The 51,205-nt window shown below is 72.6% G+C and carries 52 protein-coding genes, 1 other RNA gene and 3 pseudogenes; 28 read left to right on the top strand and 28 right to left on the bottom strand.

Annotation, left to right across the window (positions count from 1 at the left end):
• Positions 1 to 133: 133 nt before the first annotated feature.
• Positions 134 to 1,495: a glutamine synthetase family protein gene (locus tag ABT360_RS23505; RefSeq protein WP_084897179.1), complete on the bottom strand. Its 1,362-nt coding sequence runs from the start codon at positions 1,493 to 1,495 to the stop codon at positions 134 to 136.
• 119 nt (positions 1,496 to 1,614) lie between these two features.
• On the opposite strand from ABT360_RS23505, the gene ABT360_RS23500 reads away from it, so the two are divergent.
• The 5 genes from ABT360_RS23500 to ABT360_RS23480 all read left to right on the top strand — a co-directional run bounded on the left by ABT360_RS23500 (position 1,615) and on the right by ABT360_RS23480 (position 5,080).
• A complete protein-coding gene (locus ABT360_RS23500) occupies positions 1,615 to 2,697 on the top strand; it encodes a PP2C family protein-serine/threonine phosphatase (RefSeq protein WP_351819806.1) in 1,083 nt (360 codons plus the stop codon).
• Positions 2,698 to 2,778: 81 nt separating this feature from the next.
• Positions 2,779 to 3,144, top strand: coding sequence for a hypothetical protein (locus tag ABT360_RS23495; RefSeq protein ID WP_351819803.1), 366 nt, complete (start codon positions 2,779 to 2,781; stop codon positions 3,142 to 3,144).
• 61 nt (positions 3,145 to 3,205) lie between these two features.
• Positions 3,206 to 3,856 (top strand): DUF3105 domain-containing protein, encoded by a 651-nt coding sequence (locus ABT360_RS23490; protein ID WP_351819800.1) that lies wholly within the window; start codon positions 3,206 to 3,208, stop codon positions 3,854 to 3,856.
• Positions 3,857 to 3,867: 11 nt separating this feature from the next.
• On the top strand, positions 3,868 to 4,497 hold the full coding sequence (locus ABT360_RS23485) for a DUF305 domain-containing protein (protein ID WP_351819797.1): 630 nt from the start codon (positions 3,868 to 3,870) through the stop codon (positions 4,495 to 4,497).
• A gap of 163 nt (positions 4,498 to 4,660) precedes the next feature.
• Positions 4,661 to 5,080 (top strand): CBS domain-containing protein, encoded by a 420-nt coding sequence (locus ABT360_RS23480; protein ID WP_351819794.1) that lies wholly within the window; start codon positions 4,661 to 4,663, stop codon positions 5,078 to 5,080.
• A gap of 69 nt (positions 5,081 to 5,149) precedes the next feature.
• Here ABT360_RS23480 and ABT360_RS23475 read toward each other — a convergent pair whose 3' ends face one another.
• Entirely contained in the window at positions 5,150 to 6,112 is a 963-nt protein-coding gene (locus tag ABT360_RS23475) for an alpha/beta fold hydrolase (RefSeq protein WP_351819791.1), read from the bottom strand.
• A 366-nt stretch (positions 6,113 to 6,478) separates the two neighbouring features.
• Between ABT360_RS23475 and ABT360_RS23470 the strand changes: the two genes are divergently transcribed.
• Positions 6,479 to 8,239, top strand: a complete 1,761-nt coding sequence (locus ABT360_RS23470) for an NAD+ synthase (RefSeq protein WP_351819788.1) — start codon at positions 6,479 to 6,481, stop codon at positions 8,237 to 8,239.
• Here the strand turns inward: ABT360_RS23470 and ABT360_RS23465 are convergent.
• Both ABT360_RS23465 and ABT360_RS23460 read right to left on the bottom strand, forming a co-directional pair.
• Entirely contained in the window at positions 8,205 to 9,437 is a 1,233-nt protein-coding gene (locus ABT360_RS23465; protein WP_351819785.1) for an MFS transporter, read from the bottom strand. The genes ABT360_RS23470 and ABT360_RS23465 overlap by 35 nt on opposite strands.
• A gap of 91 nt (positions 9,438 to 9,528) precedes the next feature.
• On the bottom strand, positions 9,529 to 10,554 hold the full coding sequence (locus ABT360_RS23460; RefSeq protein ID WP_351819782.1) for an endonuclease/exonuclease/phosphatase family protein: 1,026 nt from the start codon (positions 10,552 to 10,554) through the stop codon (positions 9,529 to 9,531).
• Between the two features lie 292 nt (positions 10,555 to 10,846).
• Here ABT360_RS23460 and panB point away from each other — a divergent pair, with 292 nt between their 5' ends.
• From panB to ABT360_RS23440, 4 genes are all read left to right on the top strand, one after another.
• A complete protein-coding gene (panB, locus tag ABT360_RS23455) occupies positions 10,847 to 11,710 on the top strand; it encodes a 3-methyl-2-oxobutanoate hydroxymethyltransferase (RefSeq protein ID WP_351819779.1) in 864 nt (287 codons plus the stop codon).
• A gap of 139 nt (positions 11,711 to 11,849) precedes the next feature.
• The gene (locus ABT360_RS23450; RefSeq protein ID WP_351819776.1) at positions 11,850 to 12,227 is read left to right on the top strand and encodes a cupin domain-containing protein; all 378 of its coding nucleotides are present in this window, start codon (positions 11,850 to 11,852) and stop codon (positions 12,225 to 12,227) included.
• 73 nt (positions 12,228 to 12,300) lie between these two features.
• Positions 12,301 to 13,299, top strand: coding sequence for an ATP-binding cassette domain-containing protein (locus tag ABT360_RS23445; RefSeq protein WP_351819773.1), 999 nt, complete (start codon positions 12,301 to 12,303; stop codon positions 13,297 to 13,299).
• A gap of 8 nt (positions 13,300 to 13,307) precedes the next feature.
• Positions 13,308 to 14,102, top strand: coding sequence for an ABC transporter permease (locus ABT360_RS23440; protein ID WP_351819813.1), 795 nt, complete (start codon positions 13,308 to 13,310; stop codon positions 14,100 to 14,102).
• A 3-nt stretch (positions 14,103 to 14,105) separates the two neighbouring features.
• On the opposite strand, the gene ABT360_RS23435 is transcribed toward ABT360_RS23440, so the two are convergent.
• Positions 14,106 to 17,465 carry an AfsR/SARP family transcriptional regulator gene (locus ABT360_RS23435; RefSeq protein WP_351819770.1) on the bottom strand — a complete coding sequence of 1,120 codons (3,360 nt, stop codon included), beginning with the start codon at positions 17,463 to 17,465 and terminating at the stop codon, positions 14,106 to 14,108.
• A gap of 91 nt (positions 17,466 to 17,556) precedes the next feature.
• Here ABT360_RS23435 and ABT360_RS23430 point away from each other — a divergent pair, with 91 nt between their 5' ends.
• Positions 17,557 to 18,363 carry a site-2 protease family protein gene (locus ABT360_RS23430; protein WP_351819767.1) on the top strand — a complete coding sequence of 269 codons (807 nt, stop codon included), beginning with the start codon at positions 17,557 to 17,559 and terminating at the stop codon, positions 18,361 to 18,363.
• On the opposite strand, the gene ABT360_RS23425 is transcribed toward ABT360_RS23430, so the two are convergent.
• On the bottom strand, positions 18,353 to 18,523 hold the full coding sequence (locus tag ABT360_RS23425) for a hypothetical protein (RefSeq protein ID WP_351819764.1): 171 nt from the start codon (positions 18,521 to 18,523) through the stop codon (positions 18,353 to 18,355). The genes ABT360_RS23430 and ABT360_RS23425 overlap by 11 nt on opposite strands.
• Positions 18,524 to 18,602: 79 nt before the next feature.
• The gene (npdG, locus tag ABT360_RS23420; RefSeq protein WP_351819761.1) at positions 18,603 to 19,277 is read right to left on the bottom strand and encodes an NADPH-dependent F420 reductase; all 675 of its coding nucleotides are present in this window, start codon (positions 19,275 to 19,277) and stop codon (positions 18,603 to 18,605) included.
• An 89-nt stretch (positions 19,278 to 19,366) separates the two neighbouring features.
• Between npdG and ABT360_RS23415 the strand changes: the two genes are divergently transcribed.
• The gene (locus ABT360_RS23415) at positions 19,367 to 19,972 is read left to right on the top strand and encodes a hypothetical protein (RefSeq protein ID WP_351819758.1); all 606 of its coding nucleotides are present in this window, start codon (positions 19,367 to 19,369) and stop codon (positions 19,970 to 19,972) included.
• A 277-nt stretch (positions 19,973 to 20,249) separates the two neighbouring features.
• On the opposite strand, the gene ABT360_RS23410 is transcribed toward ABT360_RS23415, so the two are convergent.
• A complete protein-coding gene (locus ABT360_RS23410; RefSeq protein ID WP_351819755.1) occupies positions 20,250 to 20,474 on the bottom strand; it encodes a hypothetical protein in 225 nt (74 codons plus the stop codon).
• A gap of 57 nt (positions 20,475 to 20,531) precedes the next feature.
• Here ABT360_RS23410 and map point away from each other — a divergent pair, with 57 nt between their 5' ends.
• On the top strand, positions 20,532 to 21,389 hold the full coding sequence (gene map, locus ABT360_RS23405) for a type I methionyl aminopeptidase (RefSeq protein WP_351819753.1): 858 nt from the start codon (positions 20,532 to 20,534) through the stop codon (positions 21,387 to 21,389).
• Between the two features lie 134 nt (positions 21,390 to 21,523).
• Positions 21,524 to 22,189 carry a biliverdin-producing heme oxygenase gene (locus ABT360_RS23400; protein ID WP_351819750.1) on the top strand — a complete coding sequence of 222 codons (666 nt, stop codon included), beginning with the start codon at positions 21,524 to 21,526 and terminating at the stop codon, positions 22,187 to 22,189.
• Between the two features lie 17 nt (positions 22,190 to 22,206).
• Here ABT360_RS23400 and ABT360_RS23395 read toward each other — a convergent pair whose 3' ends face one another.
• Positions 22,207 to 22,857 carry a PhzF family phenazine biosynthesis protein gene (locus ABT360_RS23395; protein ID WP_351819748.1) on the bottom strand — a complete coding sequence of 217 codons (651 nt, stop codon included), beginning with the start codon at positions 22,855 to 22,857 and terminating at the stop codon, positions 22,207 to 22,209.
• Between the two features lie 143 nt (positions 22,858 to 23,000).
• Here ABT360_RS23395 and ABT360_RS23390 point away from each other — a divergent pair, with 143 nt between their 5' ends.
• A complete protein-coding gene (locus ABT360_RS23390; protein WP_351819745.1) occupies positions 23,001 to 23,996 on the top strand; it encodes a hypothetical protein in 996 nt (331 codons plus the stop codon).
• 12 nt (positions 23,997 to 24,008) lie between these two features.
• On the opposite strand, the gene ABT360_RS23385 is transcribed toward ABT360_RS23390, so the two are convergent.
• A complete protein-coding gene (locus ABT360_RS23385; RefSeq protein ID WP_351819743.1) occupies positions 24,009 to 24,746 on the bottom strand; it encodes a bifunctional DNA primase/polymerase in 738 nt (245 codons plus the stop codon).
• 215 nt (positions 24,747 to 24,961) lie between these two features.
• Complete coding sequence (locus ABT360_RS23380; RefSeq protein WP_351819741.1) at positions 24,962 to 25,579, bottom strand: TetR/AcrR family transcriptional regulator; 618 nt, start codon at positions 25,577 to 25,579, stop codon at positions 24,962 to 24,964.
• Between the two features lie 132 nt (positions 25,580 to 25,711).
• Between ABT360_RS23380 and ABT360_RS23375 the strand changes: the two genes are divergently transcribed.
• Together ABT360_RS23375 and ddaH are read left to right on the top strand one after the other, a co-directional pair.
• Complete coding sequence (locus ABT360_RS23375) at positions 25,712 to 25,891, top strand: DUF6243 family protein (protein WP_351819738.1); 180 nt, start codon at positions 25,712 to 25,714, stop codon at positions 25,889 to 25,891.
• A gap of 82 nt (positions 25,892 to 25,973) precedes the next feature.
• Positions 25,974 to 26,813: pseudogene (gene ddaH, locus ABT360_RS23370) on the top strand (dimethylargininase); the annotation flags it as partial.
• Between the two features lie 63 nt (positions 26,814 to 26,876).
• Here the strand turns inward: ddaH and ABT360_RS23365 are convergent.
• Together ABT360_RS23365 and ABT360_RS23360 are read right to left on the bottom strand one after the other, a co-directional pair.
• Positions 26,877 to 27,392 (bottom strand): hypothetical protein, encoded by a 516-nt coding sequence (locus ABT360_RS23365; protein WP_351819735.1) that lies wholly within the window; start codon positions 27,390 to 27,392, stop codon positions 26,877 to 26,879.
• Positions 27,393 to 27,527: 135 nt separating this feature from the next.
• Positions 27,528 to 28,517 carry a small ribosomal subunit Rsm22 family protein gene (locus ABT360_RS23360; protein ID WP_351819732.1) on the bottom strand — a complete coding sequence of 330 codons (990 nt, stop codon included), beginning with the start codon at positions 28,515 to 28,517 and terminating at the stop codon, positions 27,528 to 27,530.
• A gap of 130 nt (positions 28,518 to 28,647) precedes the next feature.
• Here ABT360_RS23360 and ABT360_RS23355 point away from each other — a divergent pair, with 130 nt between their 5' ends.
• Positions 28,648 to 29,967 (top strand): hypothetical protein, encoded by a 1,320-nt coding sequence (locus ABT360_RS23355; RefSeq protein ID WP_351819729.1) that lies wholly within the window; start codon positions 28,648 to 28,650, stop codon positions 29,965 to 29,967.
• On the opposite strand, the gene ABT360_RS23350 is transcribed toward ABT360_RS23355, so the two are convergent.
• Complete coding sequence (locus ABT360_RS23350; protein WP_351819726.1) at positions 29,949 to 31,343, bottom strand: multidrug effflux MFS transporter; 1,395 nt, start codon at positions 31,341 to 31,343, stop codon at positions 29,949 to 29,951. The genes ABT360_RS23355 and ABT360_RS23350 overlap by 19 nt on opposite strands.
• Positions 31,344 to 31,432: 89 nt before the next feature.
• Positions 31,433 to 33,082 carry an alkaline phosphatase D family protein gene (locus ABT360_RS23345; RefSeq protein ID WP_351819723.1) on the bottom strand — a complete coding sequence of 550 codons (1,650 nt, stop codon included), beginning with the start codon at positions 33,080 to 33,082 and terminating at the stop codon, positions 31,433 to 31,435.
• A 122-nt stretch (positions 33,083 to 33,204) separates the two neighbouring features.
• Between ABT360_RS23345 and ABT360_RS23340 the strand changes: the two genes are divergently transcribed.
• On the top strand, positions 33,205 to 33,957 hold the full coding sequence (locus ABT360_RS23340; RefSeq protein WP_351819720.1) for an SDR family oxidoreductase: 753 nt from the start codon (positions 33,205 to 33,207) through the stop codon (positions 33,955 to 33,957).
• 25 nt (positions 33,958 to 33,982) lie between these two features.
• On the opposite strand, the gene ABT360_RS23335 is transcribed toward ABT360_RS23340, so the two are convergent.
• The gene (locus ABT360_RS23335) at positions 33,983 to 34,309 is read right to left on the bottom strand and encodes a nuclear transport factor 2 family protein (protein WP_351819717.1); all 327 of its coding nucleotides are present in this window, start codon (positions 34,307 to 34,309) and stop codon (positions 33,983 to 33,985) included.
• On the opposite strand from ABT360_RS23335, the pseudogene ABT360_RS23330 reads away from it, so the two are divergent.
• Positions 34,197 to 34,697: pseudogene (locus tag ABT360_RS23330) on the top strand (DUF1304 family protein); the annotation flags it as partial. The gene ABT360_RS23335 and the pseudogene ABT360_RS23330 sit on opposite strands and share 113 nt — an antisense overlap.
• A gap of 37 nt (positions 34,698 to 34,734) precedes the next feature.
• Here the strand turns inward: ABT360_RS23330 and ABT360_RS23325 are convergent.
• Together ABT360_RS23325 and ABT360_RS23320 are read right to left on the bottom strand one after the other, a co-directional pair.
• The gene (locus ABT360_RS23325; protein ID WP_351819714.1) at positions 34,735 to 35,208 is read right to left on the bottom strand and encodes an SRPBCC family protein; all 474 of its coding nucleotides are present in this window, start codon (positions 35,206 to 35,208) and stop codon (positions 34,735 to 34,737) included.
• 10 nt (positions 35,209 to 35,218) lie between these two features.
• Positions 35,219 to 36,019, bottom strand: coding sequence for a metallophosphoesterase family protein (locus ABT360_RS23320; protein WP_351819711.1), 801 nt, complete (start codon positions 36,017 to 36,019; stop codon positions 35,219 to 35,221).
• Positions 36,020 to 36,491: 472 nt separating this feature from the next.
• Here ABT360_RS23320 and ABT360_RS23315 point away from each other — a divergent pair, with 472 nt between their 5' ends.
• The 3 genes and pseudogenes from ABT360_RS23315 to ABT360_RS23305 form a co-directional block, all read left to right on the top strand.
• A complete protein-coding gene (locus tag ABT360_RS23315) occupies positions 36,492 to 36,842 on the top strand; it encodes a DUF6192 family protein (protein ID WP_351819708.1) in 351 nt (116 codons plus the stop codon).
• Between the two features lie 2 nt (positions 36,843 to 36,844).
• Positions 36,845 to 37,258 (top strand): hypothetical protein, encoded by a 414-nt coding sequence (locus ABT360_RS23310; protein ID WP_351819705.1) that lies wholly within the window; start codon positions 36,845 to 36,847, stop codon positions 37,256 to 37,258.
• 38 nt (positions 37,259 to 37,296) lie between these two features.
• Positions 37,297 to 38,132 (top strand): annotated as a pseudogene (locus tag ABT360_RS23305) (IS5 family transposase); the annotation flags it as partial.
• Positions 38,133 to 38,343: 211 nt separating this feature from the next.
• Here ABT360_RS23305 and ABT360_RS23300 read toward each other — a convergent pair.
• Positions 38,344 to 38,832 carry a hypothetical protein gene (locus ABT360_RS23300; RefSeq protein WP_351819700.1) on the bottom strand — a complete coding sequence of 163 codons (489 nt, stop codon included), beginning with the start codon at positions 38,830 to 38,832 and terminating at the stop codon, positions 38,344 to 38,346.
• A gap of 132 nt (positions 38,833 to 38,964) precedes the next feature.
• Entirely contained in the window at positions 38,965 to 39,294 is a 330-nt protein-coding gene (locus tag ABT360_RS23295; protein WP_351819697.1) for a hypothetical protein, read from the bottom strand.
• A 355-nt stretch (positions 39,295 to 39,649) separates the two neighbouring features.
• On the opposite strand from ABT360_RS23295, the gene ABT360_RS23290 reads away from it, so the two are divergent.
• Positions 39,650 to 40,744 (top strand): MBL fold metallo-hydrolase, encoded by a 1,095-nt coding sequence (locus ABT360_RS23290; RefSeq protein WP_351819694.1) that lies wholly within the window; start codon positions 39,650 to 39,652, stop codon positions 40,742 to 40,744.
• A 179-nt stretch (positions 40,745 to 40,923) separates the two neighbouring features.
• Here ABT360_RS23290 and rnpB read toward each other — a convergent pair.
• Both rnpB and ABT360_RS23280 read right to left on the bottom strand, forming a co-directional pair.
• Positions 40,924 to 41,323, bottom strand: an RNA gene (rnpB, locus tag ABT360_RS23285) — RNase P RNA component class A.
• Positions 41,324 to 41,355: 32 nt separating this feature from the next.
• Positions 41,356 to 41,934, bottom strand: a complete 579-nt coding sequence (locus tag ABT360_RS23280; RefSeq protein WP_351819692.1) for a Uma2 family endonuclease — start codon at positions 41,932 to 41,934, stop codon at positions 41,356 to 41,358.
• Positions 41,935 to 42,088: 154 nt separating this feature from the next.
• On the opposite strand from ABT360_RS23280, the gene ABT360_RS23275 reads away from it, so the two are divergent.
• Together ABT360_RS23275 and ABT360_RS23270 are read left to right on the top strand one after the other, a co-directional pair.
• The gene (locus ABT360_RS23275; protein WP_351819689.1) at positions 42,089 to 42,868 is read left to right on the top strand and encodes a MerR family transcriptional regulator; all 780 of its coding nucleotides are present in this window, start codon (positions 42,089 to 42,091) and stop codon (positions 42,866 to 42,868) included.
• A complete protein-coding gene (locus tag ABT360_RS23270; protein ID WP_351819686.1) occupies positions 42,865 to 43,683 on the top strand; it encodes a hypothetical protein in 819 nt (272 codons plus the stop codon). The genes ABT360_RS23275 and ABT360_RS23270 overlap by 4 nt, the downstream gene beginning before the upstream one ends.
• Here ABT360_RS23270 and ABT360_RS23265 read toward each other — a convergent pair.
• A complete protein-coding gene (locus ABT360_RS23265) occupies positions 43,634 to 45,076 on the bottom strand; it encodes an RNB domain-containing ribonuclease (RefSeq protein ID WP_351819683.1) in 1,443 nt (480 codons plus the stop codon). The two genes, ABT360_RS23270 and ABT360_RS23265, sit on opposite strands and share 50 nt — an antisense overlap.
• A 299-nt stretch (positions 45,077 to 45,375) precedes the next feature.
• Between ABT360_RS23265 and yaaA the strand changes: the two genes are divergently transcribed.
• Both yaaA and eda read left to right on the top strand, forming a co-directional pair.
• Entirely contained in the window at positions 45,376 to 46,140 is a 765-nt protein-coding gene (yaaA, locus tag ABT360_RS23260; RefSeq protein ID WP_351819680.1) for a peroxide stress protein YaaA, read from the top strand.
• A 67-nt stretch (positions 46,141 to 46,207) separates the two neighbouring features.
• Positions 46,208 to 46,834 (top strand): bifunctional 4-hydroxy-2-oxoglutarate aldolase/2-dehydro-3-deoxy-phosphogluconate aldolase, encoded by a 627-nt coding sequence (gene eda / locus ABT360_RS23255; RefSeq protein WP_351819677.1) that lies wholly within the window; start codon positions 46,208 to 46,210, stop codon positions 46,832 to 46,834.
• 26 nt (positions 46,835 to 46,860) lie between these two features.
• Here the strand turns inward: eda and ABT360_RS23250 are convergent, their stop codons facing one another.
• The 5 genes from ABT360_RS23250 to ABT360_RS23230 are packed head-to-tail and all read right to left on the bottom strand — an operon-like array spanning position 46,861 to position 50,814.
• Positions 46,861 to 47,037: a hypothetical protein gene (locus ABT360_RS23250; protein ID WP_351819674.1), complete on the bottom strand. Its 177-nt coding sequence runs from the start codon at positions 47,035 to 47,037 to the stop codon at positions 46,861 to 46,863.
• A gap of 1 nt (position 47,038) precedes the next feature.
• Complete coding sequence (locus ABT360_RS23245) at positions 47,039 to 47,887, bottom strand: GNAT family N-acetyltransferase (RefSeq protein WP_351819671.1); 849 nt, start codon at positions 47,885 to 47,887, stop codon at positions 47,039 to 47,041.
• Between the two features lie 34 nt (positions 47,888 to 47,921).
• A complete protein-coding gene (locus ABT360_RS23240) occupies positions 47,922 to 49,259 on the bottom strand; it encodes a bifunctional RNase H/acid phosphatase (protein ID WP_351819668.1) in 1,338 nt (445 codons plus the stop codon).
• Complete coding sequence (locus ABT360_RS23235; RefSeq protein ID WP_351819810.1) at positions 49,259 to 50,002, bottom strand: zinc ribbon domain-containing protein; 744 nt, start codon at positions 50,000 to 50,002, stop codon at positions 49,259 to 49,261. Before ABT360_RS23235 ends, ABT360_RS23240 begins: the two co-directional genes overlap by 1 nt.
• Positions 49,999 to 50,814, bottom strand: a complete 816-nt coding sequence (locus tag ABT360_RS23230; RefSeq protein ID WP_351819666.1) for a Nif3-like dinuclear metal center hexameric protein — start codon at positions 50,812 to 50,814, stop codon at positions 49,999 to 50,001. Before ABT360_RS23230 ends, ABT360_RS23235 begins: the two co-directional genes overlap by 4 nt.
• Positions 50,815 to 51,205: the final 391 nt, after the last annotated feature.

Raw genomic sequence — 51,205 nt, 5'->3', positions numbered from 1 at the left:
TGCGGCAATCTTGCTTTGCGCCCCCCCGCCGCCCCCGGTCCGCCCCTTGAACTGGTACCCGCGGGGGGCCCGACGGTCGAACGACCGTCGGCCCCACTCGTCGCCACAGCGGAAATACTGCCCTGACCTGCGCCTACAGCACCGGCAGGTTCTTGCGGAGCTCGAAGGCGGTGACCTCGCTGCGGTACTCCTCCCACTCCTGCTTCTTGTTGCGGAGGAAGAAGTCGAAGACGTGCTCGCCGAGCGTCTCGGCGACCAGTTCGCTGCGCTCCATCAGGGAGATGGCCTCGCCGAGGTTCTGGGGCAGCGGCTCGATGCCCATGGCGCGGCGTTCGGCGTCGGAGAGGGCCCAGACGTCGTCGTCGGCCCCGGCGGGGAGTTCGTAGCTCTCCTCGATGCCCTTCAGGCCGGCCGCCAGCAGGACCGCGTACGTCAGGTAGGGGTTGGCGCCCGAGTCGATGGAGCGGACCTCGACGCGGGCCGAGCCGGTCTTGCCCGGCTTGTACATGGGGACGCGGATCAGGGCGGAGCGGTTGTTGTGGCCCCAGCAGATGTAGGAGGGGGCCTCGCCGCCGGAGCCGGCGGTGCGGGTGGAGCCGCCCCAGATGCGCTTGTAGGAGTTGACCCACTGGTTGGTGACGGCCGAGATCTCCGCCGCGTGCTTCAGCAGGCCCGCGATGAAGGAGCGGCCCACCTTGGAGAGCTGGTACTCGGCGCCCGACTCGTAGAAGGCGTTGCGGTCGCCCTCGAAGAGGGAGAGGTGGGTGTGCATGCCGGAGCCGGGGTATTCGGAGAACGGCTTCGGCATGAAGGTGGCCTGCACGCCCTGCTCCAGCGCGACCTGCTTCATGACCAGGCGGAAGGTCATGATGTTGTCGGCGGTCGACAGGGCGTCGGCGTAGCGGAGGTCGATCTCCTGCTGGCCGGGCGCGCCCTCGTGGTGGCTGAACTCGACCGAGATGCCCATCGATTCGAGCATGGTGATCGCCTGGCGGCGGAAGTCCATGCCGACGTTCTGCGGGGTGTGGTCGAAGTAGCCCGAGTTGTCGGCCGGGGTCGGGCGGCTGCCGTCGAGCGGCTTGTCCTTCAGCAGGAAGAACTCGATCTCGGGGTGCGTGTAGAAGGTGAACCCGAGGTCGGAGGTCTTGGCGAGGATGCGCTTGAGGACGTACCGCGGGTCCGCGAAGGACGGTGAGCCGTCGGGCATCAGGATGTCGCAGAACATCCGGGCCGTCCCCGGCGCCTCCGCCCGCCACGGCAGGATCTGGAAGGTGCCCGGATCAGGCTTGGCGATCATGTCCGACTCGTACACCCGGGCGAAGCCCTCGATCGCCGAGCCGTCGAAGCCGATGCCCTCGTCGAAGGCCTGCTCGAGCTCGGCGGGGGCCACGGCGACGGACTTCAGGAAGCCGAGCACGTCCGTGAACCACAGGCGCACGAAGCGGATGTCGCGCTCCTCGAGCGTACGGAGTACGAATTCCTGCTGCTTGTCCATTTCCACACCCATCCTCGCTGATCAGGCCAGCATGCCACCACACGGTTTCGTGCACGTTGCGAACCCATAGTGCCTGGACCTCTGTGGCGTAGGTAACGGAGGCCTCGCAGACTGGTTCCATGGACCGTGGCGCACAGGAGCTGCCCGGCGCCGGCGAGCCGCCGGCCTGGGTGCGGCTGCTGCCCTGGCTCACGATGGTCCTGCTGGTGATCGTCCAGCTGACCACGCCCAGGAGCGTGCAGCTGGGTTTCGCGTTCGCCGTGGTGCCGCCTCTGACGTCGCTGCTGTACGGGATGCTCGGCACCGCCCTGGTGGCGTGCACCATGTTCGCGCTGCTGCTGATGCCCACCATCCGGGCCGACGACGTCACCTACGGCGACCTGCTGGCGTTCGTGCTGATCGGGGTGGTCAGCGTGGTGCTGGCGGGCCTACGGGTCCGGCGGGACGCGCAGCTGGTGTCGGTGCGGACCGTCGCGGAGGCGGCCCAGCTCGCCGTGCTGCCGCCGATGCCGGAGCGGGTGGGGCCGGTGCGGTGCGGGGCGCTGTACCGGGCCGCGGAGCGGGGCACGCTGGTGGGCGGCGATCTGTACGACGTGCAGGACGGGCCGTTCGGGGTGCGGGCGATCGTCGCCGATGTGAAGGGCCACGGCCTGGCGGCGGTCGGTACGGTGTCGGCGCTGCTGGGCACGTTCCGGGAGGCCGTGCTCGACGAGCCGGAGCTGGCGGGGATCGCGGGGCGGCTGGACCGGCGGCTGGTGGTGGATTCGGCGGGACGGGGCGACACGGAGGTGTTCGCGACCGCGGTGCTCATGGAGTTCCCACCGGGCGGCACGGTGGTGCGGGTCCTCAGCTGCGGCCATCCGGCGCCGCTGCTGATGGACGGCGGCGGGGCGCGGGAGGTGGAGCTGACGCCGGGCGCGCCGCTGGGGCTGGGGCTGGTGGAGTTCCGGGCGCCGGAGGCGGTGACGGTGCCGATGCGGCCGACGGACGTGCTGCTCGCGCACACGGACGGGGTGACGGAGGCGCGGGACGCGACGGGCGCGTTCTACCCGCTGGCGGCGCGGCTGGCGACGTGGACGCGGCCCGCCTCGCCGGTGGAGCTGGTGCGGGCGGTGTGGCGCGACCTGTCGGCGTACGCGGGCGAGGTGGCCGACGACGTGGCGCTGCTGGCGCTCAGTACCCCGGACGGCGCCCGGGGCTGACCCGGCGATCCGTCCGGCCGGCACCCGGTACACCGGACGGCCGTGGCTGACCGGGCGGTCCGCCCATTAACATCAGCGCCCATGGGGGGCCACGGGCTCATACGCATCGCGCGTCCCATGGCGCTGATCGGCGCCGTGGCGACGCTCGTCGCCGTGCTCGTCGTCTGTCCGGCCCCGCACGGTGGTGCGGAGGGCCGGCACGGGGGCCACGAGCGGGCGGTCGCCGAGCACACGGTCACCGAGTACTCGTGTCCGTACGACCGGGGTGACTGCGGGCTCTTCCCGTACCGCACCCCCGCCGTCCTCACCGCCCCGCCCCTCGACCCGCCGCCCCGGACGGACGACCTTGTGCGGGCCGGGCTGCACGCGCAGACCGGCCGCCCCGCCGCCTCCGGGGCACGGCCGCGCGCACCGGATCTCCATGTCCTCCAGGTTCTGCGGACCTAGGCGGCCCGCCGCAGTCCCGGATGCAGTGACCACCTCCACTCCCCCAGAAGGAACCCCCACCATGGCTGCCAACCGATCCTCGACCGCCGACCGCCGCGCACGAATAGAGCAGATGCGCCGTGCGGAGCAGGCCCGCGAACGCCGCAACCGCATCATCACCATCTCCGTGAGCGCGCTCGTGGTCGCCGGTCTCGTGGGCTTCGGCGGATACGTGCTGAACAAGGAGAACAAGGAGCAGGAACAGCAGGAGGCGGCGGCCAAGGCGCCCATCGAGGACGAGAAGTCCTGGGACGCCAAGAAGCTGGGCCGCAACCACGTCACCAAGCCCGTGACGTACCCGATGAAGCCCCCGGTCGGCGGCGACCACGACCAGGTGTGGCTGAACTGCGACCGGGACGTCTACAAGAAGCCGGTCCCGGAGCGGAACGCCGTGCACTCGCTGGAGCACGGCGCGGTGTGGGTGACGTACAACGACAAGGCGCCCGCGGCCGAGGTGAAGAAGCTGGAGGAGAAGGTCGGGAAGACCTCGTACTCCTTCATGAGCCCGGTCGAGGACCAGCCCGGCGCGATCATGCTGAGCGCGTGGGGCAAGCAGGTCACGGTCGACAGCGCCGACGACCCGCGGGTGGACGCCTTCTTCACCAAGTACGTGCAGGGTCCGCAGACGCCCGAGCCGGGCGCGGCGTGCACCAACGGGCTGGACCCGCAGTGACGCGTACGCAGGTGACACGTACGCAGTGGGCGGCGGTCACCGCGGTGGTGCTCGCGCTGCTCTTCGCCGGGGCGGCGACGGTCGCGTCGGCGGGCCCGGAGACGGAGCCCCGTGCCACTGCCGCGCCGGCGGCGGATTCGGCTGACGCCGGGTTCGCGCGGGACATGTCGGTGCACCACCAGCAGGCGGTGGAGATGTCGTTCATCGTGCGTGACCGCACGAAGGACGAGGAGGTGCGCCGCCTGGCGTACGACATCGCCAACACCCAGGCCAACCAGCGCGGCATGATGCTGGGCTGGCTGGACATGTGGGGCCTGCCGAAGGTCGCGCCGGGAGTCGAGCCGATGGCCTGGATGGGCATGCCGTCCCACGGCTCCTCGCACTCCGGCGGGCTGATGCCGGGCATGGCCACGGCGGCCCAGCTGGACCGGCTGCGGGCGGCGAGCGGCAGGCAGGCGGAGATCCTGTACCTGCGGCTGATGACCGCGCACCACAAGGGCGGGGTGCACATGGCGCAGGGCTGCGCCGACAAGTGCCGGCCCGGTGTGGAGCGGGATCTGGCACAGGGGATGGTCGACGCCCAGGAGTCGGAGATTCTGCTGATGGCGGACCTGCTGAAGGCGCGCGGCGCGAAACCGTAGCGTTCACGATCGCGGTCGCAGGAGCGGTGTGCGGCCGCCCCGGGGTCCCGGGGCGGCCGTACGGCGCCGCAGCGGTCGCGGGGTGGTGGGGGCGCGACGAGAATGGAGGCGCTCGGGGACCGACGTACGGCGCTATTTGGCGTTTTCGGAGGAAACGAACCCCATGACCACCGCCAAGGACATCATGCACCCCGGAGCCGAGTGGCTCCCCGCACACGAGACCCTCGACCGTGCCGCGCAGCTGATGCGCGACCTCGATGTGGGCGCGCTGCCCATCGCCGACGAGAACGAGCGGCTCTGCGGCATCCTCACCGACCGCGACATCGTCGTCGGCTGTGTGGCCAAGGGCCACGACCCCGCGCGGATCACGGCGGGCGAGATGGCGAAGGGCACGCCGCGCTGGATCGACGCGAACGCGGACGTGGAGGAGGTCCTCCGTGAGATGAAGGGCCACCGGATCCGCCGGCTCCCGGTGATCGAGAACAAGCGCCTGGTCGGCATGATCAGCGAGGCCGACCTCGCCCGTCACCTGTCGGACGCGCAGGTCGCCGACTGGGCGGAGAAGGTCTACGAGAAGCGCTGACCGCCCGCCTCACCCCGTGCACGGGTGCACGGGAGGCACGGTCACAGGGGGCGTGACGCGTCAAGCGCGTCACGCCCCCTGTGCGTGCGGCGCCCGCGTCGGCGCCGGTGCGGACTCCGGTGCCGGTGCGGGCGCGGATGCCGGTGCGGGCGCGGGCTCCGGTGCCGATGCGGGCGCGGATGCCGGTGCGGGCGCGGGTGTCGGTGCGGGCGCCTGGGCCAGCACGGCGCCGGCCAGGACGTGCGGCTGGTCCAGCATCATCAGGTGGCCGGATCCCGGCACGGTCGCGAAGCGGGCGCCGAGCAGGTCGGCGAGGGCGTGCTGGCGGCTGGTCCAGCGCCGTGAGTCGGGCGCGGCCAGCACGGTGACGGGCACGCCCGGTGGGAGGGGGCGGCGCTCGCGCAGGGCGAGGAGCTCGGCGGCGACGGCCCGGTAGTGGGTGTTCTCCAGGAGGGCGCCCTTCAGCACACGGGAGGTCGCGTAGCAGCGGCGTACCAGGTCGGCGGGGGCCGGGTCGGGGGCGAGGCCCGGTCGGGAGAGGCGGACCACGGCGCGGCGGGTGAGCGGGCCGAGGGCTGCGGGCGCCCCGGTGGCGGACAGCGCGGCGGCCACGGTGCGCGCGAGCGCGGTACGGACGGCGGGGGCGGCGGGCACGCGCGCGTGCTCCTCGACGGAGGTGTCGACGAGGACGACGCCCGCGGTACGGCCGGGGTGCAGCCGGGCGAACGCCTCCGCGTGGAACCCGGCGATGGAGTGCCCGACGACGGTCGCGGGGCCGGCCAGGCCCAGCGCGTCGAGGACGCCCGCGATCCGGTGCGCCTCACCCGCCGCGGACGGCGCCACGGCGGCCGGGCCGCTCCGGCCGTGGCCGGGGCGGTCGAAGCGGACGACGGTGCGGTGCGGGGCCAGCAGCGGGACGACCGGGTCCCAGTCGAACCAGCTCATGGCGAGCCCGGCGCTGAGCACACACACCGGGCCGCTGCCCTCGACGACCACATGGTGGGGTACTCCCCCGACCCTTACGAAGCTCACCGTCTCGTCCCCCTCGCCACCGATGCCACCGGCACCGCGAACCACCCTGCCACGAACACCCGGCCCCGGGGAGCCGCCCCACCTCGCCGAACCACCCGGCGGGACCCGCCCGCCCGGCGGACCAACCGCGCGGACCAACCCGGCCAACCACCCGCGCGGACCACCCGCCCAACCGCGCGGACCACCCGGCGAACCACCCGCCCACCCGCGCGGACCAACCCGGCCAACCGCCCGCGCGACCAGCCCGGCGGCCCGGCCCCGCCGCCCGCCCCGATCCCCGCGGAACCCGGGCGCGCCGGGCGGCGTGGGCCGGGCCACACCCCGGCCTCCAGGACATCGCGTCGCTCTGACGATTACACTGACCGCGTGCCTCAACTACGCCTCGCCCTGAATCAGATCGACTCGACCGTCGGTGATCTCGCCGCGAACGCCGAGGCGATCGTGCACTGGACCCGGCACTCCGCCGAGCAGGGAGCGCACCTGGTCGCGTTCCCCGAGATGGTGCTCACCGGCTACCCCGTCGAGGACCTGGCCCTGCGGTCGTCCTTCGTGGAGGCGTCCCGCAGCGCGTTGCGGGCGCTCGCCGCGCGCCTCGCGGACGAGGGCTTCGGAGAGCTTCCGGTCGTCGTCGGCTATCTGGACCGCTCCGAGAAGGCCCAGCCCCGGTACGGCCAGCCCGCCGGCGCGCCGCAGAACGCCGCCGCCGTGCTGTACGGCGGTGACGTGGTGCTGTCGTTCGCCAAGCACCACCTGCCGAACTACGGGGTCTTCGACGAGTTCCGGTACTTCGTGCCGGGCGACACCATGCCCGTCGTGCGGGTCCGCGGTGTCGACGTGGCGCTCGCCATCTGCGAGGACCTGTGGCAGGACGGCGGCCGCGTCCCGGCCGCCCGCAGCGCGGGCGCGGGGCTGCTGGTGTCGATCAACGCCTCGCCGTACGAACGGAACAAGGACGACGTCCGCCTGGAGCTGGTGCGCAAGCGCGCCCAGGAGGCCGGCTGCACCCTGGCGTACCTGGCGATGATCGGCGGCCAGGACGAGCTGGTCTTCGACGGCGACTCGATCGTCGTGGACAAGGACGGGGAAGTCGTGGCCCGCGCCCCGCAGTTCGTCGAGGGCAGCGTGATCCTGGACCTCGACCTGCCGGCCGCGTCCGCCGACGCCCCCACGGGCATCGTCGACGACGGCCTGAGCATCGACCGGGTGATCCTGTCGGAGGAGCCGCTGCCCGCGTACGAGCCGGAGCTGACCGGCGGGTACGCGGAGCGGCTGGAGGACGACGAGGAGGTGTACACCGCCCTGGTGGTGGGCCTTCGGGCGTACGCCGCGAAGAACGGTTTCCGTTCCGTGCTGGTCGGCCTGTCCGGCGGGATCGACTCGGCGCTGGTCGCCGCGATCGCCTGCGACGCGCTGGGCGCGCGGAACGTGTACGGCGTGTCGATGCCGTCCAAGTACAGCTCCGACCACTCCAAGGGCGACGCGGCCGAGCTGGCGCGCCGCACGGGGCTGAACCTCCGCACCGTACCGATCGAGCCGATGTTCGACGCGTACATGGGCTCGCTCGGTCTGACGGGCCTCGCGGAGGAGAACCTCCAGTCACGGCTGCGCGGCACGACGCTGATGGCGCTCTCCAACCAGGAGGGCCACATCGTGCTCGCGCCGGGCAACAAGTCTGAGCTGGCGGTGGGTTATTCCACGCTGTACGGCGACTCCGTCGGCGCGTACGGGCCGATCAAGGACGTGTACAAGACGTGGGTCTTCCGGCTGGCGCGGTGGCGCAACCGGGCGGCTGAGGAGCGGGGCCAGACCCCGCCGATCCCGGAGAACTCCATCTCCAAGCCGCCGAGCGCCGAGCTGCGCCCCGGCCAGGTCGACACCGACTCGCTGCCGGACTACGACGTCCTGGACCGGATCCTGGAGCTGTACGTGGACCGGGACCAGGGCAAGGACGCGATCGTCGCCGCCGGGTTCGACGAGGAGCTGGTGACGAGGACGCTGCGGCTGGTGGACACGGCGGAGTACAAGCGGCGCCAGTACCCGCCGGGCACCAAGATCTCGGCCAAGGGCTTCGGCAAGGACCGGCGTCTGCCGATCACGAACCGCTGGCGCGAGGCGACGACGGGCTGACGCCCGCCCGGTCCTCGGCGAGGGGGCTTCCCGCGACGACGCGGGAGGCCCCCTTCGCCGTACGGTCCATGAGTCCGGCCGTGACGGCGACGGCCAGGCCCGCCACCGCCAGGGCCGCGCCGACCAGCGTCGGCGAGGTCCAGCCCCAGCCGGCCGCGATGGCCGTGCCGCCGAGCCAGGCGCCGCCCGCGTTGGCGAGGTTGAACGCCGAGTGGTTGGAGGCGGACGCCAGGGTCGGGGCGTGCCGGGCCTTGTTCATGACCAGCATCTGGAGCGGGGTGGTGGTCATGAAGCCGACCGCGCCGAGCACGGCGACCGTCACCAGGGCGGCCCACTGCACGTGCATCGTGAAGCGGAACGCGACCAGGACCAGCGCGAGCGCGGCGAGCGACCCGTACAGCGTGGGCCGCAGCGCCCGGTCGGTGAGCGGGCCCGCGACGAGGGCGCCGAGCGTCATGCCGATGCCGAAGAGGGCGAGGACGAGCGTGACGGACGACTCGCCGAAGCCCATGACCTCGGTGGTCATCGAGGCGAGGTACGCGTAGACGGCGAAGACGCCCGCGAAGCCGAAGACGGCCGTCAGCAGCCCGAGCAGCACCTGCCGGTCGCCGAGCGCCCGCAGTTCGCGGCCGAGGCTCTGCCGGTCGTCGACGGGCACGTACGGGACGAGCCGCGCGAGCGCGGCCATGGCGACCAGGCCGATCACCGTGACGACCAGGAACGTGGCGCGCCAGCCGAGGTGCTGGCCGAGCAGGGTGGCGGCCGGTACGCCCACGATGTTGGCGACGGTCAGACCGAGGAACATCGTGGCGACCGCCCGCGCCTGACGCCCTTCCCGCACCAGGCGGGCGGCGACGACCGCGCCGACGCCGAAGAACGCGCCGTGCGGCAGGCCGGCCAGCACGCGCGCGGCGACGAGCGTGCCGAAGCCGGGGGCGAGGGCGGAGGCGAGGTTGCCCACGGTGAACAGCGCCATCAGCAGCAGGAGCATCCGCTTGCGCGGGATCCGGGAGCCGAGGGCGGTGAGCAGCGGGGCGCCGATGACGACGCCGATCGCGTACGCCGAGACCAGGTACCCGGCGGTGGGGACGGAGGTGTGGAGGTCGTCGGCCACGTTGGGCAGGAGGCCCATCATGACGAACTCGGTCGTGCCGATGCCGAAGGCGGACACTGCGAGCGCGAGGAGCGCCAGGGGCATGAGGGCAGGGCCTTTCCAAACGTGGACGTGCTTAAGTTCCCTTACTGAACAAATCGTCTCACGTCGATTGTTCCCGCCCCGCCCGGCCGGATCAGAGGGTGACGCGTGCCGCGATCGGCAGGTGGTCGCTGTCCGTCTCCGGCAGCGTCCACGACGCGACCGGCTCGACGCCCTTCACCATGATCTGGTCGATCCGCGCCATCGGGAACGCGGCCGGCCAGCTGAAGCCCATGCCGTCACCGGCCGCGCCCTGGGTGGAGCGCATCTGCGACGTGACGGCGTTGAGCGACCGGTCGTTCATCGTGCCGTTCAGGTCGCCGAGCAGGATCACGTTGCCCAGGTCCTCGCGGACGATGGCCTCGCCCAGCGCGTCGGCGCTGTCGTCGCGCTGGTTGGCGGTGAACCCGGCGTTCAGCTTGACCCGCACGGACGGCAGGTGGGCGACGTACACGGCGACCTCGCCCTGGGGCGCGGCCACGGTGGCGCGCATCGCGCGGGTCCAGCCCATGCGGATGTCCACGGGGCGGCTGTCCCTCATCGGGTGCTTGCTCCACAGGCCGACCGTGCCCTGGACGGAGTGGTACGGGTACGTGTCGGCGAGCGCCTGCTCGTACACCGGGACCATGCCGGGCTTGAGCTCCTCCAGGGCCACCACGTCCGCCCCGGAACCGGCGATCTGGCGGGCGGTGCCCTCGGGGTCGGGGTTGTCGGCGTTGACGTTGTGCGTGACGACCATCAGGTCGCCGCCGGAGCCCGACTTGTCGGTGACGAGCCCGCCGAAGAAGTTGAGCCAGATCACGCCCGGCAGCAGGGCGGCGATCAGCGCGGTGGCCGAGCGGCGCAGCACGGCGGCCACCAGGATCACCGGGACGAAGACGCCGAGCCACGGCAGGAACGTCTCGGTCAGGCTGCCCAGGTTGCCGATCCTGTTGGGGATCTGGGCGTGGAAGACCATCAGCAGCGCGAGCAGCACGGCGGAGCCGGCGAGCAGCGTGCCCCGGCGCCAGATGCCGGGATCGTCGCGCCAGCGGCCGAGCACCGACCGGATGCGGGATCCGGTGCGCCGATGCTCCTGCGCGCTGCCGTTCCCCGTGTCCGTCATGTCCACCCGCGCCATGCCGCCGTCCTCACTGCCTTGCTCGTCGTGCTCTGTCGTACACCCCGCCCCGGACCCGACCCTAGGGGATCGGGGGACGGCCGTACTGCCACGAGGACGAAGAGGCGGCGCGGCGGGTTCCGGGCGCCGGGGGCGGAGCGCGGGCTGTGACAGAACGCGCACAAACGGGGCCGGACGGGCGCCCGGAGAGTTGACCGCGCACCCACTTCCCCCCACGCGGCACGAAGTGCCACCATGGACGTGGTCCGGGGACGCCGTGAGGGCGCCTCGAGATGACGAAGGAGCCGTTCACATGACGCTTCAGGCTGCCCCGAAGCAGTCCGCCGACAGCAGCAAGGCGCTGTACGGCGGCAAGGGCACTCGCCGCATCACCGTGCACGACATCGCCGCCGCCAAGGAGCGCGGCGAGAAGTGGCCCATGCTGACCGCCTACGACGCGATGACCGCGTCCGTGTTCGACGAGGCCGGGATCCCCGTCATGCTCGTCGGCGACTCGATGGGCAACTGCCACCTCGGGTACGAGTCCACCGTCCCCGTCACGCTCGACGAGATCGCCATCCTGTCCGCGGCCGTGGTACGGGGCACCAAGCGCGCCCTCGTCGTGGGCGACCTGCCCTTCGGCTCGTACCAGGAAGGCGCCGTACAGGCGCTGCGGTCCGCCACCCGGCTGGTCAAGGAGGCGGGTGTCGGCGCGATCAAGCTGGAGGGCGGCGAAAGGTCACTGCCGCAGACCGAGATGCTGGTCCAGGCCGGTATCCCCGTGATGTCGCACCTGGGCCTGACCCCGCAGTCCGTCAACACCATGGGCTACCGGGTGCAGGGCCGCGGCGACGAGGCCGCGCACCGGCTGCTGCGCGACGCCAAGGCCGCGCAGGACGCGGGCGCCTTCGCGGTGGTCCTGGAACTCGTCCCGGCGGAACTGGCCGCCGAGGTCACCCGGTCCCTGCACATCCCGACGATCGGCATCGGCGCGGGACCCGACACCGACGCACAGGTCCTCGTCTGGACCGACATGGCGGGCCTGACCGGCGGCAAGGTACCGCGCTTCACCAAGCAGTACGCCAACCTCCGGCAGACGCTCGGTGACGCGGCTCGGGCGTTCGCCGACGACGTTGTCGGCGGAACGTTCCCGCAGGAGGAGCACACCTTCCACTAGCCACTCCCGGTACAGACGACGGCCCGCCGACTTCCCCCATCGGCGGGCCGTCGGCGTGTGGGGAGGTACGGGCCCGGGCGTAGCCTGGAAAGTGGACTCGGGGGCTTCACGTCTCACACCCGCCCGGGAGGCGGTGGACATGCCCGGAATCATGCGCAAGAACTTCGACTCCGCGGACGAGACCCGGCCGTTCGAGGACGGCAAGGGCAAGCTCGACGTGATCAACACGGACAAGGGCCCGGTAGGGCGGGCCGTCTTCGAGCCGGGCTGGCAGTGGAGCAAGCACGTCAAGCCCATCGCCGGCACCGACAGTTGCGAGGCCGCGCACGCCTGCTACGTCGTCAGCGGCCGGCTGAAGGTCGTCATGAACGACGGCACCGAGGGCGAAGCCGGCCCCGGTGACTACGTCGCCGTCGAGCCCGGCCACGACGCGTGGGTCGTCGGGGACGAGCCGTGCGTGCTGGTCGACTGGGTCGGCTTCGGGAGCTACGCCGTGCCGAGCGGGTCCGCCTCCTGACCTCGTAGGCGATCTGTCGGTGGTCCGTCGCCGGTGTCGGTGACCTGTCGGCGGCCCCTGCTGCCATGGGGGCATGAAACGTTCCGACACCAACGCCGTCGAGGTTCGAGGCCTCGTCAAGCACTACGGCGCGACCAAGGCGCTGGACGGGGTGGACCTCGACGTGGCGGAGGGCACCGTCCTCGGCGTGCTCGGCCCCAACGGCGCCGGCAAGACCACCCTCGTCCGCTGCCTGTCCACCCTGATCGTCCCGGACGCCGGCACCGCCACCGTCGCCGGGTACGACGTCGTGCGCCAGCCGCGAGAGCTGCGCCGCACCATAGGGCTCACCGGTCAGTACGCGTCGGTCGACGAGAAGCTGTCCGGCCGGGAGAACCTGTACATGATCGGGCGGCTGCTCGACCTGTCCCGCAAGGACGCCCGCCGCCGCGCCGACGAGATGCTGGAGCGGTTCTCGCTGACGGAGGCCGCGAAGCGCCCCGCGATGACCTACTCCGGCGGTATGCGGCGCCGTCTCGACCTGGCCGCCTCGATGATCGGCCGCCCGTCCGTCCTCTACCTCGACGAGCCGACGACGGGCCTGGACCCCCGGACCCGCAACGAGGTGTGGGACGAGGTCCAGCGGATGGTCGCCGAGGGCGTGACCGTCCTGCTCACCACCCAGTACATGGAGGAGGCCGAACAGCTGGCCCACGAGCTCACCGTCATCGACCGGGGGCGGGTCATCGCCGGCGGCGGGGTCGACGAGCTCAAGGCGAAGGTCGGCGGCCGCACCCTGAAGGTCCGGCCCGTGGACACCGCCCAACTGCCCGCGATGGCACGGGCGCTGGACGACAGCGGACTGGCCGGCGTCGCGGGGGCGACGGTCGTCCCGGACGAAGGCGCGCTGTACGTGCCGATCCTCACCGACGCCCAACTGACCGCCGTGGTCGGCCTGCTGGGAGCCCGGGGCTTCGGCATCGCGCACATCGGCACCCATCTGCCCAGCCTGGACGAGGTGTTCCTGGCCGTCACCGGCGAGAGGTCCTCGTCCGCCGGATCCGGCACGATCCCCGAGGAGGTCGCCGCGTGAGTACGGTGATGACGGCGCCCGCCGAGGGGCGCATCGGCCCGCGGGCCAACGCCCGGCACATCGGCGCCCTGGTGCGCCGCAACGCCCTGCAGATCAAGCAGGACCCGGAGTCGATGTTCGACGCCGTCCTGATGCCGATCGTCTTCATCCTGCTGTTCGTGTACGTCTTCGGCGGCGCCATCGCCGGCAAGGGCAACCAGCAGGACTACGTCAACCACGTCACGCCCGGCCTGATGGCGATGACGGGCCTCAACATCGCCATGGCCGTCGGTGTCGGTATCAACGACGACTTCAAGAAGGGTGTGATGGACCGGTTCCGGACGATGCCGATCGCCCGGTCGTCCGTCCTCGTCGCGAAGATCGTCGTGGAGATCGGCCGGATGCTGATCGCCACCACGATCCTGCTCGGCATGGGCTTCCTGCTGGGCCTGGAGATCAAGACGTCGGCACTCGGCCTGCCGGCCGCCGTCGGCCTGTCGGTGGTCTTCGGCGCCTCGCTGATGTGGATCTTCATCCTGCTCGGTCTCACCATGAAGACGGCACAGGCCGTGCAGGGGGTGGCCATGCTCGTGCTGATGCCGCTGCAGTTCGGCTCCTCGATCTTCGTACCGACGGCCACGATGCCCGACTGGCTGAAGACGTTCACCGACTACAACCCGTTGTCCAACCTGGCCGACGCCGCCCGGAACCTGATCAACGGCGGGCCGGTCGCCCACTCGGTGTGGATGACGCTCGCCTGGGCGGCGGCCATCACGGTCGTCACCGCGCCGCTCGCGGTGGCCAGGTTCCGCAAGAAGACCTGAGCGTCACACGCCCTCCGTGCCGTCCACGCCGTCCAGCAGGGCGGCGGCCTCCTCGACGGTGAGGCCGCCGCCCTCGGCGTACCCGGCGTCGAAGGCGGCGTCCCCGACGACGGCACGGACCGCCTCCGTGGCGTCCGCGAGGCTCTCCCGCTCCATCGGGGTCCGTACGTACCCGGCGGGCAGGAGGGCGGCGTGGGCGCCCAGCAGCACGGCCGCCGTACGGGCCCCCGGGCCGCCGAGACCGGCCAGCGCCCGCGCGGCGGTGACCAGGTGGATGGCGGGCATGTGCGGGGCGATCATCTCCGACAGCGGCTCCCGGGCGTACGCCAGGGCCTGGGACACCCGGGCGAGGGCCTTGTCGTAGTGGCCCTCCAGGGTGTCGAGCCAGGCGTGCACGCCGAGCGTGAAGCCCTGGAAGAGGGACAGGGCACCGGGCCGGAACTCCTCCGCCAGCACGTTCAGTTGACGCCTGGCCTCGTCGGTGCGGCCGGTGCGGCCCAGCCACAGCGACAGGAACAGCCGCGCCGCCGGAACCGCCTCGTGCCCGGAGGCACGGCCCTCGGCCAAAACCTCGCGCAGGATCCGTTCGCCCTCCTCGCCGCGTCCCGTCTCGTTCAGCGTCCCGGCGTACCGGACGCGCAGCAGCGACATCTGGGCCTGGGCGCCGAGCCGCTCGGCGTGGTCCATGGCCGCCGCGAAGTCCTCGGCGGCACCCGCGTAGTCCCCCTGGCGTTCGCGGGCCTCACCACGCGCCGACAGCGCCTCGGCCGCGCCCCACGAGTCGCCGAGCCGGCCGAAGATCCGCAGGCTCTCATCGGCGTCGCGGCTCGCGTCACCCGCCCAGTCGCTCCGGTTGGCCAGCACATTGGCCCGCATCTGGAGGACACAGGCCAGCTCCCACTCGTAGCCGTACTCCCGGCACGCCTCGACGGTGTCGTCGAGGAGGCTGCGCAGTTCGTCGGCCTCGCCGGTGAGCAGCACCGCGTACCACCACAGGGTGCCCGGCATCCGGCAGGTCTGCGGCAGCCCCGGCCGGTACGCGCTCCTGATCCGGCGGGCCCGTTCCAGGCCCTCCGGGGTGGTCCACGTCGCCGTCTGGTGGTCCATGCTGGCCAGCTGCACCAGGCGCACCCCACGCCGTGCCTCCCGCACCTGCTCGTCGCTCATCGGCGGCGGGGCGTCGGTGCAGCGCGCGGTGAGGGGCGGGGCGGGCGCGACGGGCGGGGCGAACGGGTCGGGGCCGAGGGCGCCGGTGGCTTCGGCCCAGTGGAGGGCGTCGGTGCGCAGGTCGCGCATCTGCCAGTACCAGACCAGGGACAGCACGAGGCACAGCGCCTCCTGCTCGTCGCGGGCGGCGACGGCCCGGCGCAGCGCGGTCCGGAGGTTCTCGTACTCGAGCTGGAAGCGGGCGAGCGCGGCGGGCTGGCGCGGGCCCCGCAGCTCGGGGTCGGTGGTGCGGGCGAGCTCCCGGTAGTGGACGAGGTGCCGGTGCTCGGCGGCGGCACGGTCGCCGGCCTCGTCGAGGCGTTCGGCGGCGTACTCGGCCACCGTTTCCAGGAGCCGGTAGCGCATGTCGCCGTTCTCCGTGGGGGTGGCGACGACCAGGGACTTGTCGACCAGGGAACCGAGCAGGTCCACGATGTCGCCGGGCGCGTCCGGGCCCGCGCAGACGGCCTCGGCCGCGTCCAGGTCGCAGCCGCCCGAGAACACCGACAGGCGCCGCAGCACGGCCCGCTCCGGCTCGTCGAGCAGCTCCCAGGACCAGTCGACGACCGCGCGCAGCGTCTGCTGGCGCGGCAGGACGGTGCGGCTGCCGCCGGTGAGCAGCCGGAAACGGTCGTCGAGCCGGTCGGCGATCCGGCGGGGGCTGAGCATCCGGAGCCGGGCGGCGGCGAGTTCGATGGCGAGGGGCAGGCCGTCGAGGCGCCGGCAGATCTCGGCGCACGCGTCGGGGTCGTCGGCCACGTCGAACCCCGGCCGGACGGCCGCCCCGCGCTCGGCGAGCAGCCGCAGCGCCATCGGGTCGGGCAGCGGATCGACGGGGCGCACGGTCTCGCCCGGTACGCCGAGCGGTTCGCGGCTGGTGGCGAGGACGGTGAGCCCGGGGCACTGCTCCAGCAGCCGCTCGGCGAGGGTGGCGGCGGCGGCCACGACGTGCTCGCAGTTGTCGAGCAGGATCAGCATGCGGCGCCGGGAGCAGTGCTCGACGAGCCGTACGAGGGCGTCGTCGGCGTCGCCGTGCCGCTCGGCCGCCCGCAGCCCTTCCGCCCCGGCGCCACGCAGCACGGTCTGGCGCGCCCCCAGGGCGGTGAGCACGGCGTCCGGTACGGCGTCGGGGTCGTCGACCGGCGCGAGTTCGGCCAGCCACACGCCGTCGGGCCACGCCTGCGCGCCGCGCTCGGCGGCCTCCTGGGACAGCCGGGTCTTCCCGGCCCCGCCGGGCCCGAGCAGCGTCACGAGCCGCGCCCGCGCGAGGTCGTCGAGGACGACCCCGATGTCCTCCTCCCGCCCCACGAAACTCGTGAGCCGCGCGCGCAGGTTCCCGGGGCGGTGCGCCTCGCGCCGCGGCCCGCGCGCGCCGGGCGCCTCGTCCGGGCGGCCGGGGGTGTGGGCCGGCTGCTCGCGGGGACCACCCACGGGCGGGGCCGGGGCGAGGAGTTCGGCGTGGAGGGTGCGGAGTTCGGGGCCCGGGTCGGTGCCCAGGCGGGTGGCGAGGTCCTGGCGTACCGCCTCGTACTCCGCCAGTGCCTCCGCCGTGCGGCCCGCCGCCCGCAGCGCGCGGATGCGCAGCGCCCGGAGCGGCTCGTCCAGCGGGAACTCACCGCACCGGGCGGCCAGTTCGGGCAGCGCCTCCCGGGGGCGGCCCAGGGCGAGCAGGGCCGTGAGCCGGGACCGGCGGGCCTCGCGGCGGCGCCCCTCCCAGCGGGCCGCCTCGGCCGTCCGGTCGGGCAGGTCCGCGAGGGCCCCGCCCCGCCACAGCGCGAGCGCGTCGTCCAGAGCCGTCACCGCCTTGGCCGGGTCGCCCGCCTCCAGCGCCCGTACGCCCTCGGCCGCGAGCCGCTCGAAGCGGTGCAGGTCCACGTCGTCGGCGTCGGCACCGAGCCGGTAGCCGCCCGCCGCCGAGACCACCGCGCCCGGCCCGAGCACCCGCCGCAGCCTCCCCACCAGGGCCTGCAGCGCCCCCGGCGCGTCGGCGGGCGGCGCGCCGTCCCACACCTCGTCGATCAGCAGCCCGGCCGGGACGGTCCGCCCGGCGCGCAGCGCCAGCACCGTCAGCAGCGCGCGCAGCCGCGCCCCGCCCACCGGCACGGCGGAGCCGTCCGCGCGGTGGACCTGTGTGGGACCGAGTACGGAGATGCGCACCGCCCCATTGTCCTTCCCGCGGCCGTCCGCGCCGTGTCCGGTACGGTCGACCGGTCCGTACCCCACCGCCCGACCCCCAGGAGCGCCGCCCATGGCCACCGCCACCTCCCGCACCGGCGACCGGAGGATCAGCCCCGTCTTCCTCGGGATCGCCGCCATCATGGCGGTCACCGGATGGGCGGTGTGGACCGGCTTCTCGGCCAACCTGGGCCTCGCCGTCTTCCTCTTCGTGACGTCCGGGTGGATCGTCTCCCTCTGCCTGCACGAGTACGCGCACGCCCGCACGGCGCTGCACGGCGGCGACATCACCATCGGCACGAAGGGCTACCTGACCCTCAACCCGCTGAAGTACACCCACGCGCTGCTGAGCATCGTGCTGCCGGTGGTCTTCGTCATCATGGGCGGCATCGGCCTGCCCGGTGGCGCCGTCTTCATCGAGCGCGACCGCATCCGGGGCCGGTGGAAGCACAGCCTCGTCTCCGCCGCGGGTCCGCTGACGAACGTCCTGTTCGCCCTCGTGTGCACCGCGCCGTTCTGGCTGGGCGCCCTGGACGGCGTGCCGGTCGGCTTCCGCTTCGCGCTCGCGTTCCTGGCGCTGCTCCAGGTGACGGCCGCGATCCTGAACTTCCTGCCGGTGCCCGGCCTGGACGGCTACGGCGTGATCGAGCCGTGGCTGTCGTACAAGGTCCGCCGCCAGGTTGAGCCGTTCGCCCCCTTCGGGCTGCTCGCGGTGTTCGCGCTGCTCTTCGTCCCGGAGATCAACCACGCCTTCTTCGGGCTGGTCGACACGGTGCTCACCGGGCTGGGCGTCGAGGACGTCGAAACGTACTGCGGGCAGAACCTCTACCGCTTCTGGCAGGAGCAGCACCCCGGCTGCGCGGAGATCGTCAGCCAGTGACGTGCTTCCCGCGGCGGTGGTAGTACCACGCCATGTTGGAGGAGACACCGGCCAGCAGCACCCACACGATGCCGAGCCATGTGCCCTGGACGAACGAGACCACCGCCGCGGCGACGGCGAGGACGCAGACGGCGAGGGCGTACAGAGCGAGGCGGGGCATGGGGGTCGGCTCCTGTCCGGGTACGGCGTGAAACGTGCCCGTCCAGTGTCCCCCATGCCCGCCGCCCGCCGGACGCAGGTCAGATGTCGGTGATGCGCAGGCCCGCGTGGGCCTTGTAGCGGCGGTTGACCGAGATGAGGTTGGCGACGAGCGCCTCCACCTGGTGGGCGCCGCGCAGCCGGCCCGCGAAGACGCCCCGCATACCGGGGATACGGGCGGCGAGGGCCTGCACGATGTCGGTGTCGGCGCGCTTCTCGCCCAGCACCATCACGTCCGTGTCGATCTCCTCGACCGTCTCGTCCTGGAGGAGGACGGCGGACAGGTGGTGGAAGGCGGCCGTCACGCGGGACTCCGGCAGCAGGGCGGCGGCCTGCTCGGCGGCGCTGCCCTCCTCCGGCTTGAGGGCGTAGGCGCCCTTCTTGTCGAAGCCGAGGGGGTTGACGCAGTCGACGACGAGCTTGCCGCGCAGCTCGTCGCGCAGCGCCTGCAGCGTCGCGGCGTGCCCGTCCCACGGCACGGCGACGATCACGATGTCGCTGCGCCGCGCGCACTCGGCGTTGTCGGCGCCCTCGACGCCCTGGCCCAGCTCGGCGGCCGCGGCCTCGGCGCGCTCGGCGGCCCGCGAGCCGATGATCACCTTCTGGCCGGCGCGGGCGAGGCGGTAGGCGAGGCCGCGGCCCTGGTCGCCGGTGCCGCCGAGGACACCGACGACGAGCCCGGAGACGTCGGGGAGGTCGTACGGATCAGTAGTCATGGTCCCGACATTACGTGGCGCGCCCCCGTCCGGGTGATGCGGCGCCGAACGCCCGCGCGACGGCCGGGAGTGCGGGCACCATACGCGCCATGGATGCCGTACGTGTCGCACTGCTGCGTGAGGTCCTGGACGGTACGGAGTGGCCCGCGGCGGCCCGCCGGTTCGCCGGGGCCCTGCGGTCCTCGGTGGTGCCGCGGGGCGGCGGGCTGCTGCTGGTGGGCACGGAGCGGTACGAGCCGTGGCACCTGGCCGCGCACCTGGTGGACGAGGCCGCGTGGTCGGGCCGGCCGGAGCTGGCGCCCACGCTGGTACGGCACCGGGTGCGGCCGGGCGACCCCGGGCACCTGTCGGTGGGCCCGGGGCGGCTGGAGGCGGCCGGGCGGGGCGCGACGCTGCTGGTGGTGGCGCCGGAGCGGCCGGGCGGCGGCCTGCTGGAGCGGGTGCACGACGCGCGGCGGGCGGGTGCGACGGTGCTGTCGCTGGACGGCGGGGACCGGGAGGTGCACGGGCTGGCGCACGAGGCGCTGACGGTGACGGCGGAGGACGACGTGGATCTCGACGTGGTGCAGCACCTGGTGAGCGCCGCGGCCGGCGAGAACACCCTGCCGGCGGCCGGGCCCGGCCGCCGCCGTTTCCGGGACCGCCTGGCGCGTCTGACGGACCAGCTGACCGCCCCGCCCCCACAGCGCTGGTAGGGCGTTCGAGCCCGGGCGCCGCAACGGCTCCCGTGCCGGGGCTCCCGAGGCCGCCGACCTCGTGGGCGTGCCCCCTCTGGGGGGAGAGACGAGCCCGGAGGCGCCACGCCCCCACCCAACGGGCGTGGCCACCACGCGGCACCGCCCCTGGGGCACCGAGAAGGGGCGCCGCACCGGCCCGCACCGTCGGGGCGCCGACCGGGCGGGCCGTACCGGGCGGGCCGACCGGGCGGGCGGGGCCGTCAGGGGGCGTCGGGCCCCAGCGGGACGCGGCCCGTCAGGGCGTGTCGTCCTTGGGGGCGTCGTGCCATTTGGGGTCGGTCTCCCACTGGAGGTTGCGCTCCCGGGCGGTCTCCATGGCGTGGGAGGCCTCCTCACGGGTCGTGTACGGGCCGAAGCGGTCGGCCGCCCGGCACTCCGGCCCCTCCTCCACCCTTCCGTGCTTCAGGCAGTAGTACCACTCGCCCGGCTTTCCGACGGTGCGCCTCTTGAACAGGGCCATCTGGGCTCCTTCCTCTGTCGCAATGGTGCCCCGCGACGGCTGGTTAGACTCGCTGGCATGTCTGGCCAGTCGCTGCTCGTACCAGGGGAACTCTCCCCCACCCGTTCCGTTCCCGGATCCATCCGCCGCCCCGAGTACGTGGGCAAGCCCGCGCCGACGCCGTACACCGGCCCGGAGGTGCAGGACTCCGACACCATCGAGCGGATGCGCATCGCGGGCCGCATCGCCGCGCGGGCGATGGAGGAGGCCGCCAAGCACATCGCGCCGGGCGTGACCACGGACGAGCTGGACCGGGTCGCCCACGAGTACATGTGCGACCACGGCGCCTACCCGTCGACGCTCGGCTACCGGGGCTTCCCGAAGTCGCTGTGCTCCTCGGTGAACGAGGTCATCTGCCACGGCATCCCGGACTCCACCGTCCTGCGCGACGGGGACATCGTGAACCTGGACGTGACGGCGTACATCAACGGCGTCCACGGCGACAACAACGCCACCTACCTGTGCGGCGACGTGGACGAGGAGTCGCGGCTGCTGGTCGAGCGGACCCGCGAGTCGCTCAACCGTGCGATCAAGGCGGTCAAGCCGGGCCGGCAGATCAACGTCATCGGCCGGGTCATCGAGTCGTACGCCAAGCGCTTCGGCTACGGGGTGGTGCGGGACTTCACCGGGCACGGGATCAATTCCTCGTTCCACTCCGGCCTGATCATCCCGCACTACGACTCCCCGCACGCCACCACGGTCATCCAGCCCGGCATGACGTTCACGATCGAGCCGATGCTGACGCTCGGCACGCACGAGTACGACATGTGGGACGACGGCTGGACGGTGGTGACGAAGGACCGCAAGCGGACCGCGCAGTTCGAGCACACGCTGGTGGTCACGGACACGGGTGCGGAAATTCTCACGTTGCCCTGACGCTCCGAGCGGGTAGCGTTTTACCGACAGACCGTCGGGAACCAATTGACTCAGGCAATCCTCAGCAGGAAGATCGGCGGTAGTGGCGGCCACGGCTGCCACAATCCCGTCCCCTCGGTCCCCGGAGGCCCGCCTTGGACGCAAGCGGTACCGTCACCCCGTTCTCGACGCTCATCCGCACCGCATCGCACCAGCAGCACACCGAAGCGGAGAGCTCGACCTTCATGAGCGACCTGCTCGGCGGGCGGCTCGGCGTGGACGCCTACGCCCGCTACACCGAGCAGCTGTGGTTCGTGTACCGGGCCCTCGAAGGCGCCGCCGACGCGCTGCGGGACGACCCGGTCGCCGGGCCGTTCATACAGCCGGAGCTGTTCCGCACCGCCGAGCTGGAGCGGGACCTGGCCCACCTGCGCGGGCCGGACTGGCGCGCGGCGGCCGCTCCGCTGCCCGCCACCAGCGCGTACGCCGCCCGGGTCGAGGAGTGCGCCCGCACCTGGCCCGCCGGGTACGTGGCGCACCACTACACGCGCTACCTGGGCGACCTGTCCGGCGGCCAGATCATCCGGGACAAGGCCGAGCGGGCGTGGGGCTTCGCGCGCAAGGGCGACGGCGTCCGGTTCTACGTCTTCGAGCAGATCCCCAACCCGGCCGCCTTCAAGCGGGGTTACCGCGAACTGCTGGACCGGGTGAACGCCGACGACCTGGAGAAGCAGCGGATCATCGACGAGTGCAAGCGCGCCTTCGACTTCAACGGCGCGGTGTTCCGCCAGCTCGGGGACGAGTTCCCGCTGAGCGCCTGACCTTCAGCACCCGGCCCTCAGCGCCTGATCTCCCGTACGCGGCCGCCGAGTTCGATCGCACCGTCCGGGCCGGGTGCCGTCAGCAGCTGCGACCCGCGGCCCTGTGTGATGTTCAGCGCCCGGCCGAGGCGGGCGGTGAGCAGCAGGGCGGCGGCGCCCGTGGCCTCGTCCTCGTCGATGCCGTCGCCCCGCCCCGGGAACGCCCGCGCCCGCACCCGGCCGGCCGCCTCGTCCTCCCACGCCCACGCGTAGACCCACTCACCCGGTGGCGGCACGTCCAGCGCGTCCACCTCGGCGGCGGAGCCGTACTGGCGCACCGTCCGGGCCGGCGCCCACTCCGCGCGGGCCGTGATCCAGGTGAACTCGCCGTCGTACCGCGCCCACACCTCGCCCGCCGGCGGGTTCAGCACCTCCAGGTCCAGCAGCCAGGCCGTTCCGACGAGTGGGTGCCCGGCGAACGGCAGGCGCACTCCGGGCGTGTAGATGTCGACGACCCCGCGCTCGGGGTCGTCGACGAACACGGTCTCGCTGAAGCCCAGGTGCTTGGCGAACGCCTGCCGGGACGCCTCGTCGGGGTGGATCCGCCCGTCGCGTACGACGCCGAGGAGGTTGCCGTGGCGGCCGTCGCCTCCGCAGAAGACGGCAAGCACGTCGTATGCAGTGTTCACCCGGGCATTGAAGCACGCTGTCCGTACGCGGTCGGAGGGTACGGCGACGGCGTACCGAGGGAACCCGAACCCGGCGCTCGCGCCGTTCCCGGCCCCGGTAGGGTTCGGACGGTCATGTGGGGGTCGAGGAGCAGAGGCAACCGATGAGAAGGCGAGTCCCAGGGCGGGTGGCGGCGGCGCTCGCGGCGACGACGGTGCTGGCGCTGACGGCGAGCGGGTGCGTGACGGTGCACGGCGAGCTGGCCGTCGTCCCTTCGGCGACGAAGGCCGAGGCCGCTCAGGCCCTGAAGGATTTCACCGAGGCGTACAACAAGGCCGACAAGGCCTATGACCCGGCCCTGGACGCGGGCCGGGTGACCGGCGCGCTGGGGGCGATCAACCAGGCCGGGCTGAAGGCCCGCAGCGTCACCAGCCCGGGCGGCAACCCCGCCCACCGGCCGCTGGAGCTCACCGACGCCCGGTACGCCATACCCAAGAAGGCCGGGTGGCCCCGCTGGTTCGTCGCGGACACCGACTCCAACCGGGACGCCGACCAGGGCGCGGACGACAACCGCTGGGTGCTGGTCTTCGTACGCAACGGGCCCGAGCAGCTGTGGGAGGTCGCCTACCTGCAGATCCTGCCCGCCGGTGGGGTCCCGGAGTTCAAGACGGACCAGGACGGGTGGGCGGAGCCGGCCGCGCCGGACTCCACCACGCTGGCGGTGGCGCCGAAAAACCTGAGCGAGGAGTACTCCTCGTACCTCCAGACCGGCAAGCCGGCCCACTTCGCGGCCGGGGCGCACACCTCGGTGTGGCGTGACGAGCGTGCCAAGGTCGCCAAGCGGCCCGGGCTGGCCACGCAGTTCGTGGATCAGCCGCTGGACACCGGCGACTACGCCCCGCTCGGCCTGACGACCCAGGACGGCGGCGCGCTGGTCTTCTTCGCGACGCGGTTCTACGACCGGCAGGTGGCGGCCAAGGGCTACCGGCCGAAGGTGAGCCCCGACGTACGGGCGCTGATGACCGGGGAGGTCAGGAGCACCCTCACCAAGGAGTGGGTGTCCAGCCAGGCGGTGCTGGTGAAGCCGGCCGGCGCGCAGTCGGACCAGGTGACGTTCGTGGGCCGGCTTCAGGGCGTGACGGCGGCGACGGGCTCGTGACCGCCCGGGCCTCTACCGGCTGAGGGGCCAGGCCACCGAGTGGTGGTCGTCGTGCTCGTCGTACTGGTCGGCGTGGCGCGCGCACGCGTCGGTCAGCGCCTCCAGCAGGGTCAGCGGGTCCGGCAGCGGGTGCTCCGGGCCGCGCACCCACTCCACGCCCAGGCCACCGGGAAGGCGGGCGGGCGGTACGAGGACGTAGGAACCGCGGCAGTGCCAGCGCAGCCCCGGGTGCTCGTCCATCGTCTCGGGGTGGCAGTCCAGCTCGCACGGCCACCACTCGTCCTCGTCCTCGGGGGTGCCGCGGGTGGCGGTGAAGAACAGCATCCGGCCGCCCCCGGACTCGGCGACCGGGCCGACGTCGACGCCCTCGCCGAGGAGCCGCTCCAACGCGGCGCGACCGGCCTCCAGCGGAACGTCGAGGACGTCGTGGACCATGCCGGTCGCGGTGATGAAGTTGGCTTCCGGCTGGCCCTCGGCCCACCGCTCGATCTGGGCGCGGTCGGTGGTGGACTGGGTCTGCCAGGCGAAGGAGACGGGATGGCGGGCCGGAGTGGGACAGCCGACGCGCTCGCAGGAACATCGGTAGCCGACGGGGTACGCGGCGGGGGCGAGCGGCAGGCCTGCGGCGGCGGTGGCCCGGAGCAGATCTTCGCGGCTCGGGGTCTCGACGGCGGTCTTCTTCGGGCGCCGGCGCAGCCACTGCGCGAGTTTGTTCTCCGTGCCGCGGTAGCGGCCGATCCCGTCGCCCATCTATCCCCTCACACCTCTGCCAAGCCCTGCGGTCCCTGCCATGGTCCCACCATCCTGCGTCTTCGGTGACCGGAGTCCCGAACCTGAGGGGGGTGAGCGGTCCTCCGGCGGCGCCGAGCCGGTCGGGTTGCACGGTTATGGGGTGGTTCGCACCCCACTGCGGACGGTCTGGCGTGAGGAGCTCCACGGAGCGGCGAAGGGCCCGCGGCCGGGGATCACCGCGGGGCGAGGCCGTACAGGGCGTACTCGACGAGTTCGTCCGCGTACGCATGACTGAGCGGCCGGGTGCGCAGCAGCCAGCGGTGGGCCAGCGGGCCGACGAAGAGCTCCAGCGCGACGCGCGGGTCGATCTCCGGGCGGATCTGGCCCGCCTCCCGGGCGGCGGTCAGCCGCTTGACGTACAGCTGGAGCTGCGGCTCCAGCAGCTGCTCGACGAACTGGGCGCCGAGCTCGGGGTTCACCACGCCCTCGGCGGCGAGGGCCCGGGAGGGCGCCTCGTACTTCGGGTCGTTCATCTCGTCGACCGTGGCGCGCAGGACGAGCTTGAGGTCGGCCTCGAGGTCTCCGGTGTCCGGGATCTCGCTGTCCGCGTCACCGCCGAGCGCCTCGTTGGCCTGGACACCGAGGTCGACGAAGGCCTCCAGGAGTACGGCCGCCTTGGAGGGCCACCAGCGGTAGATGGTCTGCTTGCCGACCCCGGCACGGGCGGCGATGCCCTCGATGGTGGTCTTGGTGTAGCCGACCTCGCCGACGAGGGCGAGGGCGGCTTCGTAGATCGCGCGGCGGGAGCGCTCGCTGCGGCGTGTGGAGTCGGGTGCCTTGGTCTCAGCCATGTCTCCCAATCTAGCAGCGACGTGAGGCGAGACGTATCGTCTTGACAAGACGATACGTCTCGTTCATTGTTTGGTGCGTCAGCGGGTCCGCCCCGCGGGGGCGGACGGACAACGATCGAAGGGAGCCCACCCATGACCCGTGGTGGAGCAGGGAACATGCTCGGCGTCGGCGGCACCCGTAAGAACCTCTCCCGCAAGGCGCTGCGCGGCAGCGGCGGCGGAGCAGTCGGCCGGGGCGCCGATCCGGCCGCGCAGAAGCGGGAGTTGCTGCGGAAACTGAAGGAGGGGCGTACGGCACACGGCACTTCCTGAGCGCCGGCGTGAACTCACCCGTACGGTCCACTGCGCGAAGGCTCCTCACGGCGCACCATGGCATCCACGCACAGATCGTGCGCCTGCCGTCCGTGAGGAGCCTTCCTTGCCTCGTGACGCATCACCCCGCCGTTACCTGATGTGCCCACCCGCGCACTTCAAGGTGACGTACTCCATCAACCCCTGGATGGACCCCGCGAAACCGGTCGACCTGCCGCTCGCCCTCACCCAGTGGGAAGACCTGCGGGACCGGTACGCAGCGCTCGGCCACACCGTCGAGCTGCTGGAGCCCCGTGCCGACCTGCCCGACATGGTGTTCGCCGCCAACGGCGCCACCGTCATCGAGGGCCGGGTGCTCGGGGCCCGGTTCGCCTTCGCCGAACGCGCCGCCGAGGCCGCGGTGCACCGGGAGTGGTTCCGTGCCCACGGCTTCGCCGACGTGCGCGAACCCGATCACGTCAACGAGGGCGAGGGCGACTTCGCGGTGACCTCGACGTACATCCTGGCGGGGCGCGGCTTCCGCTCCAGCCCGCTGTCGCACGACGAGGCGCAGGAGTTCTTCGGGCGGCCGGTGATCGGCCTGGACCTGGTGGATCCCCGCTACTACCACCTCGACACGGCCCTGTGCGTCCTGGACGACGCGGCCGGCGAGATCATGTACTACCCGGGCGCGTTCTCCCCCGGCAGCCGCTCGGTGCTGCGGCGGCTGTTCCCCGACGCGCTGATCGCCGAGGAGGAGGACGCGGAGGCGCTCGGGCTGAACGCGGTGAGCGACGGCAGACATGTGCTGCTGCCGCAGGCCGCGGTGGGTCTGTTCCGGCCGCTGCGGGACCGGGGCTTCGAGCCGATCGGCATGGACCTCGGTGAGCTGCTCAAGGGCGGCGGCAGCGTGAAGTGCTGTACGCAGGAGCTGCGCGCCTGACCGGTGGCCCGACGGCAGGGGGCCGGCCCGTGCGGGCCGGCTCCCGTGCGCGGTTTCGCCCGGTCAGTCGTCGAGCTTGATGACGTAGCGGGCGATGTCGCCGTGGAGCGTCAGCTCGGCTTCGCCCTCGGCGTCCGCGTACTTCCCCGTGCCGCCGGTGATGGCCGAGCGCCCGCCGTGCGGAAGGCGGCCGAAGCGGTCGATGGAGTCGCTCAGGCTGATGCTGCCGTCGTCGGTGCGCAGCACGCGGTGGCACAGGGCGACATAGCCGTGGCGCGTCACGTCGACGGCGCTGCAGTGCGCCGAGGCGTCGCCGATCTTCTTGCCGGGCTTGCCCTTCTTGTTGGTGTACAGGTGGGAATGGACGGTCCAGTCGGCGCCGACGCGCAGGCGCTCCGGCTTGCCGTCGGACTGCTTGACCGCGAGCCAGTCGAGCACCTTCACGGAGTCCTTGGGCGCGTCCTTCGGCGTGGGCTTGGGCGCCGCCTCGGCGGTGAAGGTGAGGGCGGTGGTGGCGAGCATCGCGGACGCGGCGGTCAGCACGCAGGCGGTGAGGCGGCGCGAGCGGGTGCGCGGCAAGGGAACCTCCAGGGGGAGTGCGGGGCTGGAACGAGCCCACCGGTGGTGGAACGAGCCCACCTCAACTCCGCCGGGGCACCCCGGGCAATGGCCACGGGCGCCACGTCACCCGCGTGGTCGCGCACCGTCACCCCGTCAGCGGGGCGGCCACTCGTCCCCCCAGGCGGCGTCGCGGGCGGACTTGTAGAGGGTGCCGTGCCGCTTGGTCACCGTCTCGCGGCGCAGCCCGTCGTCCTCGGTGCACAGGTCCAGCAGGACCTGGCCCTTGCGGATCTGGGGCTTGCGGGTGACCCGGGCCGGGGCGGGGACCACGGGGAACCGGCTCGCCACGACGTAGGCGAACTTCTCGTCCTCGTAGGCGAGCGAGCCGCCCTTCACCTGACGGTGGAGGGAGGAGCGGCTGACCCGGGCGGCGAAGTGGCACCAGTCGGTGCCCGGCTCGATGGGGCAGGCGCCGCTGTGCGGGCAGGGCGCGGCGATCGTCAGCCCGGCCGCGATCAGCAGGTCGCGGGCGGCGATGATCCGGGCGTAGCCGTCGGGGGTGCCGGGCTCGACGATCACGACGGCCTGCGCGGCGCGGGCGGCTTCGGTGACGAGGGCGGCGCGGTCCTGCTCGGTGAGCTCGTTGAGGACGTACGACACGGTGACGAGATCGGTGCTCTCGAGACGGAGCGCCGCACTGATCCGAGAGCGCTGCCATGTCGCGCTCTCCAGGGACGGGATCCCCGACGCGGCCGCCAGCTCGCGGCCCAGCGCCAGCGCCGGCTCGGCCCAGTCCAGCACCGTGGTGCGCGCCGAGGAGTCCCACGCTTCGGCGACCGCCCAGCTCGCCGCGCCGGTGCCGCCCCCGATGTCGGTGTGCGTACCCGGCGCCCATTCCGGGGCGGCCTCCCTCAGCGCGTCCAGCACCGCCCGCACCGCTTCGAACGTCGCGGGCATCCGGTACGCGGCGTAGGCGGCCACGTCGGACCGGTCCCGCAGCACGGGGGCGCCGGTCGGGACGGTCCCCCGGTAGTGGGCGATGAGCCGGTCGACGGCCTGCGCCGCCTGCGTCGGCGGGAGCCCGTCGAGCAGCCCGGCGAGGGCGCCGCGCAGGGCTTCCGCGGTGGGGAGGGAGGCGTTCACCGATACATGGTAGGCGGCCGCCCGGCCCCTCCGGGACGGCCGGAAACAGCCCCGCCCCCTTGTCGCGCGAACTGCTCGGCGGCGTGCGGCAGTTGCTACGCTGGCGGCCCGTCGGCCGGGTGGGAGGACCATGAGACAGCGGATCGTACGCCTGGCCCTGGTGGCCGGCGTGACCGTCCTGGCCCTGCTGATCCTGCTCGCCACCTGCGGAACCGGCGACGAGCACGCCACCGCACCGCCGGCCGGAGCGACCCGGTCCACGACCAAGGGCGCCGCACCCGTGACCCGGCTGACCGTCCCGGCCGCGTACGACACCTCGCGCGGCTGGGAGATCACCGGCCTCTCCCCCGAGTACGTCGTCGCCCGCAGGAGCGGGGTGCTCGCGTACCTGGAGCGCGTCGACGGCACCCGCTACCGCCTCCGCACCCTCGACGCGCGGACCGGGCGCCACGGCTGGGCGGGGCGGCCGTGGCGGCCGCTCGGCGACCCCGGGAGCTTCCCCGGCCTGCTCGCCGTCACCAAGGAGGACCGGCAGTTCTTCGTGACGTGGTCGTACGGCAGGACCGGCGACGATCCACTGACGACGGCCGGCAGCTTCGTGTCGCTCGACGTGTACGACGCGGCCGACGGCACCCGGCAGCGGGTGGAGGTGCCGTGGCCGGACGTCCCGATAGTGACCGGCACCGGGCCGGGCGTGCTGATCAGCGACGGGCGGGCGAGGAGCGCGGTCGTCGCCCCGGACACCGGCGAGGTGAGCTCCGTTCCGCCGCCGCGCCTCGGCTACCCCAAGGGCTGCGCGGAGTGCCGGCGGCTCACCGCCGTACGCGGGGTGACGTCGAAGGGCCTGCTGGTGAGCGGCGCGCGGGGTTTCTGGGTGCCGGGCGGCTGGTTCAGCCGCGACCGGGCGCCGGCCGGCGCCGACCGGGCGAGCGGGGTGCCCGCCTCGCTGACGTCCGGGCACGTCCTGGCGCGGTGGCGGCCGCAGAAGGGCGCGGCGCGGGCGGCCACGCACGACATCTGGGCGGTCCACGAGGCGGGGACGGGCAGGCCGCTGGTGAAGGCGGAGTGCCGCAGACCGGCGATCGAACCGGGCGAGTACCCGCAGGCGGTGGTGTCGCCGGGCGGCCGGTACCTGATCGCGGGGAGCCTCGCCTTCGACCTGGACGCGCGGACCGGCCGCTGCTTCGAGGAGGCGGACGGATCCAAGCCGCTCACGCTGACCACCGTGACGGACGGGGGCGTGGCGTACGGCGCGAGCGGTGCCCGTGGCGCGGCGGACGCCCTGGCCGGCGGGGGCAGCCCGGTCGCGGTGGACCTGGCGACCGGGGTGCCCGAGGCGCTCGCGGGGACCGTACGGCTGCCGGTGGCCCAGGTGGCCGGGGTGGGCGTCTTCCGCTGGACGGACGCGCGCGACCGCGTCCACCTGGTCGGCTACGCGGGACGCGGCTGACGCTGCTGCCAGGGGCGGCACAGGCCCAGGAAGCAGGCGACGGCGCCGAGCGCGCACACCAGCTGGACCACGGCCATCGGCACCGCCGTCGCCTCGCCCGCGATGCCGACGAGCGGTGAGGCCACCGCGCCGACCAGGAACGAGGACGTGCCCAGCAGCGCGGAGGCGGAACCGGCCGCGTGCGGGGTGCGCATCAGGGCCTGGGCGTTGGTGTTGGGCAGCGCCAGGCCCATGGCCGACATCAGGACGAACAGCCCGGCGGCGACCGGCACGAGCCCCACTTCGCCGAAGGCCCCGCTCGTCATCAGCAGCAGCGCGCCCGCCGCCAGGGTGATCACCGCGAGGCCGAAGCCCAGCACCTTGTCCAGGCTGACCCGGCCCACCAGCAGCTTGCCGTTGATCTGGCCGACCGCGACGAGCCCGACCGAGTTGACCCCGAACAGCAGGCTGAAGGTCTGGGGCGAGGCCCCGTAAATCTCCTGAACAACGAATGGACTGGCAGATATGTAGGCGAACAGGGCGGCGAAGGCGAGCCCGCCCGCGAACACGTAGCCGGAGAACACCCGGTCGGCGAGCAGGCCGCGCATCGTCCGCAGCGCCGCCCCGACGCCGCCGCCGTGCCGCTTGGCGGGCGGGAGCGTCTCACCGAGCCACTTCCAGACGACGAGGGTGAGCAGGACGCCGACCAGGGTGAGGGCGTGGAAGACCCCGCGCCAGTCGGTGATCCGGAGGATCTGGCCGCCGATGAGCGGGGCGACGACCGGGGCGACTCCGGAGATCAGCATGAGGGTGGAGAAGAACCGGGCCATCTCGACCCCGTCGTACAGATCACGCACCACGGCCCGGGCGATCACGATGCCGGCCGCGCCCGCGAGGCCCTGGAGCAGCCGGAACGCGATGAGCAGTTCGGGGCTTGGGGCCAGGGCGCAGACGGCGGTGGCGGCGATGTAGACGAGCATGCCGATGAGCAGCGGGCGGCGGCGCCCCCACTTGTCGCTCATCGGGCCGACGACGAGCTGGCCGAGCGCCATCCCGGCGAGGCAGGCGGTGAGCGTCAGCTGGATGGTCGCGGCGGGCGCGTGCAGGGCCTGGGTGACCTCCGGCAGGGCCGGGAGGTACATGTCCATGGACAGCGGCGGCAGCGCGGTGAGCCCGCCGAGGACGAGCGTGACGAGCAGACCCGCCCGCCGCGCGGCAGCCCCGGACGCGGCGGGCTCGGTGGGGGCGGCGCCGGGGCGGGCGGGCTCGGTGGGCAGCGGGGTTCCGGGGCCAGGGGTTCCGGGGCCGGGGGTTCCGGGCGCGGCAGAGGCCGGTGCGGCGGTCTCCGGGCGTTCGGTCGGTATGTGTCCTGGTGTGCTCGGGCCGCTCTCCGGCATCTCATCTCCTGCTGTCGGGTCCGGCCCTATGCTCTCAGCTCCCCCGCGATGGTTGAAACCTCAATAGTGAAAAGTCGTCGACGAGGAGGTCACACGGGTTCGAGCCCCGGGTCGCCCGCCTCGGTCACGAACGAGGCGGCCGTGGTGACCGGCGCGCCGGGTGTCGTCACGTGGGACACCGTCCGGTAGTCGGCGCGGGCCCGCTCGCCCGTCAGGGAGACGGTCACATAGCCGCGCCGCCCGTTGTAGAACTTCAGGTGCGGGTTGGCGCGGGTGAGGTTGTCCCAGTTGGCGGGCCTGTCGGCGCCGTCCTTGCCGCTGGCGATCGACGTGGCGACGATCTCGGTGCCGACGGTCCGTGACGCCGGGTCGTCGAAGTCGGCCTTGAGGTCGAAGGCGTACCCGACGTGCACGTCGCCCGTGAGGACGATCAGGTTCTCGATCCCGGCCGCCGCCGCGCCGTCCAGGACGCGCCGCCGGGAGGCGGGGTAGCCGTCCCAGGCGTCCATGGAGAGCTTGAAGTCGGGGGTGGGGACGTTGCGCCGCTGGGCGAAGGTGACCTGCTGGGGGACGACGTTCCACACGGCGTCCGACTCCTGCCATCCGTCGAGCAGCCAGCGTTCCTGCTCGGTGCCGGTCATGGTGCGCGAGGGGTCCTCGGACTCGGGCCCGGGGGTCTGCCAGCCGTCGCCGTAGGCCTGGTCGGAGCGGTATTGGCGGGTGTCGAGGATGTCGAACTGCGCGAGGCGCCCGAAGCGCAGCCGCCGGTACAGCCGCATGTCGGGGCCGGTGGGCCGCTGCGGGGCGCGCAGCGGCTGGTTCTCCCAGTACGCGCGGTACGCGGCGGCGCGGCGCAGCAGGAACTCCTCGGGGGGTACGTCGTTCTCCGGGGTGCCGCCCGCGTAGTTGTTCTCCGTCTCGTGGTCGTCCCAGGTGACGACGAACGGATGGGCGGCGTGCGCTGCCTTCAGGTCCGGGTCGGACTTGTAGAGGCCGTAGCGCAGCCGGTAGTCCTCCAACGTGACGGTTTCTCGGTTGAAGTGGGCGGGGAGCCGGCGGTCGGTGTGGTTGCGGGCGCCACCGGTGGCGTTGACGGCGTACTCGTACAGGTAGTCGCCGAGGTGGAAGACGGCGTCGAGGTCCTCGTCGGCGAGGTGCCGATAGGCCGTGAAGTAGCCGTCGTGGTACGCCTGGCAGGAGACGGCCGCCAGTTTCAGCTCGCCGACGCGGGCGCCGGGGCGGGGCGCGGTGCGGGTGCGGCCGACCGGGCTGATCCAGGCGCCGGCGCGGAAGCGGTAGTAGTAGACGCGGTCCGTGCCGAGGCCGGGGACCTCGACGTGCACGCTGTGGTCGAGCTCCGGGTGGGCGGTGGCCTGGCCGCGTCTGACGACACGGGTGAACCGGGCGTCGTGGGCGAGCTCCCAGCGGACCTTGACGCGGCTCCGGGGCATGCCGCTGCCGGGTTCGTACGGGCGGGGCGCGAGGCGCGTCCAGAGCAGCACGGAGCCGGGCAGGGGGTCGCCCGAGGCCACGCCGAGGGTGAACGGGTCGTCGGTGATCGTCCTGGCGTCGGCCTCCGCGGCGTGGGCGGTGCCCGGCAGGTTCACCGAGAAGGCCAGGGCGGCGGCCGCCCCGGTGGCGGTGAGGAAGCCGCGGCGGCCGAAGTGGCGGGCGGCGGCGCGGAGTTCGGGTGCGTGTTCGGCTTCCCGCCGGGCGCTGGGACGGTGTGCGGGCGTCATGGACCCCTCCCCTGACGATGAGTGTCAGAGGCATCTCAGTAGCACTGGTTGTCAGGTACACAACATCCACATGTCGGCCATATGAGTTCCGCGTGCCGGACTCTCCCGTACCCTGCGGCCCCATGAGCGCTGTACGGAGGATCGCGGTGGTGACGGGGGCCGGCTCGGGCATCGGCCGGAGCGTGGCGCTTGCGCTGGCGGAGGACGGCTGGGCCCTGGTGCTGGCCGGCCGCCGCGCGGAGCCCTTGTCGGAGACGGCGGCCCGCGCCGGTACGGACGCCCTCTGCGTCCCGACCGACGTCACGTCGGCCGACGCGGTGACGGCCCTGTTCGCGGCAGCCCGGGACCGCTTCGGCCGGGTGGACCTGCTGTTCAACAACGCGGGGACCTTCGCCGGGGGCGGCACGCCGGTCGAGGACCTGGACCACGAGACGTGGCGCGCGGTCGTCGACGTCAACCTGACGGGCGCGTTCCTGTGCGCGCAGGCGGCGTACCGGCAGATGAAGGAGCAGTCGCCGCAGGGCGGCCGGATCATCAACAACGGCTCCATCTCGGCGCACGTGCCACGGCCCCACTCGATCGCGTACACGGCGACCAAGCACGCCATGACCGGTCTGACGAAGTCACTGTCCCTGGACGGCCGCCCCTACCGCATCGCGTGCGGCCAGATCGACATCGGCAACGCGGCCACGGAGATGACCGAGCGCATGCAGGCGGGCATCCTCCAGGCGAACGGCCGACTGGCGCCCGAACCGGTCATGGACGCGGCGGACGTGGCCCGCACGGTGGCCCACATGGCGGCGCTGCCGCTGGAGGCCAACGTCCAGTTCGCGACGGTGATGGCCACGGCGATGCCCTACATCGGCCGCGGCTGACCCCGCCGGAGGGCCGGGACCCGCTTCACGCCTGGCCCGTCTCGAAGCGGCTCACCTTCCCGTCGTCGCCCACCATGAACCGCCACGCCGTCCGCATCTCGCCCCAGGTGTCGTTGCGGTAGAGGACGACGAGGGCGCGGCCGTCCGCCTGCTCCGACTCGACGTCCATGCGGCCGCCCGAGGAGAAGATCTCCTTCTCGGCCCACTGGTCCAGATCCCGGTCGGAGCCGTCGTCGGACATGGTGGCGCCGGGCGTGAGCGCGGCGGCGAACGCGGCTCGGTCGCCCGCGTTGACGGCGGCGACGAAGGCGCGTACGGCGGCGTCGGTGAGCTGGTCCACGGGGATGGTCACGGTGTCTCCTTCGGTACGGTCACGAGTACGGCGGCGCCTCAGCCGTACACCCCCGTACCCCGCTCCCCGTGGACCTTGCGCCACCCGTGGCGCGTCAGCCCTTCGCCTCGGCGACGTGCGCGAACCACGTTTCCAGGCCCGCTCGGTACCCCGGGCGTCGTCCCGGCACCCCACCCACGCGCCCGAGGTGCGGCTGTGGCGGTTCGACGTCGGGTTCTACAACCTGTTCCTGGCACTCGGGCTGATCGCCGGCTTCGTCGCGCTGCGCCTGGGGCACGTGACCACGGGTCGGCCCCTGATCGTCTACCTCTCCGCCTTCACGATCGGAGGCGGGATCACGCTCTTCGTCTCCGACCCGAAGCTGTGGCGCGGCTCCCTGGGGCAGGCGGTCCCGCCCTGGTGGTCCTGGACGCCGACGTCGTCGGCTAGGGGCCGTCCGGCCACCGCTCGACCGCGCGCGCCACGTCCGCCAGGTCACGCTCCACCGCCTTGGCCACCACCCGGCGCCCCAGGCCGCCCAGCAGCCTGCCGAGCAGCCCGCGCGGCGGGCGGGCGGAGAACGCCATCCGGACCGTGGTCTCCCCCGGCCCCGCCTCCCGCACGGTGAACTCCGAGACGTACGTCGCGCCCCGGGACTCGGCCTCCACCACGTACCGGGACGGGGCCTGGCAGGCGGTCACCCGCATCTCCTCGACGGCCTCCCTGCCGAACATCCGCCGCGTCTCGATCCACCGGGCGCCGGCCTGGAACGGGCCCTCGGTCAGCACCTCCACCCGGGTGACGCCGCTCAGGGTGCCGGGCAGGCCGTGCAGATCGGTGAGCGTCTCCCAGACCCGGTCGCGCGGGGCGGCGATGCGGCGTTCGACGGTGACGACGGTGACCTGTGGTGTGTGGCCCATGCCCGGATTGTCACCTAACCTGCCCCGAGCCGCGCGGCACCGGCCCGGCCGGCAGTCGGCCGTCCCGCGGGCCGAACGTCCGCACCGCCTCGGCGTCCGTGGTGACCGATCGGAGGTAATGGTCCGCCCAGGAACGGCAGTCGTGGTAGCCCGACCCCTTCACCACGTGTTCGACGGCACTGTCGACGTCGAAGCGGGTGTGGCCCAGGTGTACGTGGCCGTCCCGCAACAGCACCCAGGGGCTGCCCGTCCGCCCGTACGGCATGCCGATGCTGCCCACGTTGATCACCAGCCGCTCGTCGACGAGCCGCATGAACGGCATGTGCGTGTGCCCGCACACCACGGTCCGCACATCGTCCGGCAACTCGGCGAAGACCTCCTCCCAACGCTCCAGGCGGGTGTCGACCAGGACGACCTCGTCGTCGTCACGCGGGGTCCCGTGACAGAAGACCACCTTGCCGAACCCGTCGACGTCCAGGGTCACCGGGTGCGGAAGGCTCGCCAGCAATTCCACGTGTTCGTCCTTGAGCTGCTGGGCCGCCCACAGGTCGATCTCCCACGCCTCCTCAGCCACCGGGCCCTCCCCCCTCGCGAGTGACACCAGCTCACGATCGGAGTTGCCGCGCACCAGCACGGCCTTGTCCCCCAGGGCACGCAGCCGGTCGAGTACCTCCACCGGCTGCGGTCCGGCCGCGTGGTCTCCGGTGACGACGATCAGGTCGGCAGCCATGACTTCGGGCTCGTCCAGTACCGCTTCGAGCGCGGGCAGCACGCCGTGAATGTCGGACAGAACAGCGACACTTGCAACCATGGGGTGGCCCTTCCGTGGGGATCGCGTGGTCTACCGGCTGTGCGCGGGTGGCAGAAGGGACGGAGTTCCGTGCCCCCGCTCACCCTGTAGTGCCCGGCCGGCAACGGCCGTAGCGCGCCCAGAAGCAGCACGGACTCCGGGGCGACTCCCGATGCTGCGTACGCTCTTTGGGCGGACCGTACGGAGCTGACCCACGAGAAGGTTCCGGTCGAGCCCCTCCCCCACTGGGCGCGCACTGCGGGCCACCGTGCGTACGAAGGGCCCTGACCTGCGATTCCGCTGGTCAGAAGCCCTGGGGGCAGACGAGTCGGGGTGTACGCCGGGGACAGTCTCCACAGCGCTATGACCTGCACAAACGTGCAAGGAGGGCGCTTTCGTGGCTACCTTGATGGCTACGTAACGAGACGGCCCCGCCCGGGAGCGGTCCGGACGGAGGCTTCGTCATCCTCGGAGTTCAGACGGTCCGCTCGATGTGCTCGAAAATGTCCGAGTCGGTCTCCTGCTGCCAGGCCGGAAGGTCGGCCCAGTCGGCAACTCCCACGAGACGCGCGACCGGATCCGGGAGCGCACCCCGGCCGTCCGAAAGATCGAGCACACCATCGAGTACCTCGACCTGGTCGGCTCCTGCCACGGGTTCGTGGCCACCTTGGGCAGGCTGGTCCCCCAGCTGCGCGGGCAGGAGTTCACCGAGGACGAGCGCGAGACCGTCCGCCGGCAGATCGGCCGGGTCCGTGCCGCGGCGGACTGGCTCGAAGGTGCTCTCGACAACGGCGAGTTCACCCTGGACGAGCAGCTGGTCCAGCTGCTCAAGGGCGAGGAGTAGCCGTGCCGCGGCGCCGGGAGGCGCGGCCGCTGGCCGAGCACTACGGCGACCTGGTCCGCGTCGCTCTGATGGAACCCAGGCCTGCCGGCCTGCATACCTACCAGCTCATCGCCGCCACCCGCCTCACCCGCTCCCAGGTCGGCCGGGGTATCCGGCACGTCCGTGACATCGTCGCCGCCGAGAACCTGACGCCGTTTACCTGGACCCGCAGGGACGGCTACATGTTCTCCGACGACCCCGCCGACTGGATCGAGTACGACAAGCGGCAGTTCCGGCAGATCCTCGGCCGACTCACCCGGGTGATCACGGGCACGCTCGACCCGCACCTGGCCCGCTACCCCGACGACGAATGGGCCCAGCTCGCCACCGCCCAACTCACGGGGGTGCGCGCCACACTCGCCCAACTCGCCAAATAGCCCCCGGTCACCCGTCGATCACCCCTGCCGAGCCCGCGATGCCCACTCCCGCCCGTCGCCGCCGCTACCCCTCCGACACCTCCGTTGCCGAATGGGCCCTGCTGGAGCCCTTGCTGCCGGTCCCGGCCTGCCAGACCAAGACCGGCGGGCACCCGGAGAAGTGGCCACGGCGGGACATCATCGACGGCATCCGCTACATCGTCGACAACGGCGCGAAGTGGCGGGCCTTACCTGCGGATTTCCCACCCTGGGAGACGGTCTACGGGTTTTTCTGGAGGTGGAACCGAGCCGGGGTCATCACCTACATCCGCGACCAGCTCCGCCGTCGGATCCGTACCGGCAAGGGCCGCTGCCCGCGCCCGGTGACACTGATCGTCGACTCCCAGTCGGTCAAGGGCGCCTCCAGCCGCGGCTACGACGCCGCGAAGAAAATCAACGGCCGCAAACGACATATCACCGTGGACACGCTCGGCCTGCCCGTGGTGATCACGGTGACGCCCGCTGACATTCAGGACCGCGACGCCGCCCGCGACGTCTTCTGGCGCCTGCGCCTCACCCAGCCGCAGATCACACAGATCTGGGCCGACCGCGGCTACGCCGGCGAGCTCGTGGACTGGGCCCGCAAACGCCTGTGGCTCAACCTGCACATCGTCCCCCGGCCCAAGGGCACCAAGGGCTTCGTTGTCCTGCCCCGCCGCTGGAAAGTCGAACGCACCATCGGCTGGTGCATGAACGCACTCCGCAACGCACGCGACTACGAACGGCTGCCCCAGCACGCCGAAGCCCACCTGAACTGGGCACTCATCACCCTCATGACCAGGCGGCTGACCGGAAGAAGTCCGTACCCGGTTGGACGAAGAAGCAGACGCCCACTGGCTGAGTCAGCCTATGAGGACGACAAACCTCACACAGTTACCAGATCTCCAAGGTCCCTGACCAGACTTTGTATTGCTCGACGCGATGCAAGATAAGGGGCTGGAGGCGCCGGAAGAAACCGTTCGCGTATCGGTCACGGTACCGCTGGCCGAACGCATCATGAACCCAACTCACGTCACCAGACGCCATTTACAGTCAATCGCAGCCGTCTATTTGGACGCGCTATTCTTGAATAGGGGAGTGATGAAGTTGCTCAGGATGTCGAGCGCCTCAGGCGAGGTTTCGCGCACAATCTTCGGGTCTCGCGCAACTTCAGGAATGCCGTCGTAGAGCTCCGGATCGACCCCTTTCCGTTCAGGCCGAGCGCCGGGAATTTTTTCGTTTAGCTTTTGCGCCGACTCTTCGGCGGACGTGGCTTGACTTCCGGTGCTTCCGAAGATGCTCTTGAAGTCGGCTCCGCCGCAGTGGTTGAGGGCGGAGCCGAGCGGAAGCCCGGCGAGATTCCCACCAGCCGTCCCCGTGCCGTGATGAGTGGTTCCGGTCGCGCGGGCTCCCGTGTTCTGGTTGGCGCAGCTTGTACCGAAGGCGGGGGAGAGGAAATCCCCGACCCCGCCGGCTGAAGCGGGAGCTGCTGTGGCGACGCTGACGCCTGCGGCGATGACGAAACCAAAAGATGTGGCGGTCTTTCGTTTGATCATGTCCGGATAACGACAAACGCGCACGCCAGTCACTCCGACGACCTGCGGGGCGGGTTCAAAAACAGGTTGTCAGAACCGATTACAACCTGCAAAGCAAACTTCCCCCCATTTGAGGACTCAAGGGCGGCGAAGTCATTGCAAATCTGAGATACCAAGGTCCTGCAAAATCTGGCGGAAGTCGATGGCGCTGCCTTCGACCCCCGCAGGGACATCTGCGCCGCCGCATCGGTTGAGGGCACTGCCGAGGGGTAGTCCGGCAACGTTGCCGCCGGCGGTGCCGGTCGTGTGTGTGGTGGATCCTGTCGCGCGTGCTCCATTGTTTAGGTTGGCGCATGCGGTGCCGAAGGCGGGTGAGAGGAAGTCACCGACACCACCCGCCGCTGCGGGGGCGGCTGTCCCGACACCGGTTCCGACGATCGCTGCAGCAACAACAGCAGTGCTCATGGCCTTGTGAGTGCTCATGTTCCGGCGAACGATCGACGACTGCAGCAGTCACCGGTGGGTTGGCACTGTCCCACGGTCAAGAGATTGAGACCGCCAGCGTCGGGTTCAGAAACAGGCACTGAGAGTCGCGCCCAGCCCGCCAACCCGTCGGCCATGGCAGTCATGCCGTCCAGCTTCAGCGCCTGGCGGGCTCCTCGCGGCGCACGAGGGAGGGACCCTAGCACTCCGGCAGACGCTCGGCACGGTGTGAGAACACCCAAGAACGCCTGCGGATACCGGCCACGGTCTCGTATGAACCGTACATGGTCCCGGGAAGGCCACATTGCTCTACTTGAGCCGCCCCCCGGCCGCTCACCTGCCCCGAGGAACCCACATGAGCGTCTTTCGAAAGCCAGATCCGACAAGCGTCGGTTCCTCTGCCGGCGACCGGCCTGCGATCGCCCGGCGACCTCTGCTCGGAGGAGCGGCGGCCCTGTCCCTCGGCCTCCTGGGCTGCACGTCGAGCGGCTCGAAGGAGCAGCCCGTCCCGGCGGGCCGCGCCACCGCCGCAAGCGGCAAGCCACCGCTCGTGAAGGTCCACCTGCTCGGGACCGGGGGGCCCGAGATGTCGACCACCCGCAAGGGGATGTCCACCCTCATCGTGGCCGGCGGGCAGAAGCTGCTGTTCGACGTGGGACGCGGGGCCACGCAGAACATGTACGAATCGCGGATCAACCCCAAGGGCGTCACCAAGGTCTTCCTGACCCACCTCCACAACGACCACTACGAGGACCTGCCGAGCCTGTGGCTGAACCCGTGGTTCATGCTCGGGAGGAAGGAGCAGCTAGAGGTCTGGGGACCTCCCGGAACGGCGGGGATGGTCGCCGGCATGCGGGCGATGTACGCCCACGATCTGGAGCACCGTTCGAACGACCTGTTCAAGAAGTCGTACCTGGACGTCCACGTCCACGAGATACGGCCGGGGGTCGTCTACGACAAGGGCGGCGTCAAGGTCACCGCGTTCACCGTGGAGCACAAGGACGGCAACCCCGCGTACGGCTACCGCTTCGACCACGCGGGGAAGTCCGTGCTGCTCTCCGGGGACACCACGTACCACCGGAACGTCGTCGAGCACGGCAAGGGTGTGGACCTCCTCGTGCACAACGTCATCGCCTTCGACGAGGAGCTGACCCGGTCGGGCAAGCTGAAGGCCGTCGAGGAGAAGCTCACCACGCCCGAGCAGGCGGGGCGGGTGTTCTCGGAGGCGCGGCCGCGGGTGGCCGTGTTCTCGCACATCGCGAAGAAGGGTCTGCACGGCAAGGCGGGCGACGACGTGGTCATGGCGCGGACGAGGAAGGCGGGGTACGACGGCCCGCTCCACATGGGCCTGGACCGCATGACCGTCGAGATCGCCGACGACGTCAGGGTCAGCCCGCCGATCCCCACAGCCGGTCTGCCTGAGCTGGACAGCCCCGACACCAAGCTCTGAGTACGTGGCGACACCCGAACCGCCGGCCGACTGCACGGCCAAAACGGGTGCGGGTGCGGCCGGCAGATGCTCCACCTGGCCGGGCTGTAACAAAACCCCGAGCCCTGCCTCGCCGTTCTGGAGACCGCCTCGGACACCAGGCAAAATGCCAGACCAGGGGCCTCTCCCCAAAGGGGCGGCAGACGAGTCGGGCTGTACGCCGGGTTCTGTGCCCCGGGACCTCGCGGTCGTCGGGGCGACGGCCATCCATCTAGGACCGGCGTTGCCGCCGGCCTCGTGCGGTCTACCCGCGGACTCGGGCGGGCAGCCCTCAAACGTCCGCGCAGGACACCGAGGTGCCCCTCTTGACCTTGCTCCGGGTGGGGTTTACCTAGCTGCCCAGGTCACCCTGGGCACTGGTGGTCTCTTACACCACCGTTTCACCCTTACCGAGGACCGAGGTCCCCGGCGGTCTGCTTTCTGTGGCACTGTCCCGCGGGTCACCCCGGGTGGCCGTTAGCCACCACCCTGCCCTGTGGAGCCCGGACGTTCCTCGGGAAGATCCCCGAAGGGTCTCCACGCGGCCGTCCGCCCGGCTCGTCTGCCGTGCCGCCCATGGTACCCGCACGGCTTCAGAGGAAGTCGGCGGTCTCCAGGTCGAAGCCGAACGGCTCGGGGAGGGCAAGCGGCTTGCCGAACGGAACGGTGACCACCTGACGGTAGTCCTCGCGCTCCGGGTCGCTGAAGAGGGTCACCGAGGACGACTCCCGGTCGACCAGCAGGTACAGCGGGATGCCGCCGCGCGCGTAACAGCGGCGCTTGGTCTCACGGTCCCGCTGCGGCCGGCTGGAGGTCACCTCGACGACGAGTGCCACGCCGTCGCACGGCATCCAGGACTCCGCGCCACGGAAGAGCCTCAGCTCGGCGGGGGCGAAGGTCACGTCCGGGATGACGTGAGTCCTGGGGCAGGTGCCACCGCTCGGCAGCTTGAGGCCCTTGTTGCCGGAGACGTCCATGTCGGTGCGGGAGCGCCTGATCACCTGCCTCACGATCAGGCTGTTGTAGTCCTCGTGGTCCCCGTCCGGCGGCGGCGTCACGACAATCTCCCCCTCGATCAGCTCGGCTCGGAAGCCCTCCGGCGTCTCCAACGCCAGGAAGCCCTCCAGCAGGACATCCGCCTGCGTGAGCGGTTCATGTGCCATGGCAGTCATGTCACGCCCCTTCCTCGGTCGCTCGTCAGACTGGGACATCGCCGGGCCGCCTGTCCGTGAGATGGGAGTCGTTCCCTCGATCGTGGCACATGATCGAGGACGGCCGCGGGATTGCGGTTGACCTTGCCGCAGCGTCAACGTTTCTACTGGCGTCATGCGGATCGGAGAGATCGCCGGCCTCGCCGGCGTCACCACGCGGGCGGTACGCCACTACCACCACCTCGGGCTGCTGCCCGAGCCCCGGCGGCGGGCCAACGGCTACCGGGACTACACGCTGCGCGACGCCGTGCTGCTGGCCCGGATCAGGCGGCTGACCGAGCTCGGGCTCGGGCTCGACGAGGTGCGGGACGTGCTGGCCGATGACGCCGGGCGGGAGCTCGTCGACGTGCTGGAGGAGCTGGACGCCGACCTGGCGCGGCAGCAGGAGGAGATCGGGACGCGCCGGGAGCGGCTCGGGGTGCTGTTGGAGCAGGCCCGGGCGGGGAGGCTGCCCGCCGAGGGGCCGGTGTCGCCGGGGCTGGCGGAGCTGTTCGGGGACATGGCGAGGGCGTCGGCGGCCCTGCCGGGGCCGGAGCCGGTGATGGCCGCGCGGGACCGGGAGATGCTGACCCTGTTGGAGACGGTGGTGCCGGAGGAGGAAGGGGCGCGGCTGCTGGACGCCATGCGGACGATGGCCGAGGCGCCGGGCGCGATGGAGCGGGCGTACGAGGTGTACGCGGCGCTCGACGCGCTCGCGGACGCGGCGGCCGACGACGTACGGGTCGACGAGACCGCGCGGGCGCTGGCCGCGCTGGTCCCGGACGAGGTGGTGCCGGACGACCTGGGTGACCTGGACGGCGGGGGGTTCACCGAGGCGTTCTTCGCGGACTTCTCGGCCGCGCAGGCCGAGGTCGTCCGGCGGGCCCTGCGGATCGCCGCGGAGCGCAGGCGGTGAGGCGGGTGGTGCGGGGCCTGGCGTACGCCCTGCTGCCCGCCGAGGTGGTGCTCGTGGTGTGCCTGGTGGCGGGGGTGCGGATACCGGCGGGCCTGGTGGTGGGGGTGGAGGTCGCGGTGGTCGCCCTGATGGCCGCGGAGGCTCTGCTGTACGTGCGGCTGCGGCGGCGGGGGGTCGGCCGTCGGGAGGCGGTGCACGAGCTGGTGCCGGAGCCGGTCGCGCGGCTGGTGGGGCATGAGCTGCGGCTGATGGTGAGTCTGGTGCGGTGGGTGGCGCGGCGGCCGCACGGGGTCGGGCGGGCGGGCGTCCGGACGTTCGGGCACGCGCGGGACCAGGCCGCGTACATGTACGGGTTCGCGTTCGTGTGCGTGGTGGAGACGGTCGGCATGTCGTACCTGCTGGCGTCGTGGCCGGTCGTCCACGCCGTCTTCCTGGTGCTGGACGTCTACACGGTGCTGTTCGTGCTGGGGCTGCACGCGGCGTCCGTGACGCGGCCGCATCTGGTGGACGGGGCCGCGCTGCGGGTGCGGCAGGGGGCGCACGTGGATGTGGTGATACCGCTGGAGCGGATCAGCGCGGTACGGCACGAGCTGCTGTTCTCGCACCCGAAGGAGGAAGGGGTGCTCAATCTGGCGGTCGCCTCGCAGACGTCCGTCACCATCGAGCTGAGCGGGCCCGTCACCGCCGTACGGCTGCTGGGGCAGCGGTGTCCGGTGCGGGTGGTGCGCTGTCACGCCGATGACGCGCGGGCCTTCGTGGCCGCTGTCAGGCGGGCGCGAACACTGCCTTCTCCCGCCCCGGATCGGCTCGGGTGAGCCGTACGCGCAGCCGCTCCCCCAGCGAGAGCGGGCTCGTGCCGCCCTCCACGCGGGCCACGACCGCCGGCTCCTCCAGGTGGACGGTGCCGACCGCCGGGTTCCGGTCGTGCACGTCGACGACGTACGCCTCGAACACCTCCCCCACCCGGTCCTTCAGCAGCGCGGCCTCCACGATGTCGACGCACTCGCGCTCGACCGTGTTGGCCCGGCGTGACCCCTCCGCCATCCGCTGCGGGAGGGCGGGCAGGGCCGCCCGTACCCACTCCGGGGGCTCCTCGCCGGCGACGGCGGCGAGGCACAGCTCGCCGGCGTACCGGTCGACGAGGCGGCGCAGTGGGGCGGTGCAGTGCGTGTACTCGTCGGCGACGGCGGCGTGGACGGCCGGCACGGGGGCGTTGCCGTCGGTGAAGACGGTGTAGCCGGCGCCGCGCAGAAGCGTGGTGCAGTCCTGGAGAAAGGCCGCGTGCCGGGTGTGGTGCGGATCGAGGGAGCGGACGAGGGCGGCGTACGAGACGTGGTGCGGCCAGTCGATGCCGAGGGCCTTCGCGGAGCGCCGCAGCCGGGCGACGGCACCGTCGGGGGCGGTGGGAAGGGTGCGGAGGATGCCGGTGCCGGTGGCGGTCATCAGGTCGGCCGCGGCCGCGCCGGTGAGCAGGGAGATCTGGGCGTTCCAGGCGTCGGCGGGTCGGGGGGCGCGGTACTCCAGGTGGTAGCGGCCGTCCCTCTCGACGATCTCCTGTTCGGGGACGTTGAGGGAGATCCCGCCGCGTTCGACCTCCAGCCGCTCGCGGAGGGTGCCGATCTCGCGGAGGAGCGTCAGCGGCTCCTCGGCGGTGCCGGCGTCGAGCCGCTGCTGGACGCCCGCGTAGTCGAGCCGGGCCCGGCTGCGGACGAGAGCGCGTTGCACGTCGGTGGCCGCGCGGCGGCCGTCCGCGTCGAGGTCGATGCGCCAGAGCAGGGCGGGTGCGGTCTGGCCGGGGAGGAGGCTGGCGGCGCCTTCCGAGATGACGGCGGGGTGGAGCGGGATGCGGCCGTCGGGGAAGTAGAGGGTCTGGACCCGGCGGTGGGCCTCGTCGTCGACCGCGCCGCCGGGTGTGACGAAGGCGGCGACGTCGGCGATGGCGTAGTGGACGCGGTAGCCGCCGTCGCCGCGGCGCGCGAGGTGCATGGCCTGGTCGAGGTCGGTGGAGCCGGGCGGGTCGATGGTGAAGAAGGGGATGTCGGTCGCGTCCCGCGCCGGGAGCCGCGGGGCCCTCACGGCGGCCTCGGCCTCGGCGAGGACGGCGGGCGGGAAGGCGTCGGGGACGTCGAGCTGGGTACGCAGCGCGCGCAGGGCGGCCCTCAGGGGCGCCTCGGCCGCGCCGGTCACATGCATCTGGCGGCGGGGCATGGGTCGAGCGTATGGCACCCGGGCACCGGGCGGCACTTCGTACGCGGCGGTGCCCGGGTGCCCCGCGGGGCTTCGTACGGCGCGGCGCTTTGCACACTGCGGGGCTTCGTACGGCGGGGCGCTTCGCACACTGCGGAGCTTTGTACGCTGCGGGGCTTCGTACGGTGCGGCGCTTCGCACACTGCGGAGCTTTGTACGCTGCGGGGCTTCGTACGGTGCGGCGCTTCGCACACTGCGGAGCTTTGTACGCTGGCGCGGGGCCGCATCCCCGTTTTCGTACGTACCGAAGGAGAACCACCGTGCTCGTGCTGTTGCCGCCCTCGGAAGGAAAGGCCGCATCGGGGAGCGGCGCACCCCTGGAGCCGGGTTCCCTGTCCCTGCCGGGCCTCGCGGCGGCGCGGGCGACCGTGCTGGAGGAGCTGGTGGAGCTGTGCGCCGCCGACGAGGAGAAAGCGCGGGAGGTCCTCGGGCTGAGCGAGGGGCTGCGTGGCGAGGTGGCGAAGAACGCCGGGCTGCGGACGGCGGGGGCGCGGCCCGCCGGGGAGATCTACACGGGCGTGCTGTACGACGCGCTGGGCCTGGCGACGCTGGACGCGGCGGCACGGGAGCGGGCGCGCGGGTCGCTGCTGGTGTTCTCCGGACTGTGGGGCGCGGTGCGGGTGGACGACCGGATCCCGTCGTACCGCTGCTCGATGGGCGTGAAGCTGCCGGGCCTGGGCGCGCTGGGTGCGTACTGGCGCACGCCCATGGCGGAGGTCATGCCGGAGGCGGCCGGGGACGGGCTGGTCCTGGACCTGCGGTCGGCGGCGTACGCGACGGCCTGGAAGCCGAAGGGCGAGGTCGCGGCGCGGACGGCGACGGTGCGGGTGCTGCACGCGCCGACGCGGAAGGTGGTCAGCCACTTCAACAAGGCGACCAAGGGACGGATCGTACGGAGCCTGCTGGAGGCGGGAGCGGCGCCCGGGTCGCCGGAGGAACTGGTCGAGGCGCTGCGGGACCTGGGGTACGAGGTGGAGACGCCGGCGGCGGGGAAGCTGGACGTGCTGGTGGACGAGATCCACTGAGCACCCCTTCGTTGCACTCCGCGCAACGTTCGTTGCCGGTCGTGCGGCACCCGGGCAGGATGGGCGCATGTCTTCCGCCCCGTCCGTGCTGGGCCACGCCCCCGTCCTGCCCGTCGTCGTCGTCGAGGACGCCGCCGACGCCGTACCGCTGGCGCGTGCGCTGGTCGCGGGCGGGCTCCCGGCGATCGAGGTGACGCTGCGGACCCCTGCCGCGCTCGACGCCATCCGGGCGATCGCGGCGGAGGTCCCGGACGCCGTGGTCGGCGCGGGCACGGTCGTGTCGGCGCGGACCGTGCCGGACGCGGTGGGCGCGGGAGCCCGGTTCCTGGTGAGCCCCGGCTGGACGGGCGGGCTGCTGGACGCCATGGAGGCGTCGGGCGTGCCGTTCCTCCCGGGCGTCTCGACGGCCTCGGACGTCGTGGCGCTGCTGGAGCGCGGGGTGAGCGAGATGAAGTTCTTCCCGGCGGAGGCGGCGGGCGGTACCGCGTACCTGAAGTCACTGGCCGGTCCGCTGCCGCAGGCCCGGTTCTGCCCGACGGGCGGCATCTCCGTCACCTCGGCCCCGTCCTACCTGGACCTGCCGAACGTGGGTTGTGTCGGCGGCACGTGGATGCTGCCGGGCGACGCGATCGCGGGCCGCGACTGGGCGCGGGTGGAGTCACTGGCCCGGGAGGCGTCGGCGCTGCGGGGCTGACACCCGGTCCCCTGCGGGACACCGGCCTACGGGGTGAGCGCCTCCACCAGCCACGCGAACGCGCCGATGCCCGCGACGGTGGTCCCGATGAACGCGAGGCTGAGGGCGAGGACCGGCAGGGCGAGGGCCGGCACCGCGCAGGAGCGCCCCCGGGCAGCCTCCGCCTCCGTCTCCGCCTCGTAGTCGTCGTCCCGGATGCCCACGTCAGGCGAAGGCGAAGACGATGTCGACGTGGTCGGCCACCGGGCGGTAGCCGAGGCGCTGGTAAAGCGCCGTGCTGGTGGGGTTGGCGGCATCGGCGAACAGCACCACCTGCCGTGCGCCCGCGTCCAGCGCGGCGCGGCTGACGGCGGCGGTCACGGACCCGGCGTACCCGCGACCGCGCAGTTCGGGCGGCGTGTAGACGGGCGCGACGCGGGACTGTCCGGCGACGAGCGGCGAGTGGGCCGCCATCGAGACGGGCCGACCGTCCGCCTCCCACACGTACAGGCCGCCGTCGGCGACGCGGCGCTCGGCGTTCGCCGTGTGGTCGGTGGCCGGGGCCACGCCGATGTCAGCGGCGAAGGCGCGCATCCAGGTGGCGGCGAGCGGTATGTCGTCGGCGGTGGCCCGCCGCGCGGTGCCCGGCGGCGCGGGCCGGGGCGGTGCGAGCTCGCCGAGCCGGAACAGTCGGCTGCGGCGGGTGACCGCCCAGGACTCCCCCGGCGCCGTCCACGCCTCGGCGAACGCCCGCGCGGGCGCCTCGCCGCCCTTCACGCCCTCGATGGGCGTCCCGCGCAGGGCCTCGGCGAGCTGCCGGGCGGCCTCGTCCGGCATGGGTCCCAGCAGCGGCGCCCGGGGCGGGGTCTGGACGACCACCGCCTCGACGGGTCCACCGGCGGTGCGGCGCCAGAAGCCGAACCAGGCGTCCTCGGTCCCCAGCGCCCGGGGGCCGTGGCGCCGCACCGTCTCCGCGACGGTGAGCGGCACGGTGTTGCCGGCCGGGTCGGCTTCGAGGTGAGGGGCGGCCGCGCGGCGGAACTCCTCGACGTCGTGGGTGAGTTGCCAGCTCATGGCTCTCGCGGCTCTCAGCGGCTCTCAGCGGCTCTCAGCGGAGGTGGGACGTGTCGTTCAGGAGGCGGACCGAGGCGTTGCCGTCCTTGTAGTACGCCACCGCCGAGAGCGAGGCCGCGGACAGCTCCATGCGGAACAGGGACTCCGGCGGGGCGCCCAGGGCCAGGCGGATCAGCGTCTTGATGGGCGTGACGTGCGTGACCAGCAGGACGGTACGGCCCGCGTGGCGGGCGGTCAGCTGGTCACGGGTCGCCGCGACCCGGCGCGCGACGGCCGCGAAGGACTCGCCGCCCGTGGGGGCGGCCTTCGGGGAGGCCAGCCAGGCCTCCAGGTCGTCCGGGTGGCGCTCCTGGACCTCCGCGAACGTCAGGCCCTCCCAGGCGCCGAAGTCCGTCTCCCGGAGACCGTCCTCGATACGGACGTCGAGGCCGAGGCGGGCCGCGACCGTCGCGGCGGTCTGCCGGCACCGCGCCAGCGGAGAGGAGACGATCTCCTGGACCGTGCCGCGTGCCGCCAGGACGGCCGCGACCGCGTCCGCCTGCCGCCGGCCCACCGGGGACAGGTCGGGATCGCTGCCACCGCTGCCCGAGAAACGCTTCTCCGGCGTGAGCGCGGTCTCGCCGTGCCGCAGCAGCACGAACGTGGCCGGCGCCCCCAGGTCCGCCGCGGCCGCCCAGCCGACGGGCGGGGTGGCGGTCGTCGTGGTCGCCGCGCTCCGGCTCACCGCCGCGGCGACGCCCACCTCACTGAGCGCGTCGCCCCCGGCGGGTGCCGTGGCCGTGCGGGTGGGTGCGGTACCGGCGGGCTCCGCGGTCGTGGCCGCGAGAGCCGCACGGGCCTTCGCCGCGCCCGCCGCCGCGTCACCGACCACACGGGCCGCGCCCGCGTCGAGAGCGCCGGCGCGGGCACCGGCGTCCAGGGCGGCCGTCGACATGGACGGCTGCCACTGCTTGCCGCGCTTGCCGGCGTCCATCGCCTCGTTGGCGAGCCGGTCCGCGTGCTTGTTCCGCTCGCGCGGGATCCACTCGTACGTCACCTGCGACGGCGGGAAGATCCGTGCCGCCTCCGCCGCCAGCGGCTTCATGTCCGGGTGCTTGATCTTCCAGCGCCCCGACATCTGCTCGACCACCAGCTTGGAGTCCATCCGGACCCGGACCGTCGCGTCGGGCGCCAGCTCCCGCGCCGCCTTCAGACCCGCCACCAGGCCCTTGTACTCGGCGACGTTGTTCGTGGCGACGCCGATGTACTCGGCCGCCTCCACCAACGGCTCCCCCGACACCGGGTCCAGGACCACCGCCCCGTACCCCGCCGGCCCCGGGTTCCCCCGGGAGCCGCCGTCGGCCTCGACGATCAGTTCCCGCACGGCAGTCATTACAGGCCCGACTCCGACGTACGCACCAGGATGCGGCGGCAGTTCTCGCAGCGCAGGACCGTGTCGGGCGCCGCCGCGCGGACGTCGTTCACCTCGGTGATGTTCAGCTCGATGTGGCAGCCCTCGCAGCGGCGCTGGAACAGGCGCGCCGCGCCGACCCCACCCTGCTGCTCGCGGATCTTCTCGTACAGCTTCATCAGGTCGGCGGGAACGGAACCGGCCACGAGCTCGCGCTCCTTGGCGACGGACGCGGCCTCGCTGCCCAGTTCCTGCTCCGCGGCGTCCCGCCGGGCAACCGCGTCGTCGGCCTTCGCCTGGACGGAGGAGACCCGCTCGGTCAGCTCGGCGACCCGCTCCTGCGCGGATTCGCGGCGCTCCATGACCTCCAGGACGATGTCCTCGAGGTCGCCCTGGCGCTTGGCCAGCGAGACGATCTCCTTCTGGAGGTTCTCCAGGTCCTTGGGGGACGAGACGGCCCCGGAGTCCAGCCGCTGCTGGTCGCGGACGGCACGCTGACGCACCTGCTCGACGTCCTGCTCCGCCTTGGTCTGCTCGCGGGCGCAGTCGCTCTCCTCGGTCTGCGCGGCGACGAGCAGGTCGCGCAGCTGGGTGAGGTCCTTGTTCAGCGACTCGATCTCGGCGTGCTCGGGCAGGGACCTGCGCTTGTGGGCGAGCTGCGACAGGCGTACGTCGAGGGACTGGACGTCGAGGAGTCGGATCTGGTCGGCGGGCGCGGCGTTCAGTTGGGGGCTCCAGAAGAAGAGTGGTGGGACCACGGGTCGGTGACCGTCCTCGACACATGGACCCGCAGGTCCCAGCCGTGGCGGTCGGAAATCTCGTCGAGCTGGGCGGCGGCCAGCTCGCACCAGGGCCACTCGGTGGCCCAGTGAGCGGCGTCGACCAGCCCGAGCGGAGTCTGCTGTGTGGCCTCGGAGGCCGGGTGGTGGCGCAGGTCGGCGGTGAGGAACGCGTCCACGCCCGCCGCGCGCACGGCGTCGAAGAGGCTGTCGCCGGAGCCGCCGCTGACGGCGACGGTACGGACGGTGGCGTCGAGGTCGCCCGCGACGCGGATGCCCTGCGCGGTGGCGGGCAGCCGCTCGGCGGCGCGGGCGGCGAACTCGCGCAGCGTCTCGGGCGGATCGATCTCGCAGATCCGGCCGAGGCCGTTCTCGGGTACGAGGGGCCCGGTGACGCGCAGGTCGAGGGCGCCGGCGAGGGCGTCGGAGACGCCGGGCTCGGCGGTGTCGGCGTTGGTGTGCGCGACGTGCAGCGCAATGTCGTTCTTGATGAGCGTGTGGACGACGCGGCCCTTGAAGTGGCCGACCGCGACCGTCGTCGTACCGCGCAGGTAGAGCGGGTGGTGGGTGACGATCAGGTCGGCGCCGAGCGTGATCGCCTCGTCGGCGATCTCCTGTACGGGGTCGACGGCGAACAGCACGCGCGTGACCTCGGCGTCGGGGTCGCCGCAGACCGTGCCGACGGCGTCCCACTGTTCGGCCCGCTCGGGCGGCCAGAGGGCGTCGAGCTCGGCGATGACTTCAGACAGACGGGGCACGGAGGAAAGGCTACCTGCCCTGCGCTCGGCCCCGCGCCGGGCGGAGTGGCCCCGGCCGGGCACGACACCGCCACCCCCGTCCGGCGCCCCACGGCCGGGCTCCGGGCCCCACCGACGGCCGGCCCCCGGCCGCCGCCGCTCCGATGCCGGCCGTCCCGTCACCGCGGGAGACCCGGAGCCCGCTCGGGGCGGTGCCCCGGTGCTGCCGGGAACCCGGGGGCTCCGGCCTGATGTCCCTCACTTCCGAGGCCGGGAGCCCGCCTCGGTCACCGCGGACCCGGGGGCGCACTTCGGCCCGGCCGTCCTGCCGCTTCCCTGGCCCCGCAGCGCCGAGCCCGCCTCGGTCACCGCGGACCCGGGGGCGCACTTCGGCCCGGCCGTCCTGCCGCTT

Source organism: Streptomyces sp. NPDC000229 (assembly GCF_040300825.1).
GTDB lineage: Bacteria > Actinomycetota > Actinomycetes > Streptomycetales > Streptomycetaceae > Streptomyces.
Note: the sequence above shows the minus strand (reverse complement) of the source record. Positions and strands in the feature narration are given on the sequence as shown.

Excerpts from the sequence above, each read along its gene's own strand:
- ABT360_RS23480 (WP_351819794.1), top strand. The coding sequence starts at position 4,661 with ATGACCACCGCCAAGGACATCATGCACCCCGGAGCCGAGTGGCTCCCC.
- ABT360_RS23450 (WP_351819776.1), top strand. The coding sequence starts at position 11,850 with ATGCCCGGAATCATGCGCAAGAACTTCGACTCCGCGGACGAGACCCGG.
- ABT360_RS23265 (WP_351819683.1), bottom strand. The coding sequence starts at position 45,076 with ATGCCCCGCCGCCAGATGCATGTGACCGGCGCGGCCGAGGCGCCCCTG.
- ABT360_RS23375 (WP_351819738.1), top strand. The coding sequence starts at position 25,712 with ATGACCCGTGGTGGAGCAGGGAACATGCTCGGCGTCGGCGGCACCCGT.
- eda (WP_351819677.1), top strand. The coding sequence starts at position 46,208 with ATGTCTTCCGCCCCGTCCGTGCTGGGCCACGCCCCCGTCCTGCCCGTC.
- ABT360_RS23350 (WP_351819726.1), bottom strand. The coding sequence starts at position 31,343 with ATGCCGGAGAGCGGCCCGAGCACACCAGGACACATACCGACCGAACGC.
- ABT360_RS23440 (WP_351819813.1), top strand. The coding sequence starts at position 13,308 with ATGACGGCGCCCGCCGAGGGGCGCATCGGCCCGCGGGCCAACGCCCGG.
- ABT360_RS23340 (WP_351819720.1), top strand. The coding sequence starts at position 33,205 with ATGAGCGCTGTACGGAGGATCGCGGTGGTGACGGGGGCCGGCTCGGGC.
- ABT360_RS23390 (WP_351819745.1), top strand. The coding sequence starts at position 23,001 with ATGAGAAGGCGAGTCCCAGGGCGGGTGGCGGCGGCGCTCGCGGCGACG.
- ABT360_RS23500 (WP_351819806.1), top strand. The coding sequence starts at position 1,615 with ATGGACCGTGGCGCACAGGAGCTGCCCGGCGCCGGCGAGCCGCCGGCC.
- ABT360_RS23505 (WP_084897179.1), bottom strand. The coding sequence starts at position 1,495 with ATGGACAAGCAGCAGGAATTCGTACTCCGTACGCTCGAGGAGCGCGAC.
- ABT360_RS23345 (WP_351819723.1), bottom strand. The coding sequence starts at position 33,082 with ATGACGCCCGCACACCGTCCCAGCGCCCGGCGGGAAGCCGAACACGCA.
- ABT360_RS23495 (WP_351819803.1), top strand. The coding sequence starts at position 2,779 with ATGGGGGGCCACGGGCTCATACGCATCGCGCGTCCCATGGCGCTGATC.
- ABT360_RS23425 (WP_351819764.1), bottom strand. The coding sequence starts at position 18,523 with ATGCCCCGCCTCGCTCTGTACGCCCTCGCCGTCTGCGTCCTCGCCGTC.
- ABT360_RS23460 (WP_351819782.1), bottom strand. The coding sequence starts at position 10,554 with ATGGCGCGGGTGGACATGACGGACACGGGGAACGGCAGCGCGCAGGAG.
- ABT360_RS23385 (WP_351819743.1), bottom strand. The coding sequence starts at position 24,746 with ATGGGCGACGGGATCGGCCGCTACCGCGGCACGGAGAACAAACTCGCG.
- ABT360_RS23430 (WP_351819767.1), top strand. The coding sequence starts at position 17,557 with ATGGCCACCGCCACCTCCCGCACCGGCGACCGGAGGATCAGCCCCGTC.
- ABT360_RS23245 (WP_351819671.1), bottom strand. The coding sequence starts at position 47,887 with ATGAGCTGGCAACTCACCCACGACGTCGAGGAGTTCCGCCGCGCGGCC.
- ABT360_RS23280 (WP_351819692.1), bottom strand. The coding sequence starts at position 41,934 with ATGACTGCCATGGCACATGAACCGCTCACGCAGGCGGATGTCCTGCTG.
- ABT360_RS23295 (WP_351819697.1), bottom strand. The coding sequence starts at position 39,294 with ATGAGCACTCACAAGGCCATGAGCACTGCTGTTGTTGCTGCAGCGATC.
- map (WP_351819753.1), top strand. The coding sequence starts at position 20,532 with ATGTCTGGCCAGTCGCTGCTCGTACCAGGGGAACTCTCCCCCACCCGT.
- ABT360_RS23410 (WP_351819755.1), bottom strand. The coding sequence starts at position 20,474 with ATGGCCCTGTTCAAGAGGCGCACCGTCGGAAAGCCGGGCGAGTGGTAC.
- npdG (WP_351819761.1), bottom strand. The coding sequence starts at position 19,277 with ATGACTACTGATCCGTACGACCTCCCCGACGTCTCCGGGCTCGTCGTC.
- ABT360_RS23380 (WP_351819741.1), bottom strand. The coding sequence starts at position 25,579 with ATGGCTGAGACCAAGGCACCCGACTCCACACGCCGCAGCGAGCGCTCC.
- panB (WP_351819779.1), top strand. The coding sequence starts at position 10,847 with ATGACGCTTCAGGCTGCCCCGAAGCAGTCCGCCGACAGCAGCAAGGCG.
- ABT360_RS23325 (WP_351819714.1), bottom strand. The coding sequence starts at position 35,208 with ATGGGCCACACACCACAGGTCACCGTCGTCACCGTCGAACGCCGCATC.
- ABT360_RS23240 (WP_351819668.1), bottom strand. The coding sequence starts at position 49,259 with ATGACTGCCGTGCGGGAACTGATCGTCGAGGCCGACGGCGGCTCCCGG.
- ABT360_RS23275 (WP_351819689.1), top strand. The coding sequence starts at position 42,089 with ATGCGGATCGGAGAGATCGCCGGCCTCGCCGGCGTCACCACGCGGGCG.
- ABT360_RS23320 (WP_351819711.1), bottom strand. The coding sequence starts at position 36,019 with ATGGTTGCAAGTGTCGCTGTTCTGTCCGACATTCACGGCGTGCTGCCC.
- ABT360_RS23300 (WP_351819700.1), bottom strand. The coding sequence starts at position 38,832 with ATGATCAAACGAAAGACCGCCACATCTTTTGGTTTCGTCATCGCCGCA.
- ABT360_RS23445 (WP_351819773.1), top strand. The coding sequence starts at position 12,301 with ATGAAACGTTCCGACACCAACGCCGTCGAGGTTCGAGGCCTCGTCAAG.
- ABT360_RS23290 (WP_351819694.1), top strand. The coding sequence starts at position 39,650 with ATGAGCGTCTTTCGAAAGCCAGATCCGACAAGCGTCGGTTCCTCTGCC.
- ABT360_RS23490 (WP_351819800.1), top strand. The coding sequence starts at position 3,206 with ATGGCTGCCAACCGATCCTCGACCGCCGACCGCCGCGCACGAATAGAG.
- ABT360_RS23465 (WP_351819785.1), bottom strand. The coding sequence starts at position 9,437 with ATGCCCCTGGCGCTCCTCGCGCTCGCAGTGTCCGCCTTCGGCATCGGC.
- ABT360_RS23355 (WP_351819729.1), top strand. The coding sequence starts at position 28,648 with ATGAGACAGCGGATCGTACGCCTGGCCCTGGTGGCCGGCGTGACCGTC.
- ABT360_RS23415 (WP_351819758.1), top strand. The coding sequence starts at position 19,367 with ATGGATGCCGTACGTGTCGCACTGCTGCGTGAGGTCCTGGACGGTACG.